The organism is Sphingobacterium sp. MYb388 (assembly GCF_037479535.1).
Classification (GTDB): domain Bacteria; phylum Bacteroidota; class Bacteroidia; order Sphingobacteriales; family Sphingobacteriaceae; genus Sphingobacterium; species Sphingobacterium anhuiense.
Window position 1 is genome coordinate 57672 of record NZ_JBBGYV010000012.1, and the last position, 57671, is coordinate 115342.

Below are 57671 nucleotides of genomic sequence, written 5' to 3' on the forward strand. Positions count from 1 at the left end.
GCTATTTTATCTGCTTCAGCAGCTTTGACAGTTGATATTAGACGCTCTTCGGCTTCTTGTGATGCCGCAATAACACCTGCTTGTTTTTTTCGTTCAACTTCACGGAATACCTCTATATCTTTGACACCTTGTTGTTCTTCTACAACACCTTTTTCGAGTTGAACACGCTCTTTGATTACATTTTGAATATTTTTCTTTTCGATTTCAATTGAACGTTCCTTATCAATTTGTGCTAATGTGACAATTCTTATTCGCTCTGTCTCTTCCAGTGCACGATCTTTTTCCACACGTTCAGTTTCAACCGCACTAGTACGTAATTTGTTTTTCTCTGCAATGATAATCTGACGAAGCTTATTTTCTTCTTGAATAGCTAACTGTTCTTCTGTAGAGATGCGGACAGTTTCGGATTTTAGACGCTCTTCTTCTCTAACTTTCGCTATTTCAGCATCTTCACGAGCTTTAATATTGTCGATTTCGCGACGTTGTTTCTCTTCTTTTTCAGCTAATTGTCGATCTAACTCAAGTATTGCCTCACGCGTTTCTACATTCTGTTTTTTAATTACTTTTTCTTCATCACGACGTATTAAATTGGCATGAATATTCTGAGCTGCAGTTAGTTCAGTGATTTTACGGATACCCTGTGAATCTAAAATATTATCTGGACTTAAAAATTTCAATTCTGTTTGTTCTAAATAATCGATTGCACAGTCGTCTAATATATAGCCATTCAAATCTGTCCCAATAATATTTAGAATTTCATTTCTAAATTCCCGTCGAGCTTCGTACAATTCAATAAAGTCGAATTTTTTTCCTACAGTTTTTAGTGCTTCTGAAAATTTGGATTCAAAAATACTTTTTAACGTATCTGGATCACTCGCGCGCTCACATCCTAAATTTTGTGCTACACTGATTACATCATCAACAGACTTATTAACACGTACAAAAAATGCGACCTTAATATCAGCACGAATATTGTCCTTACATATTAATCCATCGTGCTGCATTCTGGATATTTCAATCTTTTTTACTGAAATATCCATTATCTCCATTTTGTGAAAAACTGGAATGACATACATCCCTTTGTTGAAAGCAACATTTGTCCCGCCAATCCCAGTTCTTACTATTGCTTTTCCTTGTGGAATTTTTTTGTAGAAAGCACTTAATACAATGAAAAATGCAAAAATTAGTAAAACTATAATTCCTACAATCAAGAGGATGAGACCTGTTATCCCATCTATAAATAAAAGAGTTTGTAACTGCATGGTTAATAATTAAATATTGTGAATGGTTATTTCTTTGGTTACGTAATATATTTTTTTGTCTTTTGATTCATCAACAATAATGACTTCATCTCCATATTCTATTTTTTCTCCATTTAGACTTTCTACATAAAGCCGTATAGGATCTCTTTCGATCAAAAATTCTGCTGATCCCAGTTTTTTTCCTTCTATTGTTGCTTTCATTTTTCCTATTCTCCCAAGGAAATCAATCGGTTCTTCCCCATGATATCCAATGTTTTTAAAAAGTTTTACAAGAGGTTTAGTGAAAAAATGCATTAATATAAAAGTGATGAAAAATATAGGAATTAAAATAAAAAGGGATTTCAGTCCCCAGGTGGCGGTATTTAAAAGTAATGAAGAAATGATCGTGATGATCCATCCAATAAATTTGAAAAGTGTAACGATGATCATAATAGGAACTTTGCCAACATTAATGAAATCCATTGCTTTTGCGAAAAATGATGGCTCTATATGTGTATCGGCGTCCGAATGGTGATGTAAATCTTGTGAACTGTCTACGTCTGTTACATCAGCAGTAGAGTGGAGGTGACCATCCAGGTCCACATCGCCATCAAAGAGATGTAATCCATCCCCCGCAAAGGACATAATTATCCAATATAACAGCGAAATTCCTGTCAGTACAGTCATGATACCGTTGGATACTGGATTGAAAAGGAGGTTGAATAATTCGCTCATAATGGGTTCGGTTTTGTTATAATTCTCTTTTGAATGTATAGTGAAATGACCAAGAACTTCCGCCGATCTCTAAATCTTGCATCGATACAAGTTCCCAGCCCTGAGCACCTAATTCGTTAAGTATTTCATCTATTCGATCTTCATCAAGTTTTGTCCCCCAAAAACCTTTAGGTTCGATTTTAATTGTTTTGTATTCAAATTTTCTCATCATTATTAAGTTTTAATTTTAAAGCTTCTAGTTCGGCATTGATGGAGTCCTTATTTGAAATTGTTTCATTGATTTCATCAATGATCGATTTATTCCCATGTGCAATTTCGCCATATGCTTTTGCTAACGCTTCATCTTCCTCTACTTTAACTTTCATTCGTTCCAGCATAGATATGGTACTATTTGAATCAATATTCGCCAATTGCTTATTGACCATCTTAGCGGCGTTAGACACTTTTACACGAGCTTTTAATGTGGTTAATTCGCTTTCCCATTTCGTAATGTTGAATTTGAGTACATCTACATTCTTATGTAATTCATCTGCTGACTGAAGATGAATTATACTTTGTTTTTCTAATTCTATCGCCTCTGCTATAAATTGCTTTTTTAATAAGAGAGCCTCTTTTGCTAAGTTTTCAGCTTTATCAACTTGAAGTTCTCCATTCTGTGCTTTCTTTAATAAGAGAATAGCTTTTCCTTCAAACAGGTTTGCTTCTTCTTGTTTTTTCTCAAAATTGCTTTTGGTACGAATTGCTAATGCTTTTACTTTAGCATATGCCTCAAGGGCTTGTTCTAAATCTTCTTTCATTTCCCGGATACCTTGTTCCGTCATTTTGATTGGATCTTCCATTTTTTCAACGACAGCGTGTATTTCCGCTTGACCAATCCTGAAAATTCTTTTAAAAATATTCATAATTACTATAATTTAGAGAAGTTAATTAGTTGATTGTAATACTCACTGATTAATAAGCTTAAAGAATTGATGGCTGCATCAAATTCATTTTGGTCAATATTGCTGATTTGTAGTGTGTATCTAAAAATTACTTTTTTACCGTCTTCTGTTAACGCGAAACCACCGTGGATCATGTCCCTATTTTTAATGAGTAGTGATTTAAACAATTCCATACTTTCATTGGAAATTGTAAATAAGTATTGTTCAAAAATTAAAATTGGATTAGCTATACCTACAATCAAATTGTGAATGCCATCTAATTCATTTTGAATGATGAAAACGCCTTCTTTCTCATCTTTATAAAAGATATCGTATCCGATATTGCTAATAAAATTTTCAATTTTTGAGAAGTACATAATTTAGTTTTTTATATATTGCATATATTCTTTGCATAAAGATAATATTTTTGCAAAAATATTTTGCAAAAAATTTTAATTTTTTTTTTAAAAATGACAAATATTGGTAATAATATAAAGAAATTAAGAAAGGTGAGAGGGTTAAGCCAACAAGCATTTGCTGATTTATTTAATCTAAGCAGAGGTAATATTTCGTCTTATGAAGAATTAAGAGCTGAGCCTAAAATAGAAACAGTAATGATAATTGCTAATTATTTTGGCATTCCTTTGCAGAGTTTAATTCAAGAAAATCTTTCTGTTAATCAAATTTTAAATTTCAGTGATTATTTTGAACCAGCTATTGTAACAAATAGCACAAAAAAATTAGCAGGTATTCCCTTATTGACCCGAGAAGTTATGATGAACAATACTGATTTGTTAAAGCAAATAGAGGGCGCACCACAACTTCAGCTTCCTATTCAAAGTAAGCATAAGTTTTTAGCCATTGAGTTTTCAGAATTGATTGCCGCTCCATTGGAATTGGAAGTTAAAGAGCAAAGTATACTAATTTTTGAAGGTATTGAAATGGAATATCTGCATCTTCTTCACAATAACTTGGGTTTGTTTTTGTCTGAAGAGGAAGTTTTTGTAGGGAAGTATGAGCAAAATGGGGAACAGATATCGCTGATTCTTAGCTCTTGGAAAAAAAGTTTATTTTCCTTGTCTGATATTCGATATTATTGGAAATTGTATGGAAAGTTTGAAAAAGTTTAGTAGTTCAATAGTAATGAAACATAGATATAATTAAAAAAATATGCCTAAAATATTTTTAGGCATATCTTGTAAGTTATGTTAGTTTTTACTACCTCCACCAAAAAGTTTAGCTAGTAGCCATATTACTAAAGCAACAACGACCACAACGATGATTATACCTGACCAAACTCCTGCTTTGAAAATACCTTCAATGACCGAACAGCTCGATAAAGAAAGGCAAGTTAACACGATTAATGATATTGGAAATATTCTTTTCATATGATATTGAGTTTAAATAAGAAACAATCATCTGGATTGAAATGTTTGTTTTTACTACTATTTAATTAAAATGGTAAGTCTTCTTCTGTAATTTCTTGACTAGAAATTTCTTCATTTCGTTTCCTTAATTTAGATTTATTCATAACAATTAAACTGTCGACTTTGATTTCTGTAATTGTCTTGTTATTTCCATTATTATCTTCGTATTCGCGGTAGGTAAGTTTTCCCTCTACTAGTAACTCTGAACCTCTTAGACAATATTTTTCTACAGTAGTATTAAGGTTGCCCCAGATCACTAAAGTATGCCACTGGGTTTCATCAACCCATTCACCAGCTTTGTTTTTAAATAGATCTTTGGTAGCTAAACGTAAGGTTGATACTTTAGTTCCGCTTGTGCTAATTTTTACCACGGGATCAGAACCTAAGTGTCCAATCAATTGAATTCTGTTTTTTAATCTGCTCATAACTTTGCTTTTAAATGTTTGTAAAATTGTTTAACTTCAATAAATGCATCCTTTCGAATTATGCTTAGGAAACAGAAACAAAAGTGAAAAGTAATTGAGATTTTAATCGGTTAATAAACGTTTGTAATCGACTATAACCGTTTGTAAGCGTTTGTTGTCGTTTATTTTATGATTTATGGAAGAAGAAATTAATTTAAAAAAATGTCTAGATTGTAAAAAGTCAATAAGGGGACGCTCTGATAAAAGATTTTGTGATGATGCCTGTCGCAATAGTTATAACTATAAACAGAATAGTGATCAAACGAACTTGATCAGAAAGATCAATCATACATTGCGTAAGAACAGGCGTATTCTACAAGAAGTTCTGGGAGATGAAGGGATACTCAAGATAAGCAAGGAAAAGATGTTGCTGCAAGGCTTTGATTTAAAATATCATACTCATAATTTCATCAATGCTAAAGGACAGACCTACTATTTTATTTATGAGTATGGCTATTTGGTTCTGGAAAATAATTTGCTGTTGATCGTGAAACGTATACCTAAATAGTTTTTGATAAATTTATTTTGAAATTTCAATTTTGTTTTAAATATTTGCAAAATCAATTAGGTATTCACAATTAATAATAGAAGAATATGTTTGCTATATTAAATAACCCTACTTCAATCCAAAAGAAGGATCTTGGGTATATTCTTCAGAATACTTTTTTCTCGTAGTTACTCCTCTTTTGACTTTATTTTGGTCTCGACAATGTTCGAGCAATTAATGATTTCTTTGGTATTTCGTGAGTCGAGGTATTTAAGATAATCTTTTATTTAATTATTGATCCTTAAATAGACATCGCTTATTTAAGGATCTTTTGAGAATTGATGCAATATATTTTATGAATAAATATGTGTTACAGGCATTGGATAGTTATCCATATTACCTAGAAAATACGTTAGAATCTTTGTCATACGCCTTGTCTTATGATGATTCAAATACGATGGCACTATGTCTGATGGGGAGACTTCATGCGGAACAGTTGTTTGATTTTGAACAAGCAAAGAAATATTTTCAAGAAGCGTTAGTACATAATTTATATGCTTTGGAAATTTATCAACCTTATATACAAACCTTGATTGATACCAATGCATATGAAGAGGCAGAAAAAACAATTGAGTTTGCTTTAACAATACCCGGAGTTTCATCTTCTTTATTTTTATTAAAAAGGGTACTTATATTGGAAAAACTTAAAAAATTTAAAAAAGCCTTAAAAGTATTAAATTTGGTTAGATTGGAAAATTTAGATAGTGAGATGTTGTCCACGATCAAAGACGTTGAAGATCGAATAAAAGGAAAACGGAAAATAGGACGTAAAAGCAAAAAATAACTAATTGACAGTTTATTCTTTCTAATTGAGGATAAACTCAATAGATTGTTTCTGAGATGAGATGAATAACACGTATATCCTTCCCCTGAATTAAAGAAGGGTATACGTTTAAATATTATGATGCAACAACGTCAAATAAACGCCTCATTTTCTTTTTCAATCAAATGATGTAAACTAATTAAATAAAAAATCTAATGCATTAAAGAGTTGAATATGACAGTAGGCAATGGGATTGGCGCCTAATGTCAACTATGGTATCAATTTCTCTCGTACTTTGGTACCCCTGTGGTCTGTGCCGTAAAATATGAGATATTCAACTTGCGTCCCTAAGCCTGAAGTTCCCTCTTTTTGTTTGATGAAAATACGATGGAGATTAAATTTGTGACCATTTAATGTGGTTTCCACATAAGGCTTTCCTGCTTTATCCATCTTGAGATATAAGGGTTGATTTTTGTAAGACACAATCTCAAACTCAAATGTATTATTGCCTAGTTCTTTTGTTATAATACCGTAGGCAAATTTTTGTTGGATACCAGTTAAAGGTTTAATTTCTCCTCCTTTATCATATAAAATCCGATAGTTATTGATAGGATTCTTGTTATTGAAATGCTGTTTATCACTCATATTTGCTTCATAAACATAGGTGTTATGACCTTCGCTATGTTGTATATAAAAAAGAGTGTTTGATTTGAATGGTGGAGTGGGATAGCCCTCTTGTGCAAAGGTATAGATTGATACAAAAAACAGAAAGTATAAAAGACAAGTGAAAGTTTTCATGATATACACTTTTTTGATTAGGGTAAATTTAAACTTTCTATATTAAAGTATTAAATAGAAACTATTATTTTTTTACAAAAAAAAGATCCTGAAGTGATTTAACTTCAGGATCTTTTATATTTATAATTCTAAAAATCTAAACTTATTCAGCTCGCAAGATTTTAGCAGCTTCAACCATAGCTTCTAAGGCAGCTTTAGTCTCTGGCCAAGCACGTGTTTTTAAACCACAGTCAGGATTTACCCAAAGTTGTTCAGCTGGAACTACCGCTTTTGCTTTACGTAATAATTCAACCATCTCTTCTGTACTCGGAACACGAGGAGAGTGAATGTCATATACACCTGGTCCAATATCGTTTGGATATTTAAAATCTGCAGCAAATGCATCTAATAATTCCATTTGCGAACGTGAAGTCTCGATAGTAATTACATCAGCATCCATTGCAGCAATATCTTCAATGATATCGTTGAACTCAGAGTAACACATATGGGTGTGAATCTGTGTATCGTCATCTACATTCGAAGATGAAACTCGGAATGAACGTACAGCCCAATCTAAATATTGTTGGTGATCAGCTTTACGTAATGGCAGACCTTCACGAATTGCAGGTTCATCGATTTGGATAATTTTAATACCTGCTTTTTCTAAAGCTTGTACTTCATCTAAAATCGCTAATGCAATTTGGTAAGTTGTTGTAGAGCGTGGTTGATCGTTACGTACGAATGACCATTGTAAGATCGTAACCGGCCCCGTTAACATTCCTTTTACTGGACGGTTTGTCAGGGTTTGAGCGTATGAAGACCAACGTACGGTCATATCAGCAGGACGGTAAACATCACCATAAATAACTGGAGGTTTTACACAACGTGAACCATATGACTGAACCCATCCGTTTTTAGTGAAGGCATAACCTGCTAATTGCTCTCCGAAGTACTCAACCATGTCATTACGTTCGAATTCACCATGAACTAATACATCGATATCCAATTGCTCCTGAAGACGGATTGTTCTTTCTGTCTCTTCTGCGATTTCTTTATCGTATTGTTCTTGAGAAATTGCGCCTTTTTTCAAATCAGCTCTCCATTTACGAACATCTTTAGTTTGTGGGAATGAACCAATTGTCGTTGTTGGAAATGCTGGAAGATTAAATTTCGCTTGTTGTGCTTCTTTACGAGCTAAGAAAGTAGATGTACGTTTAGCATCATCATCAGTGATATTTGCTGTACGTTCTTTAACTTCAGGCTTGTGGATTAAAGAAGATGTACGACGGTCTTCCGCAGCAGCCTTATTGGCTTCGAAACGCTCAGCGGTTTTTGCATCTACTTCGCCTTCAGCTAAGATCGCTAAATCTTTTACCTCTGCTAATTTTTGCTTAGCAAATGCCAACCAATTTTTAACTTCTTTAGGCAATGACTCTTCATTATCTTCATTGTCTAAATCGAAAGGTACGTGTAATAATGAACTCGAAGGTCCTACTAATACACGGTCTTTGCCTAAAGCATCAACAGCTTTTTTGATTTGTGCTAAAGATTTTACGTAATCATTTTTCCAAATGTTGCGACCTTCAACTACACCCAAAGAAAGTGTTAATGAAGCCGGAACTTTGGCTAATATAGTGTCGAGTTGGTTTTCACCTCTTACTAAATCAACATGAACTGCGTAAACTGGTAAGTTTAGAGCTGTTTCTTCGTTGTCACGTAAAGCCTCGAAATAAGTCGTTACAATAATTTTGATGTCTTTAGCAGCAGCAGCTAATTTAGTAAATACACGAGTGTATAGAGCACGTGTTGCATCATCAATATCTAAAGCTAAAAATGGCTCATCAATTTGTACATATTTTGCACCAGCGGTAGCCAATTTAGTTAAGATTTCTTCATATACAGGAACCAACTTATCGATTAAATCGATACGGTTGAAACCAGATTCTTTTTCTTTACCTAATAATAAGTATGAGATCGGGCCAATTAACACAGGCTTCGTTTCAATACCTAAAGATTTTGCTTCATTATATTCATTTAAGAATTTCTCTGAAGTCAATTTGAATTCTTGATTTTTCACGAATTCAGGTACGATGTAATGGTAGTTGGTATCAAACCATTTTGTCATTTCCATTGCCGTTACGTCAACGCCATCTTGCTGGAAACCACGCGCCATTGCAAAGTAAAGGTCCAAATTGTATCCTTTATCTTCGTTATTTAAAAGTGATTGATATTGTGCAGGGATTGCACCTACAGTTAATGTCAAGTCTAAAACTTGGTCATAAAATGAAAAATCATTGGAAGGAATCAAATCGATGCCAGCATCTTTTTGAGTTTTCCAGTTGCCTTCACGGATTTTCAGTCCAGCCTGCAATAATTCTTGCGCGCTGATTTTTTTAGCCCAATATGCTTCATTGGCCTTTTTCAACTCGCGGAAGGCACCTACACGTGGGTAACCTAAGTTGTTCGTTAGTAACATAAATATAAAATTATTTTATTTGTTCAACCTTAACGAAGCAAGAAATTAGAAGGATTTTTTTATTCGAAATAAAAAACGATCAAAAATTCTTGAATCTATTTACTAAATTTTTTGATTGCTTTTAGAGAGGAGGGCACAAGATATATTTTGTGTCTAGCTTATCATTCCCACTTTTTGATGGGGTAGAATGTAGCACCTTGTCAATCGACAGGTTGCTAAGGCTTCATTGGGTCTATTCCCTCTGCCTTTCTCTATAAGCGCTGTAAATATCGGAATTAGTTTTATAAAAACAAATATTTTGTAACTTTTATATAAAAATGATAATAAACCAAGGTTTAAAATTGGAAATTAGCAGACAAACCAATTTGTTTTCCATTGTAAAATGGTATTGCCATCGTTAGGTAACTTGTTTTTTTTGATTGCAAGTGTTTATCAAATAATGGTAAGAGCCAGTATGCAATTTTTGTTCCCATAATACCAATACCAGCTCCCATGGCGACGTCAGAAAACCAATGTTTATGATTATACATTCTCAGGTAACCTGTTCCCGCCGCAATTGTATAGCCTGCAATACCATACCAAATGGATTGATCTTTATATTCTTGCCATAGAATTTCTGCACCGGTAAAAGGTACAGCAGTATGTCCTGAAGGAAAAGATTCTTGATCTGCGCGATCGGGTCTCCAAGTAGGTGTCGTTTTTTTTATGGTATATACTGCTGATAAGGTGATTGCATGGGCAATCGAACTTACCACTAAGCGTTGTTTTAAATTGTGCTTACTTGGTATTCCGAGTAAGTCAAGCCCAAAGACCGCTGCAGAAGGAATGAAAACACTAACATTATCAAGTTTAAAGGTTTTGGACGGATCATTATTAATTGAATTGTTTATTTGTTGATCCTTATGTTTGAGGTATGGGCTATTTAATGAGATTACTCCGTAAGTCATTAAAGCCGCAGGAACTATTAATTGCTTATAATTTATTGGCTTAGCATTGGTTTCAAAATCTTGATTATCATTTTGTAAAGTATCTTTTTGCGCATAAAGCGATGTAGAAGAGCAAAAGATTGAAAGGATTAAAAAAAATGGAATCGATAGTTTCATTGTTGCAAGATAAACAAAAAGAGATGTTTTTAACATCTCTTTATTATTCTAGTAATTGTGTATTAGCTAACCAATAATTTATAGCCTTTTCCATGTACATTGACAATTTCAACTTTGGGATCATCTCGTAGGTATTTTCTCAATTTGCTTAAGAAAACGTCCATACTCCGGCCTGTAAAGTAATTGTCATCATGCCAAATTTTTAAAAGGGCTTCTTCTCGAGTCAGTACATCATTCTTTTTTAGACAAAGTAGACGTAATAATTCCGCTTCTTTCGTTGATAGTTTTTGTTGCACACCTTTATGCGCAATTTGTTGACTTGTATAATCGAAGAAGTACTCTCCAATCTCAAATTTATCGCTTACAACCTGATCATCTTTCTCTCTTACAACACGCTTAAGCAATGCATTTATGCGAAGGAGTAATTCTTCCACTCGAAATGGTTTTGTGATATAATCATCGCCACCAAGTTCAAATGCTTCTGTTTTATCTTCCATCATACCTTTTGCAGTAGCAAATATGATGGGGGTTGTTGTATTTATTTTCCTGATTTCTCGGCCTACTGTAAAGCCATCTTTCTTGGGCATCATGACGTCTAAAATGCAAAGATCATAACTGCTCTTGCGAAATTGATTGACAGCTTCTTCACCATCTGTACATAAGGTGACATCAAATTTCCCTTTAAGCTCTAAATAATCTTTTAATAAATCTCCTAAGTTTGGATCGTCTTCTGCTAATAGTATCTTCTGCATATTCTTATGGTTTTGTTCGAATATTGATGATAATATACGAAATTAATATCGTTTTAAATTTAATTTTTTATGGGTAATAGAATGTCAAACTGCGTTCCCTTATCTTTATCGCTTTTTACTTGAATTTTACCATTCATTCTTTTAATAATATCATAAACATATGATAGTCCCAATCCAAAACCTTTTACGTTGTGGACATTTCCTGTAGGAATGCGATAAAATTGATCAAATATTTTTAATAAATGATCTTTTGCCATTCCAATCCCATTATCAATAATTGTAATTTGAATACTTTCTTTTGTATTTTTGGTTTTCACAATTATGTGTGGATTATCTTTACTGTATTTTATAGCATTATCTACCAAGTTGAAAAATACATTTGACAAATGAAGTTCATCTCCTACTACAATATCATTTTGTGCATCAAAGTGATGTTCAAATTTGCCACCTACTTTTTGTATTTGAAGTTGCATGCTGTCTAATACTGCTGAAAGCAGATCATTAATGTGAATAGGTGTTTTTTCTAACTTTAATGTTTCTTTTTCCAGACGGGCAATATCTAATACTCGTTCGATATGGTTACCTAATCTCACATTTTCATCATATATAATATTTGCAAGACGCTTTACTCTACGCTCATCAGATATGATCTCTGGATCTCGCAAGGATTCACTAGCTATCATAATTGTAGCAACAGGTGTTTTAAATTCGTGCGTCATATTGTTGATAAAATCAGTTTTCATCTCTGAAACTTTTTTCTGTTTGAATATGATTAATAGGGTATATGCAAAACAGCCAATTAATAGGAAAAGCAAAGCTATTGTAGGGAGCAATAGATAACTCATATTATCAACAATGATAGTACTTTTTCTAGGAAAATAAACGCTTAATCTTCCTGGAGGAGAACCAATATCTCCTTTAAATAGAGCTGTTGAATAACGAGTTATTTTATTTGGTTTAATAATATTATCGATGGTTTGTACACTGAAAACGATATTACTGCTATCGCGAACTTCAATATTAAAAGGATAATTGATATCTCTTTCTGCAAGTTCCTCTTTTAATAAGTTTTGAATGAGATTAATATTTAAGCGCTCTCTAAATGGGCGTTTGGATAGCTCCATTCCAATAGCAACATCTTCAATAAGACCGCTTCTTTTCCCGCCAATAGCTGCGATAGTATCAAATACATTTTTACCAGTTCCAATCAAATTCTGACCGCTCATATTTTCCAACTTATTTTCAAGATCTACTATTTTCTTAGCAATCTGTTTATTGAATCTTGGAGGTAAAGTCGCAATTTTATACTCAATTGCTTGCTTTAAGATAGGATCTATTGTTGGTATAACGAATCTTGCACTATCATCTTTTGCATTTTCTTTTGGTAGAAATTTGGTTGCTCCAATTTCTACATATTCTTTTATGACATGATCAGGACTGTTGTATTTGATGACGTCAATGCTTAATACATTTTCTTTACTTTTTCTATTGATGTAAGTCTCATAAAATGAATTTTCAATAGATACAACACTAGGAAATGTTTCTTTTAGTTGATCTTCAGCTTCTTTAAATTTTTCTTTTATGGCATATTGATCAGCTCTTAAGTTTTCCAGATCTCTTTGCATTTTCAATTGTTCAGCAAGATGCCTTTGCTTCTCCTGCTCAAATTGATATTTTTTGATATTGGTTTGCTGTTGCACTTTTGCAAAATCAATTACCTCCCGACGTTCTATTTTACCTGCGACTGCCGTTAAGGAAGCATTGACCGATTCGTCAAACAATTGTGATTTTTGACGATAGGATTCTCTGATAAAATAAAATTGCATAGCTGCCACTCCCAGTAATGCTAGGGTCATCAAGCTAATAATTAAAACTATGCTACTTTTCTTCATTTGTTACAAATATAGGGATGCTTTATTTGATTTAATTGCTTTTAACAATGTTTAACAAGCTTAATGTTTCATTATGAAGGATTAAGCTTTATTTTAGATAAATATTTTATAAAAATACTCGATATGAAAAAGATATTAAGTTTAGTTTGTTTCTGTATTTCATTTTTTGCAACACATGCATATAGTGTATCCAGAGATACATCAAGTGCTAAGTTTGGTACAGAGGGTAATAAATACGGATCGAAAAATTTTGATTTAAAATTGGAGCCCAATTCGGATGAACGTTTTAATGTAGTAAAATCGAATAGTCTGCCAATAGATAGGGAGGGTGCAGATTTGAATATGAGAGGAAGTCGCTACAAGTCTAATACTCCGGTGTTAAAGATTCCGACAGATCCAAATGTTCATTATCATATGCAACACAAAAAAACTGACATTGACGATGCAGCTCCGATACCAAATTCTTTTAAGAATGCTATCCCTTTAGGAGACAGTGGCAATTCTAAACTTGAGAATAAGCCTGTTCAACCTTTATATAAATTAGAGTTTTTACCCGATAGCCTGATGCATCGTCATGACTCTCCACTCAAACGTAATGGATATAAAGCTAAATGAAGATAATTAAACCATATTTTATTGTTGCTTAAATTTTGACGGAGCTTTATTTTACTTGGTTTTTAGTTAAAAATATAGGTTCATATAAGGCAATGGGCAAACAACAACAATTAATTAGTCGCTAATTGCTATATATTGGCTATTCCTTAGATTTTGAAGTAAAGGAATTTCAGTAAATCTTGAGAATCAGCATCTAAAATTTAATTATGCTCAGTAATTGTACTTATCATATTTTGCTGTACAAGAGGTTTATTTATTATACAACCTTTTAAATGCTATTGTTCTTTGAAAGCCATAATATTTATCATCGTTATGGTGGCAAAGGGAATACTAAGTTTTACGATATTCCTTATTAGATGTAAAAAACTGTGTTTTAATTAACATTTAGAAAATAAAAATAGGTCAATAACAACTAAGCTATTGACGTTACTTTACCCCGTAAGTCTGTTTTAAAATGAATTTAACAGCATCTTTAATTCGATTTATTCCTTCTTCTGTTGTTAAGTTTATCTCACAAAAGGTACTATCTGTTGTTTTTGTATGCAATACAAGATAATATATACCAGCTACTAGTAAACTAGAGACGGCTCTAAGATCAACATCTTTTCCAGCGAGTTCTTTATCAGAATATGGGAAAAACAGGGCACTCATCTTCTCTCTAGTCTGCGTTACATGGGACATAATATCAGATTTTTCACTGATCTGCCAAAGTACTACTTTTTGCATTTCTTCATTCAATGTGAATTGATCAATTTGCTCCAGTAATAAGTTTTCAAGGAAAAGGCGAGAGCTAGTACCTGAAGCTTTTGCAAGTGTTTCCTCAGCAGCAATGGTTGCTTCTACCCAGTAGTCCTTACCTTTTATATATGTTTCGATAAGATTGTCAACACTTCCAAAGTATACTGAGATTAATTTTCTGTCTACTCCAGCAGTACTGGCAATATTCGCGATTGAAAGTCCTGTATATCCTTTTTTTTCCAAAACTGCACCCACTGCTTGGATAAGTTTGGTCATCGTTCTACTTTTATCGTTCTTTTCTCCTTGATACGTTTTTCTGGCCATTGAAGTAATATATTTAGTTAGACACTGCCGTAATATATTTAGTTAAACTTTAGGATCAAAGTTAATTAAATATATTGCTTTCTTTCAATTAGATGCTTTTATCTTGTCTTAGTAAGATCAATTTTTTTGCCAATATGTTCAAAAGCATTTAAAACATGGTCTAAATGCTCCTTGCTATGTGTAGCCATTAAGCTGGTTCTGATGCGTGCATCTTTTTTAGAAACACCAGGATAAACAATGCAATTTGCATATACACCGGCCTCTAGTAGCATTCGTGCTACTTGCGCAGTTTTGTGTGGATCCCCAATCTTCACAGGAATTATTGGAGACTGTGTTGTGCCTATATTTAAGTTCAGTGAAAGAAGTCCGTTTTTAAAATAAGCAATATTTTCTGCTAATTTGGTTCTCCATTGTGGTTCTTCATCAATGAGTGCGATCGCTTTAATTAAGCCATTGGCGGCGGGTGATGATGTTGAAGAAAATACTTGTTGCCTAGCTTGATAGCGTAAATAATTTATAATTTCTGGAGTTGACACAATAAAACCGCCAATATGTCCAAATGCTTTGCTTAAAGTGCCAGAAATGATGTGAACTTTATTTAATAAATTATAAACTTCAATGCATCCTCGTCCTTTTTCACCTATTACACCGATGCCATGTGCATCATCTACCATTAAATAAGCACCATATTTTTCACAGAGATCATATATTTCATCCATTTTCGCAAGATCTCCATTTTGTGAGTAAACACCATCAATGATGACCAGTTTTGTCCTGAATTTGTTTTGAGCATCAACCAAAGCTCTTTCCAAATGAATCATACTATTGTGAGGAAAACGTTTTGTGTTTGTGCTATTTAAACCTTCGTAAACACTAGCGTGTACTTCCATATCAACAATAGCACAATCTTCTTCTTTTAGTAATGATTGTAGCGTTGCTGTGTTTGCTGTATATCCTGTTGTATAGACAATTGAGGAGCCTGTTGGTCTATTGAAAAAATCAGATAGTTTATCTTCAAGTTGAACATGATATTCATGATGGCCTCCAATAAGAGGAGATGCACCTGCCCCTGTTCCATATTTCATTATACCTTCAATTGCTGCTTGCTTCACTTTCGGATGCTGGGTGAAATTTAGGTAGTCATTTGAGACTAAACTGATACATTCCTTTGAATTTTTCATGAAGGATGTTTTCACTTGAACGACTGGTCCACACCCTTTGGTAACGAACCGAAAATTCATATGATCATTTTCGCTCATGTAATCAGTAAATTCCTGAAAAGCAGTAGCTGATTGGACCATGTCATAGTTTGGAATATTTTCAAATTCCTTAAAGCTAGCCTTTTTAAAATCAATGTTGTGGTTAAGAGTTGGTAGCATTTTTTTCTATATTATTTAATTGGCTGTAAATATTATGAAATATAATGATTTATTTTTTAAAATTCCTTGCCTTGGTATTTTTTATTATAAATTTTATCTAATGATTTTGAGCATTTATTTTGTACTTGTTTTGACATTCTAATTTATATCTAACTGTAGGTTGGGTATAAATTAGAAAATGGTGGATTTATAGATAATTTAGATTTTCTTTTGGCTCACTCTAGAGTTAAATAATACTTAGTGGACAATCCGGAATGAAGAAGGTTGTTTAATTGCCTAAATTATCAATAAGTGTCTAGTTCAAGTAGGTGTCCATCATTCCCGATATCAACCCTATTTTCATTAATTTCGATTTGCTGGGTAAGAACATAGCTACCTTGATAGGCATCATTTAAGGTTAAAAAAACCTACTGGAATAATAGTATTGTTAAAAAGGTACCTCTAAATCTTTACCGATTTGCATAGCTTAAAGCTGAACTTTACTTTATTTTTAAAATCCTTGACAGTAATCTCACTTTGTTGTTGTAGTCCATCAATAAGCACCTTTTCAGCGGTAGTTGAAAAGGTTGCTTAGTAGGTGTCGCCATCTTTTAATGGTTTTAGATCTTTAATCAATGACGGATTGTTTGAGACGCGAAAGTAAAATGCGCTAATTTCTATATTCTCTTCAGGGGTATGTTCTTTGTCCTGCTGTGTAACATCTTTACTACTCTAATAAAAAATAATATGTACAAGAATAAACGATTGAGAATGTACATATTTACTAATTTAGGAATATGGTTGAGACAATTTAGCTAATTGATTCTGTAGTAAATATCGGCTTAAATCAGGTTACTTTTTTTATTAAATGCTTTGTATATGGGAACTATGTCATTTTTAACAATAACTTCTAAATATATTGCAACAAAAAAAGCGCTCTCCAATTTATTCATGGAAAAGCGCTTTTCTATTTTTTTAATATTATGCTGATTACAATTGGGAAACACGAATTGTGTTCGTTTTTCCTTTTTCGATTAACGGTGTCGATGCAGTGTTAATCACAATCGAACCCGGAGCGATATAGTTATTCTTAACAATAAATTTATTAACATCATGAATAGAACCGTCTGTACTGTCAAATTTGTCATAAATAAAGGTTTTAACACCCCATAATAAACTTAATTGACGTAACAATTTTTTAGTTCCTGTAAAAACCATGATATCAGCGTTCGGTCTGTAACTTGCGATTTCAAATGCAGTAGCACCAGAAGATGTTAAAACAGCAATTGCGGCAGCATCTGTTTTCTTTGCTAAATATACCGAAGACGCACAAATTGCATCTGGAATTTTAGTTCCATCGCTAATCTCACTAACTTTCTCATTATAATATGGATATGATGTTTGTTCCACGTGGATAATGATTTTACTCATTGTTTCGATAACGATTTCAGGAAATTCACCTACAGATGTTTCTCCGCTTAACATCACTGCATCAGCTCCATCAATAACCGAGTTAGCAACATCATTAACTTCAGCACGTGTAGCACGTGGAGTTGTGATCATACTTTCTAACATCTGAGTTGCAATGATAACCGGTTTTGATAAATCACGACATTTTTGAACGATGATTTTTTGTAAACCTGGTACTTCTTCCATTGGCATTTCAACACCTAGATCACCACGTGCAACCATAATTGCATCAGTTGCTTCGATGATAGCATCAATATTTTCGATAGCCTCGGGTTTTTCGATTTTTGCGATTACTTGTGCGTGGCTTCCTTTTTCAGCAATGATTTTTTTACATTGGTAAATATCTTCTGCTGAACGTACAAATGACATTGCAATCCAATCTGCACCATGGTCAAGTGCAAAATTTAAATTATCTAGATCTTCTTCTGTTAAAGAAGGAATTGAAACTTTTGTGTTTGGTAAATTAACCCCTTTACGAGAAGTTAATACACCTCCATGTACAACCTCACAAGTAACAGTATCTTTATAGTTGGTGTTTAAAACACGCAATTGCAATTTGCCATCATCTAATAAGATGATTTCATTAGCAGCAACATCATTTGGGAAATTTTCATAAGTGATGTAAATTTTCTCTTCATCACCGATTAATTCATGTGTAGTGATTTCAACTTGTGAGCCATTTACTAATATAGCGCCACCTTCTTTCATTTTTCCGATACGGATCTTAGGACCTTGTAGATCGGCTAAAATAGCGACATTAAAATTAGTTTCTTCATTGATCGCATTGATGGTTTCAATTACTTTCAAATGATCTTCTTGACTACCGTGTGAAAAGTTTAAACGACATACGTCTACACCTTTAGCAATCATATTTGTTAGCACTTGTTTATCAGCAGATGCAGGACCTAGTGTTGCAACAATTTTAGTCCTTTTTTGAACTTTTTCCATTCTAATTTTTTTATTACTATGTATTTTTATTTTTATATAACTTCATTTTTTTTGTGAAATTATAAAACTCGTTTTACTAACGAGGATAATTTAGATTTAAGGGGTGTATCTTGTACACTATTAAATAGTTTGCTAAAATATCAGATTTTCTTTGGATTTCAATATTTTTGGTGATATTTCTTTTACAAACACGACTTCGGGTATTTTGTTTATATTTTTTACTATACGATCCAGGTCATCATCATCAATATAATTTTTGATAATTATAAAATAATCGAAATTAGGATGCTCCGGTATTAATAAATTACCTTCGATACTTTTATTGTTGATTAAATAATATTCTGTTTGAAATTTGGTATTTATATACCAGAAGGTAGTAAAGTGCTGCTTCGATTTTTTAGCATTGTCAAAAACAATATGATACTCTAATTCTTCAGAAGTTTTTTGCTTTAACTTTTGATTATGGTCAAATTTATCTTCTTTTCCTCTGACAAAATTTAGGAGCGTTAGCTTATTAATAAAATGGCAGAGACGGTAATCTTTTAAAGGAGATGAAATGGCAATAAGGACGAAGTCTAATTCGGCATCAAATTCTAGGTCCCATTTTAGTATCGTTTTGTTATTCAAAGTGAAAATTTAAGCTTGTGTTCTTGACGAAAATACAAAAAAATGATGCAAATGCTGTGAATTTAATGTAAAATTTCAATTAATTGCCTCTATGTTTGTACATATTAGGAATTATTGTTATACTTGAATACGGTTAGTTTATAGCGAGTTAAGGGTGTAGCTGTACCGGGTTGGGAAATAATTTGACAATCTAAAAATCAAATGGATTTTTATATTTGATGAAATTTATTTTTCTTTGCACAGATTTATTAAACAATTAAACTATAAAATCATGTCAGATATCGCTTCAAGAGTAAAGGCAATTATCGTTGAAAAATTAGGTGTAGACGAAAACGAGGTAACACCAGAAGCTTCTTTCACTAATGATTTAGGTGCAGATTCACTTGATACTGTAGAGTTAATCATGGAATTTGAGAAAGAATTCAACGTTGCAATACCTGATGACCAAGCTGAAACTATTGGTACAGTGGGACAAGCAATCACTTATTTAGAAAAAAACGTTAACTAACTAATTTAATTGGGCCAAATCGTATAAATGGAGCTTAAAAGAGTAGTAGTAACAGGATTAGGCGCACTTACACCAATTGGTAATACCGTTTCAGAATATTGGAATAGTTTACTAGATGGTGTAAGCGGTGCTGCTCCCATTACGCATTTTGATGCGTCAAAATTTAAAACCCAATTCGCTTGTGAAGTGAAGGGGTTTGATCCACATGAATTTATGGATCGCAAGGAAGCTCGCAAAGTAGATCCTTTTGTACAGTATGCTATTGCATCATCTGATGAAGCAATTAAGGATGCTGGTTTAATTTTTGAAAATTTAGATACAAATCGTATCGGAGTTATTTGGGGATCAGGAATTGGGGGATTGACAACTTTCACAGATGAAGTTGTAAATTTCGCAAAAGGGGATGGAACACCACGTTTCAATCCTTTCTTCATTCCAAAAATGCTTGTCGATATTGCTCCGGGACATATTTCTATGCGTCACGGACTTCGTGGACCTAACTTTTCGGCTGTCTCCGCATGTGCTTCGGCAACCAATGCGATGATTGATGCTTTTAACTATATCCGTATGGGTAAAGCTGATGTAATCGTAACTGGTGGATCTGAGGCAACTATTAATGAAGCTGGAATCGGTGGATTTAATGCAATGCATGCATTGTCAACTAGAAATGATGATCCTAAAACAGCTTCACGTCCTTTTGATAAGGATCGTGATGGTTTTGTTTCTGGTGAAGGGTCTGGTGCGATCATATTAGAAAGTTTAGAACACGCATTAGCGCGTGGTGCTAAAATTTATGCTGAAATTGGGGGTGGGGGTATGAGTGCTGATGCACATCACATCACAGCTTCTCATCCAGAGGGCTTAGGTGCTAAACTTGCGATGACAATGGCGGTTAATGATGCGGAACTAGATTTCACAGATATTGACTATATCAATGTGCATGGCACTTCTACTCCGGTAGGGGATATTAGTGAAACTAAAGCTATTGTAGATTTATTTGGTGAGCACGCTTATAAATTGAACATTAGTTCGACAAAATCAATGACAGGACACCTTTTAGGTGCTGCTGGTGCGATTGAAACTATTGCTTCTATTTTAGCTGTTCAAAATGATATAGTACCACCTACTATTAATCATTTTACAGATGATCCGGAATTGGATAACAGATTAAATTTCACATTTAATAAAGCTCAAAAGCGTATTGTAAATGCTGCAATGAGTAATACTTTTGGTTTTGGTGGTCATAACGCAACTATTGTTGTGAAGAAATACAAAGCTTAATATTACTTTATTTAAGTTATTAAAATAATTGGGATACAACAGGTGCTTTATACCTGTTGTCCCTTTTTTAGACTAAGATGCCTTTTTCAAGGATTTATAAATTATATTTTTCTGCTGACAAAGCTTATGTTAGAAAGCTCAAGAACCTGTTAGGTTTTGTCCCTGGAAACATACGACTTTATCAAATGGCTTTTAGGCATAAGTCTGTAGCTGTTGTGATCAAGGAAGGTTCCAAAAATAGCAACGAAAGATTGGAATTTTTGGGAGATGCTATTTTAGGTTCAGTGGTTGCTGAACTACTATTTAAAAAATACCCTTATAAAGACGAAGGCTTTTTGACTGAAATGAGATCTAAAATTGTCAGTCGTGTACATCTTAATCAACTTTCTCGGAAGCTCGGATTAAATGAGCTTATTCAGTTTGACGCGAGAATGATTAGCTTTCCCAATAAACAAGGCTCTCTGCTAGGTGATGCTTTTGAAGCACTTATCGGTGCCGTATATTTGGACAAAGGGTATGTGTTTACTAAAAATTTTCTGTTAAACCGTATTATTAAACCACATGTAGATATTCACTTATTGGAACAAACGGAAACTAATTTTAAAAGTCGTTTGATCGAATGGTGCCAGCATAATGGTAAAGAGGTTGTATTCAATCAAATTGATAATCCTCCTGGTGAATCGAATAAAATGTTTTCTATTGAAGCAGTTGTACAAGGTGAAGTTTGTGGCCTAGGACAAGATTTCAATAAAAAAAGCGCTGAAAAAACAGCTGCAGAAAAAGCTTGTGAGTATTTGAAAATTTTAGAGCTTGACTAAGCTTTTTTCTTCGAAGTTCCAATAAATCCTTCTTAAATATTAACTTTGCCAAATGGCAACAGTAAAACCTTCTTTAGCAAAAGGCACACGTGATTTTTCACCTGCCGAAATGCTTAAACGTAATTATATTTTCAATACACTTAAGCGTGTTTTTAAAAAGTATGGTTACAGTGAAATTCAAACTCCTTCTTTTGAAAATTTGCAGACACTTACGGGAAAGTATGGTGATGAAGGGGATCAGTTAATTTTCAAGATTTTGAATTCTGGAGATTATTTGAGTAAAGCTCCCAATGATTTAGTTGAATCCAAGTCTTCAACTAAATTAATCTCATATATTTCTGAAAAAGCACTTCGTTATGATCTCACTGTACCGTTTGCTCGTTACGTTGTCATGCATCAAAATGATATTTCTTTACCTTTTAAACGTTTTCAAATTCAACCTGTATGGCGCGCTGATCGTCCTCAAAGAGGTCGTTATCGCGAATTCTATCAGTGTGATGTAGATGTAGTGGGTTCTGAAAGCCTATTGAATGAAGCTGAGTTTATTTTGATCTATCATGAAGCATTGAAAAATTTGGGACTGCAAGATTTTACGATTAAAATTAACAACCGTAAGATTCTTTCAGGTATTGCTGAGATTATTGGCAAGCCGGAACTTATTGTCGATATGACAGTTGCGATCGATAAATTGGATAAGATCGGTTTAGAAGGTGTAAATAAAGAACTATTAGAACGAGGTTTTACAGCAGCGGATTTAGAAATTTTACGTCCAATTATTTTATTAGAGGGATCAAATCTAAAGAAATTGTCTGCCTTAAAGCACGTATTATCAAATTCGGAAATAGGATTAAAGGGAATAGCAGAAATAGAAGAATCGTTTGATTATATTTCTAAGTTGGATTCTTCAAATGAAGTTTTAAACCAATTTGTAGAGGTTGATATTACCCTAGCGCGTGGGTTGAATTATTATACGGGCTGCATTTTCGAGGTAAAAACGAATGAAGTCGCTATGGGGAGCATCGGTGGTGGTGGACGCTACGATGATTTGACAGGTATGTTTGGTTTGAAAGGATTGACCGGTGTAGGTGTGTCTTTCGGTGCCGATCGTATCTATGACGTTCTAGAAGAATTAAATCTTTACCCTGAGGCTAAGGGAGATTACACTAAGCTTTTGATTGTGAACTTTGATAAAGAAACCGAGTCCTTTACATTACCTCTTCTAAATCGCCTACGTAAGGCGAACATTGCAGTCGAGCTTTATCCAACAGCCGCGAAATTGAAAAAACAGATGAGTTATGCCGACAGTAAAGGCATTCCATTTGTTCTATTAATTGGTGAAGAGGAAGTTTCTTCAGGCCAGCTTTCATTGAAAGATATGCAAACAGGTGATCAAAGAAAAATAGATGAATCAAGTTTGATTGTTGAATTGAGCTAAAATCATATTTGTTACAAAACAAAAAAGCCAAAAGAATAATATGTCTTTTGGCTTTTTTGTTTGTTCTTTTTTTAATTTACTAAATTAAGCCAGTCATTTATTTGGGTATCTTCTTATGTCGTTTAAATCAAATGTCTTAGAACTGTCTAAAACAAGAAGAAAATTTGATTTTCTGACCAAAATATCACCCAAATTGATTAGATTTGTAGTCAAGATTAGTAAGAAATTCAAAACTTTGAAATGAGTTCAACACCTATAACAAAAGAGACATATTTAGAGTGGTATAGATCTATGCTACTTATGCGTAAGTTTGAAGAGAAGACAGGTCAACTTTATGGACAACAAAAAATCCGTGGTTTCTGTCACTTGTACATTGGACAAGAGGCAGTAGTAGCAGGTACAATGTCTGTTATCAAACCTGAAGATTCTTTAATTACAGCCTACCGTGATCACGCACATGCTTTAGCAAAAGGTGTGTCAGCGAATGAATGTATGGCTGAGATGTTTGGAAAAGCAACAGGTTGTTCAAAAGGAAAAGGTGGATCTATGCACTTTTTCTCGAAAGAACATAAAATGATGGGTGGCCATGGTATTGTTGGTGGTCAGATTCCATTAGGAGCTGGTATCGCTTTTGCTGAAAAATATTTGGGTACAAATAATGTTAACGTATGTTACATGGGTGATGGCGCAGTTCGTCAAGGTGCTTTTAATGAAACTTTGAACATGGCCATGTTGTGGAAATTACCTGTAATTTTTGTTTGTGAAAACAATGGTTATGCAATGGGTACTTCCGTACAACGTACAACCAATATGCAAGATATTTATAAAATGGGACTGGGTTTTGATATGCCTTGTGCACCAGTAGATGGTATGGATGTCGTAGCTGTACACAATGCGATGGATGAAGCTGTTCAACGTGCTCGTGCTGGGGAAGGACCTACTTTCTTGGAAATACGTACATACCGTTACAAAGGTCACTCGATGTCCGATCCTGCGAAATATCGTACGAAAGAAGAATTAGAAGAATATAAAGGACGTGATCCATTGTTGGCGACAAAGCATGCTATTGTTGAAAACAATTATGCTGATGAGGCTTGGTTTGCTGAAGTGGATGCTGAAGTGAAAAGTATTGTAGATGAATCTGTGAAATTTGCTGAAGAATCTCCTTTCCCTACAGCTGATGAATTGTACAAAGATGTGTACGTTCAAGAGGATTATCCATTTATATTAGATTAATATAAGTTACTTTAACTAGATAAATAAAATACAATGGCTGAAGTAGTTAGAATGCCGAAAATGAGCGATACCATGACCGAAGGGGTTATCGCAAAATGGCACAAACAAGTTGGTGATAAAGTTAATTCTGGTGATTTAGTTGCTGAAATCGAAACTGATAAAGCGACGATGGATTTTGAATCATACCAAGAAGGAACACTTTTATATATTGGTCCTAAGGAAGGTGAAGCAGTTGCTATTGATGCTGTTATTGCCATTCTTGGAGAACCTGGAGAAGATTTTCAAGCATTATTAAATGACGCTCCTCAGGCTGAAGAAGTGACGGAGAAAAAGGAAGTAGAAGGTTCTAATTCATCTGGGACTGAAGCAGCTCCTCAGTCTAATGTAACACCGGAGTCTTTAGGTGTTACAGTTATCACTATGCCTTTGTTAAGTGATACGATGACAGAAGGTGTAATTGCGCAATGGAATTTTAAAGTTGGTGATACAATCAAATCTGATGATTCTATTGCGGATGTAGAGACGGATAAAGCGACGATGGAGGTTACAGCTTATGCTGATGGCACATTGTTATATGTAGGTCTTGAGGCAGGTGAGGCTGCTAAAGTAAATGATATTATTGCTATTGTAGGTCCTGCAGGAACAGATGTAACACCATTGTTAAATCAAAAAGCTGCTCCTACATCTCAAGCTGCTCCTGCCGAAGTAAAAAATGAATCAAAGGTAGAGGCTAATGTAACTACGGAAAATAAAGCTACTGATGTAGCCGATGATTCTCGAGTGAAAGCATCTCCATTAGCACGTAAAATTGCTAAAGATAAAGGAATCAACCTGAATGAGATTAAAGGATCTGCTGATGGTGGCCGTATTGTAAAAAAAGATGTTGAATCTTACGTTCCAGCTACTAAAGTTGCTCCTGCTTCAACAACTGCTGCGCCAGTTGCTACTGAAACAAAAGCGATCACTTTACCTACTTTTGTAGGTGAAGAGAGATATACAGAAGTTGCTGTTTCTCAAATGCGTAAAACAATTGCACGTCGATTAGGTGAAAGTTTGTTTACTGCTCCACATTTTTACCTAACGGTAAGTATTGACATGGAAAATGCAATGCTTGCTCGTACGCAAATCAATGAAGTGGCTCCAGTAAAAGTTTCTTTCAATGATATCGTTGTAAAAGCAGTTGCAGTTGCATTGAAAAAGCATCCTGCCGTAAACTCTTCATGGAAAGGTGATAAGATTCGTTTTAATGAACATACAAATATTGGTGTTGCAATGGCTGTTGAAGATGGCTTATTAGTTCCTGTTGTACGTTTTGCTGACGGAAAATCATTATCTCACATTTCTGCAGAAGTTAAAGATTTCGCTCAAAAAGCGAAAACTAAAAAATTAACTCCAGCTGACTGGGAAGGTTCAACATTTACAGTTTCTAATTTAGGTATGTTTGGTATTGATGAATTCACATCAATTATCAACTCTCCGGATGGTGCAATTCTATCTGTTGGTGCAATTCAACAAGTTCCTGTTGTTAAGAATGGTACTGTTGTTCCTGGTAATGTGATGAAGTTGACTTTAGGTTGTGACCACCGTGTAGTGGACGGTGCTACTGGTGCTCAATTCTTGCAAACATTAAAAGCATTATTAGAAAATCCAGTGAGATTATTAGCGTAATCTTACTTCGAATAAGTATATTCAAAAGGTCACTTTATATAAAGTGACCTTTTTTTATTGTTTTTTTCTTTTTTTAGTACTAAAATCAGCATTTTAGCATTAATACATTAGAAAAGAAATAGAATCCGTTAAATAGTGAAATTATATATACTAAAAAGCATAGTTGCTGTTCTTATCATAGCAACCGTATCGTGTAGTTCGAAAGAAGAAAAGCAAAAAAAAGCATTAGTTGAACAGGCTAAGACTGACAGTTTAAAACTCATATACAATCCATCTGAAGCAGATCCTAAAATTGAAGCTTTTATGCAAAATTTGCATAAAAGAGTAGGATTTAATGGTAATGTACTGATTGCAAAAAATGGAAAGATTTTATATCAGAATTCATTTGGTTGGGCAAATTATCTTTTAAAAGATAGTTTGAAGATTGATTCGAAATTTGAATTAGCGTCTGTTTCCAAACCACTTACAGGTATTGGTATTTTGAAATTGGTTGAAGAGGGCAAATTGAAATTGGATCAAACTATTAATGATTTTTATCCTAATTTTCCCTATCCAGATATTACAATAAAGCAATTATTGTCTCATCGTTCTGGATTGCCAAATTATGTTTATTTTTCGGAAGAGCATTGGAAGGAAAAAAAGAAGGGTATGACCAATCAAGATGTCATGAATATGCTGATTGAGTTTAAACCGAATCGCTATGGTAAACCTGACGGTAAATTCTTTTATAACAATTCGAATTTCATGGTTTTAGGCGCTATTATTGAAAAGGTAACTAATCAAAGTTATGCGGAATGGATGAAAGAAAATGTCTTTAATCCAGCAGGAATGACTAATACAGCTGCATTGTCAAAAGCTATTTATGAAAAAATTCCGACAGATGTTATCGGTCACGATAAGGTTTGGAGAAGATCTGTTGTTCAGAATTTTCAAGATGGCCCTCTGGGCGATAAGGGAATTTATAGTACAGTTCGGGATCTGTATAAATTAGATTTAGCGTTAAATGAAGGAAGGTTATTAAAGAAAGAAACGTTAGATTCTGCTTATGTCGATCGTGCGAAATCTAAAAATGGAATATTTGGGTACGGATTAGGTTGGCGCACTTTTCACAGAAATAATGATCTAATAATCTATCATACTGGATGGTGGCACGGATTTCGCAATTTGTATGTTAGGGATCTAAAAAATAACGTTACGATTGTACTTTTATCGAATATGACTAATGGTAGCTTAGTTAAATTGGATGAATTGTATAAAATTTTAGGGATGCCTATCTTAAGAAAGGGAATATATAATGATGCTGGTAATGTGGCTGATGATGTTTAATAAAATAAGTAGTTATGAAAAAAACGCTAATAATAGGAGCGAGTACTAATTCAGAAAGGTATTCGTATAAAGCAGCCTATAAATTGAAGCAATATGGACATGATATTGTGAATGTTGGGCTTAAGAAGGGTGAAGTTGCTGGTGTCGAAATAGAACCTATGGGACTTATTCACACGGATATTGATACCATTACTATGTATGTTGGCGCAGCAAATCAAAAAAGCTATTTGGATTATATTTTAGAAACAAAGCCAAAGCGGATTATTTTTAATCCTGGAGCTGAAAATGCGGAATTAGAAGCACTTGCAGGTGCAATAGGTATTAATACTGAAAATGCTTGTACATTGGTTCTTTTAAGTACAGGACAGTATTAAGTGGATTGATCTAATTGTTTTATTATTGGATCTATGATCCTTATTAAATAATCATGAAAAAAGGGTAATAATGGTTTCTGAAACCATTATTACCCTTTTTTCATGATTATCTTCTCAAACGATTTCGTAAGTTTCTCTTGTGTGTCTACTAAAAAAAGTACATTTTAGAGCCCAATTGAACCCTATTTATGCGGAATTTATATATTTTTTTTATTTCAATCTTATGTGTTATTTGTCGTGCTCAGGGTCAAGACAAACCAATATTTCATATTCCTCAGTTGGGTAAAAATATTTACGAAGGGGTATTCACGGGGAATGGTTTATTAGGAACGATGACCTATTTGAAATCTTCACAAGCTGTACGTATAGATATTGGTAGAACGGATATTTATGATCATCGTGAAAAAAATCGTGAAAAGCTTTTTGATAAAGCTCGTCTGTCACTAGGGCATTTTTCTATAAACCTTAATGTGGACATTGATAGTATAGGTGGTGATATTTTTATTCAGCAAGCTTATTCTCAAACGAATATTAAGACTTCGGATGGTATGTTGCATATTAAAACGACAACACTGTCTGATGATAATATTATACTCATTGAAGTCATTAAAAAGGACTACCATGGGAACTACTCTTTTGACTGGTGTCCGGATTCTGCTATCAGTCCCCGTATGAAATTTGATTATACACAAAAACCTACTTATTATACTCGCAATCCTGAGGGAAAATCAGGCACTAGTAAGGGATTTTCTTTTTATAATCAAGAGTTATTAGCTGGCGGTGGCTATGCAACTGTATATAAGAAAATGCTCGGTATGTACAATGATGTTTATGTTGTCTCGGTTGGATATAATCAGGTTAACAAGAGCTATCTAAAAGAAACAATTGATTATGTTGATCATTTTGATTCTAAAGATATTACTATAGCCTTGGATAAACACCAAAATTGGTGGCGTAATTATTATAGTGCTTCTTCTTTGTCATTACCAGATAAAATTTATCAGCGTTTTTATGATATGCAGTTGTATAAATTAGCAAGTGCCACCAGAACAAATAAGCCAGCAATAGATTTGCAGGGGCCATGGACGAGCGTTACTCCTTGGCCAGCTTACTGGATGAACTTAAATATGCAATTGACATATTCTCCTGTTTTCACGTCAAACCATCTTGATATCGCGAATTCTTTAATTCAAATGATTGATCAGAATGTCTCCAATTTGAGAGAAAATGTTCCTGTGGCTTATCGTTATAATAGCATTGCTATTGGGCGCTCATCTGCGAACGATCTCTGGAGTCCTGTTCTCTTAGAGAAGGGAGTCTCAATTTCCGATGCTTCTGATGGTGAAAAAGAACTTGGCAACTTGCTTTGGTTATTGCATAGCTACTATTCTTACTATCGCTATGGCATGCAGGAAGAGGTATATGACCGCTTATTTCCCTTACTTAAAGAGGCTGTTAATTATTATTTGCATCTATTAGAAAAAAATGAATCAGGAAAATATCATATCGCTGTTAAAACTTATTCGCCAGAATATAAATATGGGTATGCTTATGATACGAATTATGATCTAGCTATTCTGAGATGGGGGCTTAGATCACTCATCGAGCTAGATTATGAAAAGAATAGGAAAGATCCTCTATATGATCGATGGCTCGATGTACTCGAAAATTTGGTCGATTTTCCACAAGGGGTAAACGGTTATTTGATAGCTAAGGATGTTCCTTATGGTGAGTCACATAGACATTATTCGCATTTAATGATGATCTATCCTTTTTATGAAATTAATTGGGATCAAAAGGAAAATAGAGTTTTGATTGAGCGTTCAATTAAGTATTGGCAGAGTAAAAATCAGTTCTTGCAAGGTTATTCATTTACTGGTGCTGCATCGATGTATGCCATGATGGGAAGGGGAGATGATGCCTTAGCGTCTCTTGATAATTTATTAAAATCTTATATTAAAAAGAATACGCTTTATGCCGAGTCGGGACCAGTAATTGAAACCCCGTTAGCAGCAATGACAAGCATCCAAGAACTGTGCTTACAATATTGGAATGGAAAATTAAGAATTTTTCCCGCTGTACCTACTGCCTGGAAGGATATTTCTTTTAAAAGATTTTTGACTGATGGAGCTTTTCTGGTTTCTGCAAAGAGGAAAAATGGTATAACGCAAACTGTGGAGATCGAAAGTCAACATACGGGTACAATTAGAGTTGAATCGGGGATATTGACTCCAATGATTGTGATTAAAGGGAAGGGTAAGTATGAAATAGATCTTGATGGAATAATTGTTTTTACACTTAATAAGGGCTCTCGAGCAGTAGTTTATGAGAAGAAGTAGAAAATGCTATAAAATTTTAATGTTTCTCTTTTTTGTTATGTTGCAAATTAATGCACTTGGACAACACACCTTAGAGCGGCATCTTTCAGGTGCAGTTTTGACAAATACGATTAATCGTATTGATGACTGGCGGTTGGAAAAGAAAAATGAATGGAACAAAGCTATTCAAGCGCTATCAATATTGGAAAAGTCTCACATAATAAAAGTTGCAGAGGATGCGAATTCATTTACTTGGCCATCATTGTTAGCTACAAAATATCTTGAATATAAGACTGATGGAAACAGAACTCGCTACGAGGATGATATTAATACACGCAGGAGTATTGTATCGCATTTGGTTATAGGAGAATTGGTTGAGGGAAAGGGACGTTTTATTCCGCAGATTATAAATGGCCTCTGGTTAATGATGGAAGAAAGTACTTGGGTAAGTCCTGCACATATTGTAGTGCAAAAATCTGGAATTGGTTTGCCTGATCCACTGGATGATTATATTGATCTAGGAGCAGGTCGGGTAGCAGCTGATCTGGCGATGGTTTATTTATTGTTGGGAGATGAATTAAACCAAATTTCTCCTATGATTACTAAAAAATTGAAAGATGTCTTACAGAGCCGTATTATAAATCCTTATTTAGCCCGAGATGATTTTTGGTGGATGGCGCTTCAGTCAAACAATATGGTTAATAACTGGAATATTTGGATCAACACCAATGTTCTTAAAGTAGCATTGTTAGTGGAAGAAGATGCTTCTAGATTGAAGATGATTATTCAGAAATTGGCTCATAGTGCGGATAAATTTATTGACTCTTACGCTGAAGATGGTGCGTGTGAAGAGGGGCCCTCTTATTGGCTACATGCTGGTGGTGAACTTGGACAGATGTTGTTGTGGTTAGAGGATGTGTCGGATGGAGAGGTGACATTTAAGGAGGAACATAAATTATTTAATATTGGCAACTATATCTTGAATTCTCACATTTACAGAAATAGATACATCAATTTCGCAGATGCAGAGGCGATACAAGTACCCTATCCTGCTAAAATATGGGCTTATGGTACTTTATATAATGATGATAATCTAAAAGCATACGCAAGCTATTTGACAACTCTAAAATCACCAAGTATGTCATTAGGAACAGTACAGGATTTTTTAATGCATGCGTCTATTTATAATGAATTAAGTAATCATCGAAAAGACTTTATAGCCCCCCAATTTCATTTTTATGAGAGTTTGGGACAGGCAACTATGCGGAGTTTAAATAAAAAGGGTAATTTATTCTTGGCTACGATAGGAAGTAATAATGGGGTAAGCCATAATCATAATGATGTTGGAAGCTATATGCTCTATTTGGATTCGACGCCAGTTTTAATTGATGTAGGTGTGGGAACTTATACCAAAGAAACTTTTAGTAGGAATCGCTATACATTGTGGAATATGCAATCGCAATGGCATAATCTTCCTATTATAAATGGAATACAGCAAAAGGATGGAAGGTCTTATCATGCGGAGGATGTCGAGTATATAACTAATAATGAAACTGCTCAATACCGTGTCAATGTTGCGAAGGCTTATCCTAAAGAAGCCGCAGTACAATCTTGGATACGAACTATCAAGATGCATGCAGGAAATAATGAAATCAGGGTAGAAGAACAGTATCAATTGGAGGAATTTAAAAAACCACAATCGATTAGTTTCATATCTAAAATAAAACCTCAGTTACTAAAGGATGGCTTTTTCTTACAATTGGATAATGGGAAAAAAGTCTTTATAAATTTCGAAAGGGAAACTGTTACTTTTTCTTTAGAAAATAAGGAAATCGAGGATCCACGATTGATTAAAGTGTGGGGTGGAATGCTTTATAAAATGAATGTTTTAATTAAAAGTATGGAATTAAGGAATCAAGTGATATATAAAATAATAGCGAATTAAGATTATTGTAAATTATGATGAAATTGAAAAGACAGATTATCATGGTATTATGTTCTGTTTTAGGAATATGTACTGTTCAAGGTCAATCCCGGGATCTGAAATTATCGAAAGAGTTTATTCAGCAGAATTTGAATGACGCAGCTCTCCAAATTAAAGTCTTGGCAAATGCAACACCCAATGGAAAATTTCCTAAAACTTTTGAAAATAATAAAGAGATCTTTTCATCATCCAGTTGGTGGTGTTCTGGATTTTATCCTGGTACACTTTGGTATTTATATGAAGGGACTCAAGATCAGGAATTATTAAAAAATGTAAAAGAGAAATTACCTAATTTGGAGAAAGAAAAGTATAATAAAGGTACACATGATCTAGGTTTTATGCTGTTTTGTAGTTTCGGCAATGGTTTACGTCTGACCGGCGATTCTGCGAAATATAAAGATGTATTAGTTACAGGTGCTGCTTCTCTTGCTTCTCGTTTTAATGAGAGAACAAAAACAATTCGGTCTTGGGATCACAAACCTTGGCATTATCCCGTTATCATTGATAATATGATGAATTTAGAGTTTTTGACGCAGGTTTCAAAAATGACTGGTAATAAGAAATATTATGACTTGGCTATAAAGCATGCGGAAACAACATTGAAAAATCATTTTAGGAAAGATTATAGCTCATATCATGTTATTGACTATGATGTGAATAGCGGCAAAGTTATTGGAAAAAAAACGCACCAAGGTGCTTATGATGAATCCGCATGGTCTAGAGGCCAAGGTTGGGCGCTTTATGGGTATACGATGATGTATCGAGAAACAAATAAAAAGGAATTTCTAAATCAAGCTAGACATATTGCGAAATATATTTTGAATCATCCGAATATGCCTCAAGATTTAATTCCTTATTGGGATTTTGATAAAGATAAGATTGATCAATCTAGTAAGATGTATGCTAAAAAAGATCTTCGGGATGTTTCGGCAGCCACATTGTATGCATCTGCTTTACTTGAATTGGCTCAATATACAAAAGGTAAGGAATCTGCCCTTTATCTTTCTAATGCAGAGACAATGCTTACTAATTTATCCAAAGAACCTTATAAAGCAGTTTATGGGACAAATGGCGGTTATTTATTAAAACATAGTGTGGGGGCACTTCCTTTAAATTCGGAGATTGATGTACCACTGACATATGCTGATTACTATTATGTAGAAGCATTAGTGCGCTATAAAAGGATCTTGGATGGTGAACCAATGATTAAGGAAATCGCGAAGTAAATACAGTAAAGATAAAGGTAACAAAGGCTCCCATTTAGGCGCCTTTGTTACTTTTAAATCTATTCGTACCCTGCCTACAATCTTTTTTCAAATATTTAATCCCTTTTGTGTTTTAATTATCTTCGTAGGAGTCTGCTATTTGCTGTGATGGATTATACCCAAATTGTTTCTTAAATTCCCTGCTAAAGTACTTTCTTTCAGAAAATCCGACTGCATAGGCTACCTCACTGACATTCATCGAAGATTTTAGCAACTCCTTCGCTCTGTTAAGCCGGTACATCTTCACATAATTATTGATAGAAAGGTTGGATATCGCCCGGAGCTTTCGATAAATAATAGGTGTGCTCATACCCATCTTTCGGGAGATAAAATTAACATCAAAGTCATCCGACTGCATATTATCTTCGATCAGTTGATCTAATGTAGCAATAAATTTAGCATCCAGTTCATTGTCGAAATCTGTTTTTTTGACCTGAAATTCCTTGCTCTTTTTATGACTGATTGCTATGAGATTCTGCACAGATAGAAACAACAGCCTATTGTCAAAAGGTTTTGTTAGATAGATGTTTGCTCCATATTGTAGGGCCTGTGTCTGTGATTCACTGTCTGTCACTGCAGTCAACAGGATAACAGGAATATGACTGGTTGCGATATTTGTTTTTACTGCCCGGCATAACTGGGTTCCATTCATATAAGGCATCATCAGATCAGATAAGATCAAGTCAGGAATATACTCTTGCGCTTTCGATAAGGCATCTTCTCCATTGACAGCCGTGATGACGGTATAGCTATCCTGAAACAAATGAACTATGGTATCCAAAAGCTCTCTATTGTCTTCGACAATGAGAATGGTCCGTTGCAAAGATCTGCCTAATAATGTCGGAGTTGTTGAATTTGATTCATCTATAATGGTCATCAGGGAGTCTTTAGGAGCGGACATGCTGACTTTTGATAGCTTCGGTAAACGTAGGTTGAAAACCGTCCATTCTCCTTTTTCATCTTTCATGGTAAAGCAACGGATCTCTCCTTGATGCTGTAGGACAATCTGCTTGGTTAAGGCTAGTCCGATGCCAGTACCTATACTGTCATTTGCTTGTTCCTCCCGATAATATTCTTCAAAAATCTTGAATTGATTGTCCGTTGCGATGCCAATCCCGTTGTCAACGATGTTGATAATGATGTTGTCTTCGCTCTCAAGGAGCTCAAGATAAACTGTGCCATTCTCGGGTGTATACTTAATGGCGTTTGACAATAGATTGAACATGACCTTGTCAAATTGAATAGCGTCTATGGATTGTAACCCTACGGCATCCAATTGTCGGATATAATAATTGATATGTTTATTCTGGGCAAGATCATTGAGGAGATAGAATGTGTCTTCAATATATTCCCTGAAGGGGATATCGCTCTGTTTCAAGATGAAGTGCTTGTCATCAAATTTTTTGAAATCAAGTAGTTCGTTAACTACCCCCAATAATTTAGCTGTATTCTTTTTAATCCGTTTTATCTTAGATTGGGTAGTCGATAAGTTGGCTGTTTCGGTAATGATTTCATCCAGAGGTGACATGATCAGGGTGAGCGGAGTCCGGATCTCATGCGAAATTTGTGTGAAGAATTTGATTTTCTTTTCCTGTTCTCTTTCGGAATTGATCAGCATCTCGCGTTCCACAACAAATTTAATGACAAAGTGTACCCCGAGTGTAAATAGTCCGGCGTATAAGAGGTAGGCCCACCATGTTCTCCAGAGCGGAGGTTTTATAACAATGTGTATTTGTAGTGGGGTACTGCTCCAGATGCCATCATTATTGCTGGCATATACACTGAGTGTATGCTGTCCTTCGGGAATATTGGTATATCTGACACTTGGTGTATTGGTTTCTATCCAACCTTTATCAAAACCTTCGAGCTTATACCGATATCTATTTTTCTGTGGTTTGATAAAATTGGAACTCGAAAAATTGACCGTTATAAAATTCTCGTCATAAAGTAATTGCAACGTATAGTTATTGGGTTGATCACCTTGCTGGATGCGACCATAGTTTAAGGGTGTATCTTGAAGGAATATATTTCTAAAAAGCACATTCGGTTTTTTCTGATTGAAAGTGATTTTTCGGGTGTCGATCGAAACTAAACCATTCAATGTAGTCACGAATAAAAATCCGGCTTCGCTGCTATAGACCTTAGCCCCTTGCATATTCTTAACAGGGAGACCATCATACTGATTAAGGACAGTATGATACTTTGTGCTTGGATCGAAGAAAATCAGTCCATTTTTGCTGCTGATCCAGAAATGTTTGTCGATCATGACGGGCCAACCTAGGGTGTTATTGGGAAAATGGGCTTTAAGGGTCACATTATCCTTAACATCGAAATGATATAAATCCCCTTTCGAGGTAAGCCAGATATTGCCATCGGGCGCGACATAAAATCCATTGATGTACAGTGAGTCAATTTGCTTTATGGATCGGACAGTAGCGCTAAAAGTCTTTTTTCGAAATAGCTTTCCTGATTGCAGGAAATAAATCTGTTGTTTATCATCTGCCTGTATCTCATCTATTGTGTTTGCTGCTAGTGAGGAATCAAACTGTAGTGGTTTTTCCTGTTCCGCAATGTAAAGTCCCTTATTTGTGCCTAGATAGATTCGTTGTGCTGGATCCACGTAAATGCTATAAATATTGTTTTTGAGGTTTAAGAGATCCTTTTCGAGGAGATAATTTTTGGTGTTGCCCGATTTTAGGTCAATGATGGAGTAGCCTCCACCATATTGTGCGGCATATAATTTTTCATCCCGGACATAGAGGTCTTTTATCAGGTTTGATCGGGTAAATTGGGGTTGTGGACTAGTATTCCCCGTAATTTTATCAATTTTATTGATTCCTTCTTCTTCAGTGCCTATCCAAGCAGCATTCTTGGAAACGGCAAAACTACCCACGATATCACTATTCAACTGTTGACTTAATAGCGAACGTGTAGAGTAGGTTTGTATAGGGATAAAATCAGGATAAACTGCGTTGATACCCCCAAAATATGTTCCTAACCAGACTACTTTTTGATTATCGACAAAGATATCATAAATCGAGTTCTGGCTGAGGGAGTTTTTGATGGATGTATTATGTTTGTAATTTGTGAAAACAGGGGATCCATTGAAAACGGAAAGACCTTTCAATGTGCCAATTAATAGTTCTCCATTTGTGTTTTTAATGATTTTACGAACATTATTGCTTAAGAGATTACTATTTCCTTCCGTTAGATTTTTCCAATTTTGACTGGAAAAATTAAACAGAAATAGACCATGTAGTTTTGTCCCTACCCAAAGCGTGTTATCTTTCACATACATCGTACTAAAGATTCGTTCCTTTAGTGGTAACTGTGGTAAGCCCAGGTTGCGGGTTTCAGATAGCCGCTTGTTTTTATAGGTAAATGATTCGATACCGTTAGCGCTAGCTATTGTATAGGAGTCTGCTCCTGTTTGAACAATAGTTTGTGTATGAGGACGGTCTAAAATTAATTTAAAATCATAAGAGCCTGAGGCGGGAATAGCTATATATAGACCCCTATTTGTACATAAGAAAATATGGGAGGATAGAATTTGTATGTCTGAGATAAGGACTTTCTCGATAAAGGGCTTTCCTCTTTTTAGGAGAGGCTTTCGTTTGTCTATATTGAAAATAAATACCTGAGTAGAGGTAGCTATAAAAAGATCATTATTGTCGTTTATACAAATCTTGTTGATATAATCTAATTTGTTGAATACGCTATCCTGAACTCGAAGGTTTATAATATTCTGTGAGTCATAAATAAACAGATTTGGACCTCCTCCAAACCAAAGTTTTCCATTTTTATCTTGAGCGATACTCAATACCGCCTGTTTATCTAATACATTGTCCTGTGTTAGTGTTTCAAAACTGAAATTCTGGGCCAAACAAGACATAAATGGGCAAAGTAGCCATGCGATAATGATCATGTTTTGGATCTGTTTTACAAGGAAATTCATAGATGAATAGAGGTTATACCATCAAATTTAAGATTTTACCCCTTAATATTTATAAAAATCACCCTAATAAATGACCGCACTTAATCAATTTTGAGCTTGTTAAATAACCAATTTTTAATTATAAAACCAATTTCCTAAAGTATGGCTAAGTTTTACGCAATAGGATTGTCCGCGATGACACTATTTTCTGTAGGTACAGTTCACGCCCAGCAGAAAGTAAATGTAACGGGACAAATCAAAGACAGTCAAGGAACACCATTATCAGGTGTAACAATTCGTGAGAAGGGGGGGACGCTCGCTACTTCCACAAATGGATCGGGAACATATTCCTTATCTGTGAACCCTAACGCAACGCTAGTAATTTCTTATGTAGGATACCAAAATCAAGAGATTGTACTAAATGGCCGCAATGCCATTAATGTAACGTTGGAAAGTGCCAGCTCGGCGATTGATGAGGTTGTTGTTGTGGGGTATGGTAAGCAAAAGAAAGAAAAATTGCTTGGATCAGTGAGTACCGTTGATACAAAACAGATTGAAAACAGACCCGTCACAAACGTTTCAACGGCGCTTAGCGGTGTAGCAGCAGGGGTACAAGTCAAACAAAGCACGGGTAGACCGGGAGCTGACGGCGCTACAATCCGGGTTCGTGGTATAGGGACACTCAATAATTCGGATGCCTTAGTTGTTATCGATGGTATACCTGGTTCAATGGATGCGGTGAATCCCAATGATATTGAAAGCATCTCAGTATTAAAGGATGCATCATCGGCCTCTATCTATGGAACGCGTGCCGGTAATGGTGTTATTCTGATTACAACAAAAAAGGGAAAGGCAAATCAAAAAACACAACTTAACTACTCCGGTATCTTGTCCCGAACCAAACCGATGGGAACTCCTGAGTTTGTGTCAGATTATGTGCGTCACATGGAGCTTATGAATGAGGGGACATTTAATTTGGGAAAACCTGCAAAATTTGCTGAATCTACACTTGATCTTTGGCGAAAAGCCAATGCCGATCCCAATGGTGTACTAGCTGCATCTGGCCTACCTAATTATATCGCTTACCCAAATACCGATTGGACAGATTGGATTTATAATTCGAGCTGGATTCAAAGCCATAATATTTCAGCAACGGGAGGTTCTGAATCGACCAATTATATGCTTTCGGGTCGGATCTTTGATAATCCCGGTATTATGAAAAATACGGGCGCAAAGAAATACGAACTGAGGACAAACCTAAGTACTAAAATCGGAGATCGCTTGACAATTGGAACCAATATGTTTGCATCAACTGAAGACCGGAAAAAGGCGAATGTTGACAATTTGTATAACTTCTTGCGACAATCTACTCCAGGGGTTTATCCGATGTATGATGGTCGATTTGGTGGAGCTGTGGCCGCCGAAGAATCCACCCAATTGAACAATTTGATGCAATATCTCTATGAACCGCAGGGGATGGATAAAGTGTCGAATTTTAACTCGACTATTTTCGCAAATGTAAAGATCATTAATGGATTGACATTCGAAACCAAATTTAATTACCAAACGCGATTCCGTGAACAAACAGGCAGCTCAATCCCAGTTGATAAATATAGCTTTGAGACGAATAAAATCGTCTTTCCCAAAGGCGTTGCCGCCACGCAAGTACTATCGCAGGGGTACGAAAACCTTCGTACACTCACTTTCGATAACGTCCTTCGTTATGAAACCAGCATCGGTAAACATAATATCGGAGCACTATTGGGGCATAATGAATTCAAGACAAAATGGTATAATTTCTCGGCTTCAAAAAGGGGGGGCATAGATCCAACGATTTCCAACATCGGTACGGCGAATGAAATGAATGCTATTGATGGCAACGAATACGAAACAAGTATGCGCTCCTTTTTTGGCCGTGTAAATTATGACTTTGACAGCAAATATCTTGTCGAATTTAGTTTACGAAGAGATGCATCTTCCAAATTTGGAAAGGATCTTCAAGCGGGCTATTTCCCATCCGTGGGTTTGGGGTGGTTGCTTTCAAGAGAGTCTTTTATGAAAGGTCTTGAACCATATGTCCAAAATGTAAAGCTTCGTGGGTCTTGGGGTAAATTGGGGAATGATATGAATAATAGCGATCCGGCTAGAGAAAATTATTTACCTGCATTTGCTTTCTACGGCAATGCAGGATACTCCTTTGGTGGATCACAAGTCGGTGGTTTGGAGTTGAGCAAATTTGGGAATAGATTATTGGCCTGGGAAGAGAGTGAAAATAGAGAAGTGGGATTGGAGTTTGCGACTTTTCGAAATAAAGCCTATGTCGAGTTGAATTATTACAACAAATTAACATCAGGCATATTGGTACCGGAGCAATTGCCACTGACCACAGGCACTACGGGTGCGCCGATTGTTAATTCGGCTGCGATGCGTAACAGTGGTATTGAACTTAATTTGACGTGGAAAGACAAGATCGGAGAATTCAGCTATAATATCGGAGGTAACTTTGCTTACAATAAAAACCAAGTAACAAAGCTCAAAGGTCAGTTAGTCAGAGGCTGGAATGACGTCAATGGTACAAATGTTTACAGCACAAATATCGGACAGGTTTCAAATGCGGTAGGTACCAATCAGCGGAATCTCGAAGGGCACATGTTTCAGGAATATTTTTTGAGACAGCGTTACAAAGGTGATGGTAGCTATTATGCTAATGGCGGGGCTGTAAATCCTAATGGCGGACCTCGGGATGGTATGATCCGCACGGAAGCTGATTACAAATGGGTGCAGGATATGCAAACAGCGGGATACAGCTTCTCACCTGTAAATAAACTGGGGGTTGAACAATTGTATTATGGCGATTTTTTGTATGCTGATCTCAACGGAGATAAGGTCTATGGAAATGAGAATGATCAAGATTTTACAGGGACATCTAACATTCCCAAATATATTTATGGTATCAATTTAGGATTTTCTTACAAAGGTTTTGATCTACAGATGCTCTGGTCAGGGGAAGGAAAATTACAATATTATTGGAACGATGAAGGTTATAGTAACAACATTGTCCGTGATGGTAACGGTATTTCTAAACGAGTTGCAGATGACCATTATTTTTATGATCCAGCTAATCCTAGCGATTCGCGAACCAATATAAGTGGATCTTATGCGCGTCTTAAATACAATGGAGAGACAATTAACAATGTTGCCAATAATTTCTACCTCTATGATGCAGATTTTATAAAACTGAGAAATTTGCAGATAGGCTACACCTTTAACAGTAAACTTACTGAAAGATTACATGTGCGCAATTTACGGGTATATTTCTCTGGTGAGAATTTGCTGATGTTTACGAAATTCCCTGGTGCAGATCCTGAAATTGGAGCTGGAGCAAAATATCCTACAATGAAGCAATATGCTTTTGGGTTGAATTTTGGATTTTAATACGAAGATACATGAAGAAGATACTAAATATCGAAAAACAAAGATTGTCTGCATACTGTAAACAATATAATAAATATATGTGGCGTATATCTGCGCTTGCAATTTTACTGGGAACTATGGGGTCTTGTAAAAAAGATCTATTGGATATTAGTTCGAATACCCAAGTTCCAGAGGATAAAATGTGGACAACGGACAACTATACTGATCTTGGTGTAAACGGTGTGTATCAAGCATTACGTTTTGGATATGCAACTGGTGGCACAAATAATCGGGAGCTCTATCAGTATGACCGTTTATCCAACACGTTGATTCCAAGAGGTGGAGATCCTCTATTAAATGCCTCCACGAATACTTCAAATTCACTTTTTGCGGATGTTTGGAGAGAACTATATGAGAGTGTTCACCGCGCGAATGATGCTATCTATGGATTAACAAATATTTCGCCATCGGCCCCTGAGAAGAAAGCGCGTTTGCTTGCGGAGGTTAAATTCCTAAGAGCATTCTATTATTATCGGTTGAATCAGTTGTATAGAGGGGTGCCATTATATGATACACCGATTAACTACAATGAAGCAACCAAACCCAGAAATACAGAAAAGGAAGTTTGGGATTTTATCTTGAAAGATCTGACGGAATCTATCGCTGAGACGAATTTACCAGCAAAGTTGCCCGCAGGAAGTAAAGATTTTGGTCGTATTACGAGATCAGCAGCATACGCACTACGAGGTAAAGTTTATATGTATCTACAAGATTGGGATAAAGCAATCGCAGATTTTCAGTCAGTTAAAGATGCCGGACACCAGTTGTTCCCAGATTATAAGACATTATTTACTGTCGCCAATGAAAAGTCAGATGAGATGATTTTCTCAATTCAGAATATCGCTTTGGACAACTTTGGATCGACAACACAATTCAGTTTCGGAAGCCGCTCCGCTTTTGGCTCCAATTGGAATACCTACATGGTCAGTCCGGATTTTGTAGATTTATACGAGAACAAAGATGGTAGCAAATTTAGTTGGGATGACGTAATCCCTGGTTATAATGCGATGGCACCTGACAAAAGAGAGATATACTTTATCCGTAATAATGTACAACAGGTAGCTGAAGCAAATAAAAAGCCGTCGAAATACACTGACCTTATTGACCCGAAACGAGGATTGGATTTTAAACTTTATTTGCCTAATGGCAATGAGGAAAGATTAAAAAAGGCCTACGACAATCGTGATCCACGCTTAAGTGCAAATGTTATTCTCCCTTATTCAACTTTTGTTGGGACAAATCTCGGAGCTGATCAGACATTTACATCGAGATGGCCACATATTGAAGAATTTAATAATGTGTTTGATCTGCGCACTGACGATCAACCGAGATTTTTTTATATCCCGCGTAAATTTGTGTACGAAGGTGGAAAACCATCTATTCCGAGTCGTGTAGCTGGTGATATAGATTATCCAGTGATCCGTTATGCAGATGTGCTGTTATTGTGGGCAGAGGCACTTAATGAAAAAGGACAGGAAGCAGCAGCGGTGGCCAAAGTAAATGAAGTACGAACGCGGGCCGGGGTAGGACTTTTAAATAGTTCGGCTGTTACCACGGTTAAAGATAAAGCAGATCTTACTAGTCGTATCCGTAATGAACGTAGAAGAGAGCTGTTTGGGGAAGGGGTTATTTACTTTGACGAATTGCGGTGGAAATCCCTCAAAGATCAAGTTTTTAGCGGTAATGCGGGGAACAAACAACCATGGGGCGGAATCGTAGATAGGTATACCTATTTGGGAGACCAACTACTGGTATGGCCTATCCCAGAGTTAGAAAGGCAACGAAATCCTAGTCTAACACAGAATACAGGCTGGAATAATTAATGGAAATAAATTCATTCTGTAAAGAAACTGTTATCAATCGCTTGTGTAATCGTTTGCTAGAGCGATTGATTCTTTTTAGTTTGTTTTTCTATATTAAAATAAAGATTTTTAGTGTTTTATGTGAGCTTGTTGAGCATACATTATTTATAAACCATTATCGATGAAGAGAAGATCTGTATTAAAATTGTTAGGCGGTGCTGGCGTTGGTGCATTGACGGCATCGTTGCCAATAGGGGCGAAGGCAAGTGTTTTATCTGATGAAGGCATAAGTTATGCAGGGAATGACCGTGCTTATTGGGTTTCAATACTAAGCAAGATGGCTACACCTATATTGGATAATATCAGTAAACAGCAATGGCGCAAAAAGATGCCGATGGAGGTAAGTCCTACTTTTGACAGTAGAGATCCGGGCGTTGGATACCTCGAGGCTTTCGGTCGACTGCTGGCAGGTATGGCCCCTTGGCTGGCTTTACCTGATGACAGCTCCGAAGAAGGAAAGCTACGTGAAAAATTACGTGATCAGGCCTTATTGGGGATTCAATATGGTGTAGATCCTCAATCCCCGGATTATTTTACATGGCGAGGTCCTTCATCGCAAACACTGGTAGATGCAGCACATCTCGCCCTTGCGTTTCTAAGGGCACCCAAGGTACTGTGGGAACCATTGGATCAGGTAACAAAGAAAAGGGTTGTCGAAGAATTTAAACTACTACGTAAAATTAAACCTAATGAAAGTAATTGGTTGCTTTTTGCGGCCATGACTGAGACGTTTTTACATTATACCGGTGAGGAGTGCGCACGAGAAAAAATAGATTATGCTGTAAATAAATTTGATACAGAATGGTATGTGGGCGATGGGTGGTATAGTGATGGTGCTCACTTTAGTTTCGATCATTACAATGGTTACGTTATTCACAATATGCAGGTTGAAGCACTGCGCCATAATATAAACGTAGATAAGAAATACAAAGAAATGTTTGATCGTGCTTATAAAAGGATGCAACGATATGCACATCACTTGGAACGCATGATTTCCCCAGAAGGTTATTATATGGTAGTTGGTCGCTCTTCAACATATAAGAATGCTGCTTTTCAACCCTTGGCTGCAGTGGCTCTTGAAAATAGGCTGCCAGAGGATATTTCTATGGGTCAGGTGCGAGCTGCCTTAACTGCAATACTGAGACATATTTATATTGATAAGACTTTTTCACCTTCTGGATGGCTTAGTATGGGAGTAGTTGGTGACCAGCAGCAGAATTTGGCAGATTACTATACGAATGCTGGCTCTATGTATGTAGCTTCTTTATCCTTCCTTCCTCTCGGATTGCCGGCTAATGATGAATTTTGGACTTGTAGTCCAGAAAAATGGACTTCGCAAAAGTGCTGGAATGCGGAACAGTTTCCGAAAGATTATTATGTAAATTATTAAAAACTCAAAAAAATAACGTTTTAAATGAACATTCGAAATTATTTAATCCTATTTGGAATAGTAGGATTTGCTCTTCAAGGGGTTTCGTGCCAGACTAAAAGAGGGCTTGCCAAGAATAAGTTAAACCTTGATTCAGCTTTTGTGAATGAAAATCTGGAAGATGCAAAAAAACAAATTAGTTACCTCGCTGCTTCTGTTAAAGAAGCCGATATTCCTACGACTTTCCAAAATGGTAAATATGTGAATTGGGGGTCTAGTTGGTGGTGTTCTGGTTTTTATCCAGGTACTGTATTGTATCTTTACGAATATTCGAATGATACGAAATTGTTAGATGAGGCTAAACGAAAGTTGAAATATTTAGAAAAAGAAAAGAATAATAAAGGTACGCATGACCTGGGTTTTATGCTTTACTGCAGTTTTGGAAATGCATTAAGATTGACAAATGATTCTAGTGCTTATAAGAATGTGCTGAGTACAGGTGCTGCTTCTTTGGCTACACGTTATAAGGATGCGACAAAAACTATTCGATCATGGGATGGTGGTAAGAATTGGGATGGGCAATCTTGGACTTATCCGGTTATTATAGATAATATGATGAATTTAGAGTTTTTAATTGAGGTATCCAAGATGACAGGTAATTCAAGTTATGCTGACATCGCAATTAAACATGCGGATGCAACAATGATCAATCATTATAGAAAAGACTATAGTTCTTATCATGTTGTTGATTATAACAGTAAGGATGGAAGTATAATCTCGAAGAAGACTGCGCAAGGGGCTTTTGATGAATCAGCTTGGTCTAGAGGCCAAGCCTGGGGTTTGTATGGATATACCATGATGTTTAGAGAAACTAAGGATCAAAAATATCTACGACAGGCACGAAATATTGCAAATTTTTATTTGAATCATCCAAATTTGCCCCAAGATTTAATTCCGTACTGGGACATGGATCAAAATAAATTAAGTGCTTCAAGTAAATATTACAAACAGAAAGATCTGCGTGATGTATCAACTGCTGCTGTAATGGCTTCTGCTTTATTGGAACTTGCTCAATATACTGATGGGGCTGAAAGTCAATTATATATTGTCAAAGCAGAACAAATGTTGCGGTCATTATCTTCTAAACCTTATAAGGCGGAGTATAAGGAAGCTGGTGGTTATATACTGAAACATAGTGTGGGATCTATTCCACATGAGACAGAAGTTGACGTTCCCTTGACTTATGCGGACTATTATTATGTAGAAGCTTTAGTCCGATATAAAAGACTGTTGGATGGGCAGTCTGTCATTAAAATGTAGATTATTGTTAATTTAAAAAGGCACATGAACTATCCGCAGCTTATATGCTCTGGATAGTTTTTTTGAGTTTTTTATGTTTGTATTGGTTGTATAATATCTTATTATTTCCCATTAAGCTCTGATAATTTATCTTCTTATTATATATTATTGAATTAGGATGCTCACTTACTGTTCTTGTTATTTCTCAATTTATTTTAATATCTCGATTAGTTAGTTTTTTAAATATTCGATCTAGACAAAAAAATAAAAAAATAATGTGCTAATAATTTGGTAGTTAGAAATTTCTTCGTACTTTTGCAATCCCTTATTGGGGGAAATACGTCTTGAGCGAAGCCCTACTGCTTCGATGGACTTTTAATTAATTAATTTACAACATGTCAGGTATTATTGGAAAAAAAGTAGGAATGACAAGCCTGTTTGATGCAGAGGGAAAAAACATTCCGTGTACTGTTATTCAAGCTGGTCCGTGCGTGGTTACGCAGATACGTACGGAAGAGAAAGATGGCTACGCTGCTGTTCAACTTGGCTTCGATGAAGCTAAAGAAAAGAACACAACGAATTCTTTAAAAGGGCACTTTGCGAAAGCAAATACAACGCCTAAGCGTAAGCTGGTAGAGTTTAAAACTTTCCCAGATGCAAAACAACTTGGTGACGTAGTTGACGTTACACTATTTGAAGAAGGGGAGTATGTTGACGTAGTCGGTACTTCTAAAGGTAAAGGTTTTCAAGGTGTAATGAAACGTCATGGATTTGGTGGTGTAGGTGGTGCGACTCACGGTCAGCACAACAGATTACGTGCTCCAGGTTCAATTGGTGCGGCTTCTTGGCCTTCACGTGTATTTAAAGGTATGCGTATGGCAGGTCGTATGGGTGGTGACAGAATTAAAGTTCAAAACTTACAAGTTTTGAAAGTTTATGCTGATCAAAACCTAATCGTTGTTAGTGGTTCCATCCCAGGAGCTAAAGGTTCTTATGTAGTTGTAGACAAATAGGAAATGGAAGTTAAAGTTTTAAATTTATCAGGTAAAGAAACAGGTGCCAAGGTGCAACTTCCTGAGTCGGTATTTGGGTTAGAGCCTAACGATCATGCGATCTATTTGGACGTGAAACAATACTTAGCGAATCAACGCCAAGGAACTCACAAATCTAAACAACGTAATGAAATCGCGGGTTCAACTCGTAAATTACACAAACAAAAAGGTACTGGTGGTGCTCGTGCGGGTTCTATCAAATCTCCATTGTTTAATGGTGGTGGTCGTGTATTCGGTCCTCAACCACGTGATTACAGTTTCAAATTGAATAAAAAATTGAAACAAGTAGCACGTAAATCAGCGTTAAGCTACAAAGCAATTGATAACAATGTTGTAGTATTGGATGAAGTTAAATTTGACTCAATCAAAACTAAAAATTATGTTGCTTTTGTAAATGCTTTGAATGTAGCAGATGAGAAAACTTTATTGGTTTTATCAGCGCAAGATAATAACGTTTATTTATCAAGCAGAAACTTGAAAAAAGTAAAAGTAACAACTGTAGATCAATTAAATACATATGATGTATTAAATGCGGCTAAGTTATTATTTACTACAGGTTCGCTTAAAACTTTGGAGGAGGCATTAGCTAAGTAATATGGACATTATTAAAAAACCTATCTTAACTGAGAAAGCTTCATTTTTAACGGAAAAATTAAACCGTTATGCTTTCAAAGTAGATCACAGAGCTAACAAAATTCAGATCAAAACAGCTATTGAGGCTATGTTTGGTGTTACTGTTCTTGCGGTTAATACTGCAGTAGTAGCAGGTAAAGCAAAAAGCCGTTACACAAAAGCAGGTTTCGTATCTGGTAGAGCTCCTAAGTATAAAAAAGCTGTCATTACAATTAAAGATGGCGAAACTATTGACTTTTACAGTACTATATAATTAGAGATGGCAGTTAAAAGATTCAAACCGGTAACCCCTGGTACTCGTTTCAGAGTAGGCGCTGACTATTCTGACGTAACAACTAATGTTCCTGAAAAATCATTAGTAGTTGGAAGCAACAAAAGATCGGGCGGTCGTAATAAATCCGGTAAAATGACTATGCGTTACATCGGTGGGGGACACAAGAAAGTATACCGATTAATAGATTTCAAACGCGATAAAAAAGATATCCCTGCAACAGTAGCTACAATTGAGTACGATCCAAACCGTACAGCACGTATTGCATTATTGCATTATGCTGATGGTGAGAAACGTTACATCATCGCTCCAGCTGGTTTAAAAGTTGGAATGACTGTAGTAGCAGGTGAAAAAGTTGCCCCAGAAGTAGGTAATACTATTCCATTAGCAAATATTCCATTGGGTTCTATCATCCATAACATTGAGTTGAACCCTGGTCAAGGTGGTTCAATCGCTCGTTCGGCTGGTACTTATGCGCAATTATCTGCTCGTGATGGTAAATACGCTATTATTAAATTACCTTCAAGTGAAACACGTATGATCTTATTGACTTGCGTGGCTACAATCGGTTCGGTATCTAATCACGATAGAAGAATTGAAGTGTTAGGTAAGGCTGGTCGTAACCGTTGGTTAGGACGTCGTCCAAGAGTTCGTGGTGTAGCTATGAACCCTGTCGATCACCCTATGGGTGGTGGTGAGGGTCGTACCTCAGGAGGTCAGCCTCGTTCACGCACAGGTGTTTTAGCTAAAGGCTTCAAAACACGCGACAAGAAGAAAACATCGAATCGTTACATCATTGAGAGAAGGAAAAAATAATGGCTCGTTCAATTAAAAAAGGTCCTTATATCGATCACAACTTAGAAGGAAAAGTTCTTTCTATGAATGAAACTAACAAAAAGTCAGTTATCAAAACATGGTCTCGCAGATCAATGATTTCTCCTGATTTTGTTGGTCATACCTTTGCAGTGCACAACGGGAATAAATTTATCCCTGTTTATGTAACGGAAAACATGGTAGGTCACAAATTAGGCGAATTCGCTCCTACGCGTACATTCAGAGGCCACGCAGAAAAGAAAAAATAATAGGTAATGGAAGCAACAAAAAAACTTAAAAAGTCTGTTTTAATAAAACAGCGCAAAGAGCAAGAGAAAGCTCAAATAGGAGGAGCTTCTACTGCCAAATTATTAAATTGCCCTACTTCACCTCGTAAGATGCGTTTAGTAGTGGACTTAATTCGTGGCGAGAAAGTAGAGAATGCTTTATATATTTTGAAGCATACAAGCAAGGAAGCAGCAATCCGTGTAGAGAAATTATTATTATCTGCAATTAAAAACTGGGAAGCTAAAAACGAAGGTAAATCAGTTGAAGATAGTCAATTATACGTTAAAGAAGTATCAGTAGCAGGTGGTCGTCAATTGAAAAGATTACGTCCAGCTCCTCAAGGTCGCGGTTACAGAATTCGTAAACGTTCGAACCATGTTACTTTGATCGTTGACAGTAAATCTAACGTTGAACAAAACTAATTTATTGAGAAATGGGACAAAAAGCAAATCCAATAGGTAGCAGATTAGGAATCATCAGAGGTTGGGATTCTAATTGGTTCGGAGGAAAAAACTATGCCGATAAATTAGTAGAAGACGAAAAGATTAGAAAATATCTTTCTGTTCGTATAGCAAAAGGTGGTGTAGCAAAAGTTGTTATTGAAAGAACTTTAAAACGTATCACAGTAACTATTCATACAGCAAGACCTGGTATCGTTATCGGTAAAGGTGGTCAGGAAGTTGATAAGATTAAAGAAGAGTTAAAGAAAATCACTAAGAAAGATGTTCAAATTAACATTTTCGAGATCAAACGTCCTGAGTTAGATGCAAAATTAGTAGCTGAAGGTATCGCTAAGCAATTAGAGGCTCGTATTTCATTCCGTCGTGCAATGAAAACTACAATAGCTTCGACAATGCGTATGGGTGCTGAAGGTATCAAAGTAATGTGTTCTGGTCGTTTAGGTGGTGCTGAAATGGCACGTTCTGAGCAGTACAAAGAAGGAAGAACTCCTTTACACACATTACGTGCTGATATCGACTATGCATTAGCTGAAGCATTAACTACTTACGGTAAAATCGGTATCAAAGTTTGGATCTGTAAAGGTGAGGTTTACGGTAAACGTGACTTATCTCCAAACATTGGTCAAGCTTCTGGTGTGAAAACGCGTGGTGGAAACGAAGGTGGTGCTGATCGCCGTGACAACCGTAAAGGTGGTCGTGGTGGTGACCGTCGTGGTGGAAACAATAATCGTGGTGGAAACAACCGTGGTGCAAAAAGAGATTAATTAATAATAAGATTTTAATATATCCCGTCTCTGGCGGGATTAAAATAGATAACGAACATGTTACAGCCAAAAAGAACAAAGTTCAGAAAGATGCAGAAAGGACGTATGAAAGGTAACGCTTCTCGTGGAGCAGAGTTAGCTTTCGGTTCATTCGGTATCAAATCATTGGAGGAAGCATGGATCACAAGCCGTCAAATCGAGGCAGCTCGTATTGCAGTGACACGTTACATGAAACGTGAAGGTCAAGTTTGGATCCGTATCTTCCCTGATAAACCTGTTACTAAAAAACCTGCAGAGGTACGTATGGGTAAAGGTAAGGGAGCTCCAGAATACTGGGTTGCCGTAGTCCGCCCAGGCCGTATGTTATTTGAAGCAGAAGGAGTATCTTTAGAAATTGCTAAAGAAGCTTTACGCCTTGCTGCTCAGAAACTTCCGGTTCAAACTAAGTTTGTTATACGTAGAGATTACGTAGAAGCATAAATCGTTGGTAATATCATTTTTTTAGCCTTAGGACCGTTACTCCTAAGGCTATATATAAACTAATGATAACCCAATATAACAACTGAAATAAAATGAAAAATTCAGAAATTTTAGAATTATCAACAGAGGATCTAGCTGCTCGTTTAGTACAAGAGAAAGCTGCCCTTAGCAAATTGAAATTTGCACATGCTGTTTCTGCAATTGAGAACCCTAATGTAATCAAAACGGCTCGTAGAGAAATCGCTCGTCTTAGTACAGAGTTGACTGCTCGTAAAGCTGCTGCTAAAAAAGAAACAGCCTCTGAGGCATAAATTAAAGTCGAAATGGAAAGACAATTAAGAAAAACAAGAATCGGCTTAGTAGTTAGCAATAAAATGGAGAAATCTATCGTAGTAAAGGTTGAGCGTAAAGTGAAACACCCTATCTATGGTAAATTCGTTAAAAAAACTACTAAATTTACTGCTCATGACGAAACTAATACCTGTGGTATCGGCGATACGGTATTAATTATGGAAACTCGTCCGCTGAGTAAGACTAAGAATTGGAGATTAGTAGAAATATTAGAAAGAGCTAAATAACATGGTACAACAGGAATCAAGACTAAATGTTGCTGATAACAGCGGAGCTAAAGAAGTTTTAGTAATCCGTGTGTTAGGTGGCACAGGTAAGCGTTATGCTTCGATAGGTGATAAAATTGTTGTTACCATCAAAAGCGCTTTACCTTCAGGAAACGTAAAAAAAGGTACTGTTTCTAAAGCTGTAGTTGTTAGAACTAAAAAAGAAATTCGTCGTAAAGATGGTTCTTATATTCGTTTTGATGACAATGCTGCAGTATTATTAAATAATAATGATGAACCACGTGGTACACGTATCTTTGGCCCAGTTGCTAGAGAATTACGTGAGAAACAGTTCATGAAAATTGTATCACTAGCACCGGAGGTTTTATAATTATGGCATACAAAAAAACAACAACAACTACACACAAAATCAAGATCAAAAAAGGTGATTTAGTGAAAGTTATCGCTGGTAACTCTAAAGGTGTTCAAGGAAAAGTATTGCAAGTTTTAGTGGATGCTAATAGAGCTGTTGTAGAAGGCGCTAATATCATCAAAAAACACACTAAACCAAGTGCGGCTAATCCTAATGGTGGTATTATTGAAAAAGAAGCAGCTATCCATATTTCTAACTTAGCTTTCATTGATCCTAAAACAGGAGCTCCTACACGTGTAGGTCGTAAAGTTAACGAAGATGGTAAAATTGTTCGTGTAGCAAAAAAATCAGGGGAGGAAATTAAATAATGACTTACGTACCAAGATTAAAAGTGAAATATGCGGAGGAAATCCGTACTGCACTTAAAGAAAAATTCCAGTATAAAAGTGTTATGCAGGTTCCTAAGCTTGAGAAAATCGTTGTTTCACAAGGTGTAGGTGCTGCTACTTCAGATAAGAAATTAATTGATAATGCTCTTTCAGAGTTAACATTAATTACTGGTCAACAAGCTGTTGCAACTAAATCGAAAAAAGATATCTCAAACTTTAAATTACGTAAAGGTATGCCTGTTGGTGCACGTGTTACTTTGCGTGATAACAACATGTATGAGTTCTTAGATCGTTTAATCGCTGTATCACTTCCACGTATTCGTGACTTCCGTGGTATCAATGATAAAGGTTTCGACGGTAGAGGTAACTACAACTTAGGTATTACTGAGCAAATCATTTTCCCTGAGATCAACATTGATAAAATCAACAAAATTCAAGGTATGGACATCACTTTCGTGACTAGCGCAGGAAACGATGTTGAGGCTTTAGAATTGTTGAAACAATTCGGTTTACCATTTAAAAATCAAAATACTAATAACAATGGCTAAGGAAGGATTAAAAGCTCGCGAAGTAAAACGCGCTAAATTAGTAGCTAAATTTGCTGACAAACGTGCTGCGTTAAAAGCTGCTGGTGATTATGCTGCATTAGATAAATTACCTAAGAATGCTTCTCCAGTTCGTTTACACAACCGTTGTAAATTAACAGGACGTCCTAAAGGATATATGCGTCAATTCGGTATCTCTCGTGTTACATTCCGTGAGATGGCGTTAGACGGTAAGATCCCGGGGGTTAAAAAAGCTTCTTGGTAATATCAAAAAAATAAGTAATTTTGCCCCAGCAAATCTTATATAAGATTTGCTAGGGTTTTTTACGTTAAAATTTATTAATCGATAAAAGGTCTGTCCCAAAGGTTGGGAAGGAAACCGTTGTCACAATTTTATATATAATGAATACAGATCCAATAGCGGATTACCTTACACGAGTAAGGAATGCCATTAAGGCCAACCACAGGGTTGTTGAAATTCCTGCATCGAACCTTAAAAAAGAAATTACTAAAGTTCTTTTTGATAAAGGTTACATTGCTAATTACAAATTTGAAGAGACTGGAGTTCAAGGCACAATTAAAATTGCTTTGAAATACAATCCTATTAGCAAGATCTCGGCTATTCGTACGTTGACACGTGTGAGTAAACCTGGTTTAAGAAAGTATGCAAGTGTTGAGACTATGCCTCGTGTTTTGAATGGTTTGGGTATCGCTGTTTTGTCAACTTCTAAAGGAGTTATGACAGACAAAGAAGCTCGCTTACAAAATGTTGGTGGTGAAGTTTTATGTTACGTTTATTAATCTAGGAAAATCACAAAGAAATGTCAAGAATTGGAAAAGCGCCTATCGCTATACCTGCTGGTGTAACGGTGACTGTATCTGACAAGAATTTAGTTACGGTAAAGGGCCCTAAAGGTGAATTAACACAACAAGTTGATCGTGACATTACAGTTGCTCAAGAAGATGGTAACATCGTTGTAACTCGTGCTACAGATCAAAAAAGACACAAAGCATTACACGGATTATACCGCTCTCTATTGAGCAACATGGTTGTCGGTGTAACTGAAGGATACAAAACTACTCAAGAATTAGTCGGTGTAGGTTACCGTGCAGCATGTACTGGTAATGTATTAGAGTTAACTTTAGGTTTCTCTCACCAGATTGTATTTATGTTGCCAAAGGAAATTACAGCAACAACTACTGCAGATAAAGGTAAAAATCCTACTATCACTTTGGAATCTATCGACAAACAATTAATCGGTCAAATTGCAGCGAAAATCCGCGGTTTCCGTAAACCAGAGCCATACAAAGGTAAAGGTATTAAGTTTGTAGGTGAAGTATTAAGAAGAAAAGCAGGTAAATCAGCTAAAAAATAATAACCATGGCAGGACATAAAGCATCTCGTAGAGAGAGAATCAAAAAAGGAATCAGAAAACACCTGGCTGGATCAACAGAGCGTCCACGCTTGTCAGTTTTTAGAAGTAATAAAGGTATCTACGCTCAGATTATTGATGATGTTGCAGGAAAGACATTAGTGTCAGCTTCTAGCACTTCAAAAGATTTTGCTGCTTCAGGCAACAAAGTTGAGCAGTCAAAAGCAGTAGGTAAATTGGTTGCAGAAAAAGCAGTTGCAGCTGGAATTAGTAAAGTAGTTTTTGACCGTAATGGGTACTTATACCATGGCCGTATCAAATCTTTGGCTGAAGGTGCTCGCGAAGGCGGTTTAGACTTTTAATCATAGAAGAAATGGCATTAAGCAATATAAAAAGAGTAAAATCAAGCGAGATTGAATTAAAAGATCGCTTAGTAAGTATCCAACGTGTAGCTAAAGTTACTAAAGGTGGTCGTACTTTCAGTTTCTCTGCAATCGTGGTTGTAGGTGATGAAAACGGCATCGTTGGTTTCGGTTTAGGTAAAGCGAAAGAGGTTACTGAAGCAATTACGAAAGGAATTGATGACGCTAAGAAAAACTTAGTTAAAGTTCCTATTATCAAAGGTACTGTTCCTCACGCTCAATATGGTAAATATTCAGGTGGTTCAGTTTTGATTAAACCAGCAATCGCAGGTACAGGAGTTTTAGCAGGTGGTGCAATGCGTGCCGTATTAGAATCTGCAGGTATTAAAGACGTATTAGCAAAGTCATTAGGTTCATCTAACCCACACAACGTGGTAAAGGCAACTATTGACGCTTTAGCTAATATGCGTGATGCGTACACAGTAGCACAGCACCGCGGTGTCGATTTAAACAAAGTATTTAACGGTTAATTATCATGGCAAAAATTAAAATCACCCAGATAAAGAGCGTTATCGACAGAAGCGAGCGCCAAAAGAAAACTATTGAGGCATTAGGGTTGAAAAGAATCAATCACTCAGTAGAAGTTGAAGCTACACCTGCTATCATTGGTATGGTGAGAAAAGTGAATCACTTAGTAGCTATCAGCACTATTTAATATTAGCATATGGAAAGGGCTTTAGGGTCTTTTCCATTACTTGCTATCAATCAATTTTTTAATAGTTAGGACCTGTTTAGTGAAAGCGAAGGCCTAACACAATTTAGTTTTAAAATGAACTTAAGTAATTTAAGACCTGCAAAAGGTTCCGTAAAAAATCGTAAACGTATTGGTCGTGGTACAGGTTCTGGTCGCGGTGGTACTTCTACACGTGGTCACAAAGGAGCAGGTTCTCGTTCAGGTCATAGTACAAAGATCGGTTTTGAAGGTGGTCAAATGCCTTTGCAACGTCGTGTGCCTAAATTTGGTTTCAAAAACTTAAACCGCGTAGAGTATAATGGTGTAAACTTAGATGCTTTGCAAGAATTAGTTGAGAAGCATAATTTGACTATTGTAACTTTGGAAGAATTAGTTGCTCATGGATTAGTAGCTAAGAAAGATAAAGTTAAGATCTTGGGTCGTGGTGAGTTGAAAGCAAAAGTTGAAGTTACAGCACATGCGTTCTCGGCTTCTGCTCAAGCAGCTATTGAAGCAGCAGGCGGTTCTATTGTTAAACTTTAATAAATGAAGAAACTAATCACAACCTTAACCAATATTTGGAAAATAGACGATTTACGTACACGTATTTTGAATACGTTGCTATTTCTTCTGATTTACCGTATTGGATGTCATATTGTATTACCTGGAGTTAATCCTCAAGCTTTGGCTTCCGGTCAAAAAGAAGGATTACTTGGGTTGCTAGATATGTTTGCAGGGGGGTCATTCTCTCGCTCAGCTATCTTTGCATTGGGTGTAATGCCTTATATCTCGGCATCCATTGTTGTTCAGTTATTGGGCATCGCGGTTCCTTATTTCCAAAAAATGCAGAAAGAGGGTGAAAGTGGTCGTACTAAAATGAATCAAATTACGCGCTATCTAACGTTAGCGATTACTTTGCTTCAAGCGTTTGCGTATGTTAGAACTCAAATTGAGCCTGCTGCGAAAACATTAGCAGATCCTATGTTCACTATTCTTACTGCAATAGTTTTGACAGCGGGTACTTTGTTTGTAATGTGGCTAGGAGAAAAGATTACTGATAAAGGTATTGGTAATGGTATTTCCTTGATCATTATGACTGGTATTATCGCACAATTGCCAAGTGGTATTACTGCGGAGTGGGTATCACGTATGAGTAAAGGTGGTGGTGGACCAATTCCATTATTATTGGAGTTTTTAGCTTTGTTCTTTGTCGTTGTATTTACAATTTTAATTGTACAAGGAGTTCGTAAGATTCCTGTTCAATATGCAAAGAAGATTGTTGGAAACAAACAAGTGGGTGGAGTAAGACAGTATATACCATTAAAGGTTAATGCTGCTGGTGTAATGCCAATCATTTTCGCGCAAGCGATTATGTTTGTGCCAATGAGTTTGGGTCAATTTTTCCCTAATCTTCAGTCTGATTTCTTAACATCGTTGAGTAACTATACATCTGTTGCTTATAATGTAACTTTTGCTGTTTTGATTATAGCATTTACATTTTTCTATACAGCAATTATGGTTAATCCTCAGCAGATGTCTGATGATATGAAGAAAAATGGTGGATTTGTTCCAGGTATCAAACCAGGTCTAGAAACAAGTAACTTTATTGATCGTGTGATTTCAAATATCACATTCCCGGGAGCAATTTTCCTTGCGATTATTGCTATATTACCTGCTATTGCAAGTTTATTCGGTATTAATAATCAATTTGCGCATTTCTACGGAGGTACGTCCTTATTGATTTTGGTAGGTGTTGTGTTGGATACTTTGCAACAAATTGAAAGCCACTTATTGATGCGTCACTATGACGGATTAATGAAAACTGGACGTATAAAAGGAAGAACTCCTGCGTCAGTTGAGGGTGTAGATCAGTCGGCAATTTAAATTCTTTAGATGTCTAAAGTATATTATAAATCAGAGGAAGAAATAGAGCAAGTGCGTTTGTCTGCAAATGTACTTTCGCAATTGCTTGGTGAAGTTGCTAAGGTTATTAAACCTGGCATCACCACCTTATCTCTTGATAAGTTAGCTTACGAGTTTATCCATGATAATGGTGGTACGCCTGCGTTCCTTAATTATCATGGATTTCCATACTCACTTTGTATTTCTGTTAACGATCAGATCGTTCATGGATTTCCAAGTGATTATATAATCAAAGATGGAGATCTTGTTTCTGTTGACGGTGGCGTAAATCTAAACGGTTTTATTAGTGATTCAGCCTACACTTTTGGTGTGGGTAATGTTACTGAAGAAGCGCAGCTGTTACTTGATGTAACAAAAGAATCTATGTACAAAGGCATAGAGCAAGCTGTAGCTGGAAAACGTGTTGGAGATATCGGTGCAGCTATACAGGAACATGTTTCTAAATATGGTTTTGGTATTGTACGAGAATTAGTTGGACATGGTGTCGGTTTTCATTTACATGAAAAACCTGAGGTGCCAAACTACGGTAAACGTGGTGCTGGTGCTAAGCTAGAGTCTGGTTTAGTTATTTGTATTGAACCAATGATCAACGCAGGAAAGGCAGGCGTGAAGTTTTGGGATGACGGATGGACAGTAAGTACTGTTGATGGTAAACTGTCGGCGCACTTCGAGCAAATGGTCGCTATTCGAAAAGGTGAACCCGATGTGCTGTTGACATTTGAACATGTAGAGAAAGTTTTAGGTGAAAAATAGTTGATTTTCAATTATTTTATATATCTTTGCACTCCTGTTTGCAGGCTATTTAACAAAATAATAATCAAGAATATATGGCTAAACAAGCCTCAATTGAACAAGATGGAATAATTAGAGAGGCACTTTCTAATGCTATGTTTAGGGTGGAATTGGAAAATGGGCATGAAATCATTGCTCATATTTCTGGTAAAATGCGTATGCACTATATCAAAATTTTGCCTGGGGATAAAGTTAAATTAGAAATGTCTCCTTATGATTTGACTAAAGGACGTATCACATACCGTTATAAATAACGGATTGGTAGTCTGATAGTGCAAGCTTTTGAAAATATTAAAATCATGAAAGTAAGAGCATCAATAAAAAAACGTAGCGCTGATTGTAAGATCATTCGTCGCAAAGGAAAAGTTTTTGTAATCAACAAAAAGAACCCTAAGTACAAACAACGTCAGGGTTAATTATTTAAAAATAATCGCTAAACATATATGGCAAGGATAGCAGGTATTGACTTACCTAAAAACAAAAGGGGTGTTATCGGCCTTACCTACATTTTTGGTATCGGTCGTACAACAGCAG

The 57671-nt window shown here is 35.8% G+C and carries 61 protein-coding genes and 1 riboswitch (2 of these 62 cut by a window edge); of the genes, 44 read left to right on the plus strand and 17 right to left on the minus strand.

What is annotated here, in order from left to right; genetic code table 11:
- The 5 genes in view from WH188_RS24555 to WH188_RS24575 are tightly spaced (at most 16 nt apart) and all read right to left on the minus strand, a layout consistent with a single transcriptional unit that may run on beyond the window.
- On the minus strand, positions 1–1262 hold the 5' portion of the coding sequence (locus tag WH188_RS24555) for a flotillin family protein (protein WP_132771564.1). It extends 856 nt beyond the left edge of the window; only the first 1262 of its 2118 coding nucleotides appear in the window; it begins with the start codon at positions 1260–1262; the stop codon falls past the left edge of the window.
- A 9-nt stretch (positions 1263–1271) separates the two neighbouring features.
- Positions 1272–1976, minus strand: a complete 705-nt coding sequence (locus WH188_RS24560; RefSeq protein WP_132771563.1) for an OB-fold-containig protein — start codon at positions 1974–1976, stop codon at positions 1272–1274.
- 16 nt (positions 1977–1992) lie between these two features.
- Positions 1993–2187: a DUF4177 domain-containing protein gene (locus WH188_RS24565; RefSeq protein WP_206368603.1), complete on the minus strand. Its 195-nt coding sequence runs from the start codon at positions 2185–2187 to the stop codon at positions 1993–1995.
- Complete coding sequence (locus WH188_RS24570; RefSeq protein WP_021192377.1) at positions 2171–2878, minus strand: PspA/IM30 family protein; 708 nt, start codon at positions 2876–2878, stop codon at positions 2171–2173. The genes WH188_RS24565 and WH188_RS24570 overlap by 17 nt, the downstream gene beginning before the upstream one ends.
- A gap of 5 nt (positions 2879–2883) precedes the next feature.
- Positions 2884–3273: a YbjN domain-containing protein gene (locus WH188_RS24575; protein ID WP_021192378.1), complete on the minus strand. Its 390-nt coding sequence runs from the start codon at positions 3271–3273 to the stop codon at positions 2884–2886.
- Between the two features lie 93 nt (positions 3274–3366).
- On the opposite strand from WH188_RS24575, the gene WH188_RS24580 reads away from it, so the two are divergent.
- Positions 3367–4026: a helix-turn-helix domain-containing protein gene (locus WH188_RS24580; RefSeq protein WP_132771562.1), complete on the plus strand. Its 660-nt coding sequence runs from the start codon at positions 3367–3369 to the stop codon at positions 4024–4026.
- 78 nt (positions 4027–4104) lie between these two features.
- Here WH188_RS24580 and WH188_RS24585 read toward each other — a convergent pair whose 3' ends face one another.
- Positions 4105–4284 (minus strand): hypothetical protein, encoded by a 180-nt coding sequence (locus WH188_RS24585; RefSeq protein ID WP_084825378.1) that lies wholly within the window; start codon positions 4282–4284, stop codon positions 4105–4107.
- A gap of 65 nt (positions 4285–4349) precedes the next feature.
- On the minus strand, positions 4350–4748 hold the full coding sequence (locus WH188_RS24590) for a single-stranded DNA-binding protein (RefSeq protein ID WP_132771561.1): 399 nt from the start codon (positions 4746–4748) through the stop codon (positions 4350–4352).
- Between the two features lie 175 nt (positions 4749–4923).
- Between WH188_RS24590 and WH188_RS24595 the strand changes: the two genes are divergently transcribed.
- Positions 4924–5295, plus strand: coding sequence for a hypothetical protein (locus WH188_RS24595; RefSeq protein ID WP_021192382.1), 372 nt, complete (start codon positions 4924–4926; stop codon positions 5293–5295).
- A gap of 334 nt (positions 5296–5629) precedes the next feature.
- The gene (locus WH188_RS24600; RefSeq protein ID WP_021192383.1) at positions 5630–6118 is read left to right on the plus strand and encodes a hypothetical protein; all 489 of its coding nucleotides are present in this window, start codon (positions 5630–5632) and stop codon (positions 6116–6118) included.
- Between the two features lie 249 nt (positions 6119–6367).
- Here the strand turns inward: WH188_RS24600 and WH188_RS24605 are convergent, their stop codons facing one another.
- The 5 genes from WH188_RS24605 to WH188_RS24625 all read right to left on the minus strand — a co-directional run bounded on the left by WH188_RS24605 (position 6368) and on the right by WH188_RS24625 (position 13097).
- Positions 6368–6895, minus strand: coding sequence for a DUF4833 domain-containing protein (locus WH188_RS24605; protein WP_021192384.1), 528 nt, complete (start codon positions 6893–6895; stop codon positions 6368–6370).
- A 142-nt stretch (positions 6896–7037) separates the two neighbouring features.
- Positions 7038–9350, minus strand: coding sequence for a 5-methyltetrahydropteroyltriglutamate--homocysteine S-methyltransferase (gene metE / locus WH188_RS24610; RefSeq protein WP_132771560.1), 2313 nt, complete (start codon positions 9348–9350; stop codon positions 7038–7040).
- A gap of 155 nt (positions 9351–9505) precedes the next feature.
- Positions 9506–9610: riboswitch (SAM riboswitch) on the minus strand.
- A gap of 75 nt (positions 9611–9685) precedes the next feature.
- The gene (locus WH188_RS24615; protein WP_132771800.1) at positions 9686–10453 is read right to left on the minus strand and encodes a phosphatase PAP2 family protein; all 768 of its coding nucleotides are present in this window, start codon (positions 10451–10453) and stop codon (positions 9686–9688) included.
- A gap of 62 nt (positions 10454–10515) precedes the next feature.
- Complete coding sequence (locus WH188_RS24620) at positions 10516–11205, minus strand: response regulator transcription factor (protein ID WP_021192386.1); 690 nt, start codon at positions 11203–11205, stop codon at positions 10516–10518.
- Positions 11206–11264: 59 nt separating this feature from the next.
- Positions 11265–13097, minus strand: coding sequence for a sensor histidine kinase (locus WH188_RS24625; RefSeq protein ID WP_132771559.1), 1833 nt, complete (start codon positions 13095–13097; stop codon positions 11265–11267).
- 123 nt (positions 13098–13220) lie between these two features.
- Between WH188_RS24625 and WH188_RS24630 the strand changes: the two genes are divergently transcribed.
- Positions 13221–13712 carry a hypothetical protein gene (locus WH188_RS24630; RefSeq protein WP_132771558.1) on the plus strand — a complete coding sequence of 164 codons (492 nt, stop codon included), beginning with the start codon at positions 13221–13223 and terminating at the stop codon, positions 13710–13712.
- A gap of 426 nt (positions 13713–14138) precedes the next feature.
- Here WH188_RS24630 and WH188_RS24635 read toward each other — a convergent pair whose 3' ends face one another.
- The 4 genes from WH188_RS24635 to WH188_RS24650 form a co-directional block, all read right to left on the minus strand.
- Entirely contained in the window at positions 14139–14774 is a 636-nt protein-coding gene (locus WH188_RS24635) for a TetR/AcrR family transcriptional regulator (protein WP_132771557.1), read from the minus strand.
- A 98-nt stretch (positions 14775–14872) separates the two neighbouring features.
- Positions 14873–16153: an aminotransferase class I/II-fold pyridoxal phosphate-dependent enzyme gene (locus tag WH188_RS24640; RefSeq protein WP_168127900.1), complete on the minus strand. Its 1281-nt coding sequence runs from the start codon at positions 16151–16153 to the stop codon at positions 14873–14875.
- 969 nt (positions 16154–17122) lie between these two features.
- Positions 17123–18550 (minus strand): pyruvate kinase, encoded by a 1428-nt coding sequence (gene pyk, locus WH188_RS24645; protein WP_021192390.1) that lies wholly within the window; start codon positions 18548–18550, stop codon positions 17123–17125.
- Between the two features lie 132 nt (positions 18551–18682).
- Complete coding sequence (locus WH188_RS24650) at positions 18683–19177, minus strand: IPExxxVDY family protein (RefSeq protein ID WP_132771554.1); 495 nt, start codon at positions 19175–19177, stop codon at positions 18683–18685.
- Between the two features lie 271 nt (positions 19178–19448).
- On the opposite strand from WH188_RS24650, the gene WH188_RS24655 reads away from it, so the two are divergent.
- The 11 genes from WH188_RS24655 (at position 19449) to WH188_RS24705 (ending at position 33351) form a co-directional block, all read left to right on the plus strand.
- Entirely contained in the window at positions 19449–19685 is a 237-nt protein-coding gene (locus WH188_RS24655; protein ID WP_021192392.1) for an acyl carrier protein, read from the plus strand.
- Positions 19686–19712: 27 nt separating this feature from the next.
- Complete coding sequence (gene fabF / locus WH188_RS24660) at positions 19713–20966, plus strand: beta-ketoacyl-ACP synthase II (protein WP_021192393.1); 1254 nt, start codon at positions 19713–19715, stop codon at positions 20964–20966.
- A gap of 77 nt (positions 20967–21043) precedes the next feature.
- The gene (gene rnc / locus WH188_RS24665) at positions 21044–21784 is read left to right on the plus strand and encodes a ribonuclease III (RefSeq protein WP_132771553.1); all 741 of its coding nucleotides are present in this window, start codon (positions 21044–21046) and stop codon (positions 21782–21784) included.
- Between the two features lie 52 nt (positions 21785–21836).
- Entirely contained in the window at positions 21837–23219 is a 1383-nt protein-coding gene (gene hisS / locus WH188_RS24670) for a histidine--tRNA ligase (RefSeq protein WP_168127899.1), read from the plus strand.
- 240 nt (positions 23220–23459) lie between these two features.
- Positions 23460–24455, plus strand: coding sequence for a pyruvate dehydrogenase (acetyl-transferring) E1 component subunit alpha (pdhA, locus tag WH188_RS24675; RefSeq protein ID WP_045753966.1), 996 nt, complete (start codon positions 23460–23462; stop codon positions 24453–24455).
- Between the two features lie 33 nt (positions 24456–24488).
- Entirely contained in the window at positions 24489–26123 is a 1635-nt protein-coding gene (locus WH188_RS24680) for a pyruvate dehydrogenase complex dihydrolipoamide acetyltransferase (RefSeq protein WP_168127898.1), read from the plus strand.
- A 135-nt stretch (positions 26124–26258) separates the two neighbouring features.
- The gene (locus WH188_RS24685) at positions 26259–27449 is read left to right on the plus strand and encodes a serine hydrolase domain-containing protein (protein ID WP_132771550.1); all 1191 of its coding nucleotides are present in this window, start codon (positions 26259–26261) and stop codon (positions 27447–27449) included.
- Positions 27450–27463: 14 nt separating this feature from the next.
- Positions 27464–27823 carry a CoA-binding protein gene (locus WH188_RS24690; RefSeq protein ID WP_168127897.1) on the plus strand — a complete coding sequence of 120 codons (360 nt, stop codon included), beginning with the start codon at positions 27464–27466 and terminating at the stop codon, positions 27821–27823.
- A 188-nt stretch (positions 27824–28011) separates the two neighbouring features.
- Complete coding sequence (locus WH188_RS24695; protein ID WP_168127896.1) at positions 28012–30162, plus strand: glycosyl hydrolase family 95 catalytic domain-containing protein; 2151 nt, start codon at positions 28012–28014, stop codon at positions 30160–30162.
- A 37-nt stretch (positions 30163–30199) separates the two neighbouring features.
- Positions 30200–32086: a heparinase II/III domain-containing protein gene (locus tag WH188_RS24700; RefSeq protein WP_339424793.1), complete on the plus strand. Its 1887-nt coding sequence runs from the start codon at positions 30200–30202 to the stop codon at positions 32084–32086.
- Positions 32087–32103: 17 nt separating this feature from the next.
- Positions 32104–33351: a glycoside hydrolase family 88 protein gene (locus WH188_RS24705; protein WP_445265593.1), complete on the plus strand. Its 1248-nt coding sequence runs from the start codon at positions 32104–32106 to the stop codon at positions 33349–33351.
- Between the two features lie 112 nt (positions 33352–33463).
- On the opposite strand, the gene WH188_RS24710 is transcribed toward WH188_RS24705, so the two are convergent.
- A complete protein-coding gene (locus WH188_RS24710) occupies positions 33464–37315 on the minus strand; it encodes a hybrid sensor histidine kinase/response regulator transcription factor (RefSeq protein WP_168127894.1) in 3852 nt (1283 codons plus the stop codon).
- Positions 37316–37486: 171 nt separating this feature from the next.
- On the opposite strand from WH188_RS24710, the gene WH188_RS24715 reads away from it, so the two are divergent.
- The 29 genes from WH188_RS24715 to rpsM form a co-directional block, all read left to right on the plus strand.
- Positions 37487–40759 (plus strand): SusC/RagA family TonB-linked outer membrane protein, encoded by a 3273-nt coding sequence (locus WH188_RS24715; RefSeq protein WP_168127893.1) that lies wholly within the window; start codon positions 37487–37489, stop codon positions 40757–40759.
- Positions 40760–40770: 11 nt separating this feature from the next.
- Positions 40771–42621 carry a RagB/SusD family nutrient uptake outer membrane protein gene (locus tag WH188_RS24720; protein WP_237682851.1) on the plus strand — a complete coding sequence of 617 codons (1851 nt, stop codon included), beginning with the start codon at positions 40771–40773 and terminating at the stop codon, positions 42619–42621.
- A gap of 160 nt (positions 42622–42781) precedes the next feature.
- A complete protein-coding gene (locus tag WH188_RS24725; protein WP_168127892.1) occupies positions 42782–44050 on the plus strand; it encodes a DUF2264 domain-containing protein in 1269 nt (422 codons plus the stop codon).
- 24 nt (positions 44051–44074) lie between these two features.
- Positions 44075–45349, plus strand: a complete 1275-nt coding sequence (locus WH188_RS24730) for a glycoside hydrolase family 88 protein (protein ID WP_132771542.1) — start codon at positions 44075–44077, stop codon at positions 45347–45349.
- A gap of 374 nt (positions 45350–45723) precedes the next feature.
- On the plus strand, positions 45724–46341 hold the full coding sequence (gene rplC, locus WH188_RS24735) for a 50S ribosomal protein L3 (protein ID WP_132843571.1): 618 nt from the start codon (positions 45724–45726) through the stop codon (positions 46339–46341).
- Between the two features lie 3 nt (positions 46342–46344).
- The gene (gene rplD, locus WH188_RS24740; protein ID WP_021189656.1) at positions 46345–46974 is read left to right on the plus strand and encodes a 50S ribosomal protein L4; all 630 of its coding nucleotides are present in this window, start codon (positions 46345–46347) and stop codon (positions 46972–46974) included.
- A gap of 1 nt (position 46975) precedes the next feature.
- A complete protein-coding gene (gene rplW / locus WH188_RS24745) occupies positions 46976–47266 on the plus strand; it encodes a 50S ribosomal protein L23 (protein WP_021189655.1) in 291 nt (96 codons plus the stop codon).
- A 6-nt stretch (positions 47267–47272) separates the two neighbouring features.
- Positions 47273–48100: a 50S ribosomal protein L2 gene (gene rplB / locus WH188_RS24750; RefSeq protein ID WP_021189654.1), complete on the plus strand. Its 828-nt coding sequence runs from the start codon at positions 47273–47275 to the stop codon at positions 48098–48100.
- Positions 48100–48366, plus strand: a complete 267-nt coding sequence (gene rpsS, locus WH188_RS24755) for a 30S ribosomal protein S19 (protein WP_021189653.1) — start codon at positions 48100–48102, stop codon at positions 48364–48366. Before rplB ends, rpsS begins: the two co-directional genes overlap by 1 nt.
- Before the next feature lie 6 nt (positions 48367–48372).
- Positions 48373–48807, plus strand: a complete 435-nt coding sequence (rplV, locus tag WH188_RS24760; RefSeq protein WP_021189652.1) for a 50S ribosomal protein L22 — start codon at positions 48373–48375, stop codon at positions 48805–48807.
- A gap of 11 nt (positions 48808–48818) precedes the next feature.
- Positions 48819–49610 (plus strand): 30S ribosomal protein S3, encoded by a 792-nt coding sequence (gene rpsC / locus WH188_RS24765; RefSeq protein ID WP_021189651.1) that lies wholly within the window; start codon positions 48819–48821, stop codon positions 49608–49610.
- Positions 49611–49667: 57 nt separating this feature from the next.
- Complete coding sequence (rplP, locus tag WH188_RS24770; RefSeq protein WP_021189650.1) at positions 49668–50090, plus strand: 50S ribosomal protein L16; 423 nt, start codon at positions 49668–49670, stop codon at positions 50088–50090.
- A gap of 92 nt (positions 50091–50182) precedes the next feature.
- On the plus strand, positions 50183–50401 hold the full coding sequence (gene rpmC, locus WH188_RS24775) for a 50S ribosomal protein L29 (RefSeq protein WP_021189649.1): 219 nt from the start codon (positions 50183–50185) through the stop codon (positions 50399–50401).
- 12 nt (positions 50402–50413) lie between these two features.
- On the plus strand, positions 50414–50668 hold the full coding sequence (rpsQ, locus tag WH188_RS24780) for a 30S ribosomal protein S17 (RefSeq protein WP_021189648.1): 255 nt from the start codon (positions 50414–50416) through the stop codon (positions 50666–50668).
- A 1-nt stretch (position 50669) separates the two neighbouring features.
- Positions 50670–51038 carry a 50S ribosomal protein L14 gene (rplN, locus tag WH188_RS24785; protein ID WP_021189647.1) on the plus strand — a complete coding sequence of 123 codons (369 nt, stop codon included), beginning with the start codon at positions 50670–50672 and terminating at the stop codon, positions 51036–51038.
- A 2-nt stretch (positions 51039–51040) separates the two neighbouring features.
- Complete coding sequence (gene rplX / locus WH188_RS24790) at positions 51041–51388, plus strand: 50S ribosomal protein L24 (protein WP_132771540.1); 348 nt, start codon at positions 51041–51043, stop codon at positions 51386–51388.
- On the plus strand, positions 51388–51957 hold the full coding sequence (gene rplE, locus WH188_RS24795; RefSeq protein ID WP_132771539.1) for a 50S ribosomal protein L5: 570 nt from the start codon (positions 51388–51390) through the stop codon (positions 51955–51957). Before rplX ends, rplE begins: the two co-directional genes overlap by 1 nt.
- Complete coding sequence (rpsN, locus tag WH188_RS24800) at positions 51950–52219, plus strand: 30S ribosomal protein S14 (RefSeq protein WP_021190937.1); 270 nt, start codon at positions 51950–51952, stop codon at positions 52217–52219. The genes rplE and rpsN overlap by 8 nt, the downstream gene beginning before the upstream one ends.
- Positions 52220–52356: 137 nt before the next feature.
- Positions 52357–52755: a 30S ribosomal protein S8 gene (gene rpsH, locus WH188_RS24805; RefSeq protein WP_132771538.1), complete on the plus strand. Its 399-nt coding sequence runs from the start codon at positions 52357–52359 to the stop codon at positions 52753–52755.
- A 20-nt stretch (positions 52756–52775) separates the two neighbouring features.
- Positions 52776–53330, plus strand: coding sequence for a 50S ribosomal protein L6 (rplF, locus tag WH188_RS24810; protein ID WP_021190939.1), 555 nt, complete (start codon positions 52776–52778; stop codon positions 53328–53330).
- 5 nt (positions 53331–53335) lie between these two features.
- Entirely contained in the window at positions 53336–53689 is a 354-nt protein-coding gene (gene rplR / locus WH188_RS24815; protein ID WP_021190940.1) for a 50S ribosomal protein L18, read from the plus strand.
- A gap of 11 nt (positions 53690–53700) precedes the next feature.
- The gene (rpsE, locus tag WH188_RS24820; RefSeq protein ID WP_132771537.1) at positions 53701–54219 is read left to right on the plus strand and encodes a 30S ribosomal protein S5; all 519 of its coding nucleotides are present in this window, start codon (positions 53701–53703) and stop codon (positions 54217–54219) included.
- Between the two features lie 5 nt (positions 54220–54224).
- On the plus strand, positions 54225–54404 hold the full coding sequence (gene rpmD / locus WH188_RS24825) for a 50S ribosomal protein L30 (protein WP_021190941.1): 180 nt from the start codon (positions 54225–54227) through the stop codon (positions 54402–54404).
- Positions 54405–54518: 114 nt separating this feature from the next.
- A complete protein-coding gene (gene rplO / locus WH188_RS24830; RefSeq protein ID WP_132771536.1) occupies positions 54519–54965 on the plus strand; it encodes a 50S ribosomal protein L15 in 447 nt (148 codons plus the stop codon).
- Between the two features lie 3 nt (positions 54966–54968).
- Positions 54969–56306 carry a preprotein translocase subunit SecY gene (gene secY / locus WH188_RS24835; protein ID WP_038695510.1) on the plus strand — a complete coding sequence of 446 codons (1338 nt, stop codon included), beginning with the start codon at positions 54969–54971 and terminating at the stop codon, positions 56304–56306.
- Between the two features lie 9 nt (positions 56307–56315).
- Entirely contained in the window at positions 56316–57098 is a 783-nt protein-coding gene (map, locus tag WH188_RS24840) for a type I methionyl aminopeptidase (protein ID WP_132771535.1), read from the plus strand.
- Between the two features lie 74 nt (positions 57099–57172).
- Positions 57173–57391 carry a translation initiation factor IF-1 gene (gene infA, locus WH188_RS24845; protein ID WP_002997456.1) on the plus strand — a complete coding sequence of 73 codons (219 nt, stop codon included), beginning with the start codon at positions 57173–57175 and terminating at the stop codon, positions 57389–57391.
- Positions 57392–57436: 45 nt separating this feature from the next.
- Positions 57437–57553, plus strand: a complete 117-nt coding sequence (rpmJ, locus tag WH188_RS24850) for a 50S ribosomal protein L36 (RefSeq protein ID WP_038702005.1) — start codon at positions 57437–57439, stop codon at positions 57551–57553.
- 27 nt (positions 57554–57580) lie between these two features.
- On the plus strand, positions 57581–57671 hold the 5' end (the start) of the coding sequence (rpsM, locus tag WH188_RS24855) for a 30S ribosomal protein S13 (protein ID WP_132771534.1). Its footprint extends 287 nt past the window's final position; 91 of the gene's 378 nt are visible here — the first part of the coding sequence; the start codon lies at positions 57581–57583; its stop codon lies beyond the right edge, outside the window.

Coding starts and splice junctions, on each gene's coding strand:
- WH188_RS24600 (WP_021192383.1), top strand. CDS start 5,630: ATGAATAAATATGTGTTACAGGCATTGGATAGTTATCCATATTACCTA.
- WH188_RS24590 (WP_132771561.1), bottom strand. CDS start 4,748: ATGAGCAGATTAAAAAACAGAATTCAATTGATTGGACACTTAGGTTCT.
- WH188_RS24605 (WP_021192384.1), bottom strand. CDS start 6,895: ATGAAAACTTTCACTTGTCTTTTATACTTTCTGTTTTTTGTATCAATC.
- rpsN (WP_021190937.1), top strand. CDS start 51,950: ATGGCTAAGGAAGGATTAAAAGCTCGCGAAGTAAAACGCGCTAAATTA.
- WH188_RS24705 (WP_445265593.1), top strand. CDS start 32,104: ATGAAATTGAAAAGACAGATTATCATGGTATTATGTTCTGTTTTAGGA.
- rplX (WP_132771540.1), top strand. CDS start 51,041: ATGGCATACAAAAAAACAACAACAACTACACACAAAATCAAGATCAAA.
- rpsE (WP_132771537.1), top strand. CDS start 53,701: ATGGCATTAAGCAATATAAAAAGAGTAAAATCAAGCGAGATTGAATTA.
- rplN (WP_021189647.1), top strand. CDS start 50,670: ATGGTACAACAGGAATCAAGACTAAATGTTGCTGATAACAGCGGAGCT.
- rplD (WP_021189656.1), top strand. CDS start 46,345: ATGGAAGTTAAAGTTTTAAATTTATCAGGTAAAGAAACAGGTGCCAAG.
- WH188_RS24585 (WP_084825378.1), bottom strand. CDS start 4,284: ATGAAAAGAATATTTCCAATATCATTAATCGTGTTAACTTGCCTTTCT.
- rnc (WP_132771553.1), top strand. CDS start 21,044: ATGCCTTTTTCAAGGATTTATAAATTATATTTTTCTGCTGACAAAGCT.
- WH188_RS24620 (WP_021192386.1), bottom strand. CDS start 11,205: ATGCAGAAGATACTATTAGCAGAAGACGATCCAAACTTAGGAGATTTA.
- map (WP_132771535.1), top strand. CDS start 56,316: ATGTCTAAAGTATATTATAAATCAGAGGAAGAAATAGAGCAAGTGCGT.
- WH188_RS24725 (WP_168127892.1), top strand. CDS start 42,782: ATGAAGAGAAGATCTGTATTAAAATTGTTAGGCGGTGCTGGCGTTGGT.
- rplC (WP_132843571.1), top strand. CDS start 45,724: ATGTCAGGTATTATTGGAAAAAAAGTAGGAATGACAAGCCTGTTTGAT.
- rplR (WP_021190940.1), top strand. CDS start 53,336: ATGGCAGGACATAAAGCATCTCGTAGAGAGAGAATCAAAAAAGGAATC.
- WH188_RS24560 (WP_132771563.1), bottom strand. CDS start 1,976: ATGAGCGAATTATTCAACCTCCTTTTCAATCCAGTATCCAACGGTATC.
- WH188_RS24635 (WP_132771557.1), bottom strand. CDS start 14,774: ATGGCCAGAAAAACGTATCAAGGAGAAAAGAACGATAAAAGTAGAACG.
- WH188_RS24710 (WP_168127894.1), bottom strand. CDS start 37,315: ATGATCATTATCGCATGGCTACTTTGCCCATTTATGTCTTGTTTGGCC.
- rplE (WP_132771539.1), top strand. CDS start 51,388: ATGACTTACGTACCAAGATTAAAAGTGAAATATGCGGAGGAAATCCGT.
- WH188_RS24655 (WP_021192392.1), top strand. CDS start 19,449: ATGTCAGATATCGCTTCAAGAGTAAAGGCAATTATCGTTGAAAAATTA.
- infA (WP_002997456.1), top strand. CDS start 57,173: ATGGCTAAACAAGCCTCAATTGAACAAGATGGAATAATTAGAGAGGCA.
- WH188_RS24730 (WP_132771542.1), top strand. CDS start 44,075: ATGAACATTCGAAATTATTTAATCCTATTTGGAATAGTAGGATTTGCT.
- WH188_RS24625 (WP_132771559.1), bottom strand. CDS start 13,097: ATGAAGAAAAGTAGCATAGTTTTAATTATTAGCTTGATGACCCTAGCA.
- WH188_RS24680 (WP_168127898.1), top strand. CDS start 24,489: ATGGCTGAAGTAGTTAGAATGCCGAAAATGAGCGATACCATGACCGAA.
- WH188_RS24700 (WP_339424793.1), top strand. CDS start 30,200: ATGTTGCAAATTAATGCACTTGGACAACACACCTTAGAGCGGCATCTT.
- WH188_RS24715 (WP_168127893.1), top strand. CDS start 37,487: ATGGCTAAGTTTTACGCAATAGGATTGTCCGCGATGACACTATTTTCT.
- WH188_RS24570 (WP_021192377.1), bottom strand. CDS start 2,878: ATGAATATTTTTAAAAGAATTTTCAGGATTGGTCAAGCGGAAATACAC.
- pdhA (WP_045753966.1), top strand. CDS start 23,460: ATGAGTTCAACACCTATAACAAAAGAGACATATTTAGAGTGGTATAGA.
- hisS (WP_168127899.1), top strand. CDS start 21,837: ATGGCAACAGTAAAACCTTCTTTAGCAAAAGGCACACGTGATTTTTCA.
- WH188_RS24575 (WP_021192378.1), bottom strand. CDS start 3,273: ATGTACTTCTCAAAAATTGAAAATTTTATTAGCAATATCGGATACGAT.
- rpmJ (WP_038702005.1), top strand. CDS start 57,437: ATGAAAGTAAGAGCATCAATAAAAAAACGTAGCGCTGATTGTAAGATC.
- rplW (WP_021189655.1), top strand. CDS start 46,976: ATGGACATTATTAAAAAACCTATCTTAACTGAGAAAGCTTCATTTTTA.
- rplP (WP_021189650.1), top strand. CDS start 49,668: ATGTTACAGCCAAAAAGAACAAAGTTCAGAAAGATGCAGAAAGGACGT.
- WH188_RS24640 (WP_168127900.1), bottom strand. CDS start 16,153: ATGCTACCAACTCTTAACCACAACATTGATTTTAAAAAGGCTAGCTTT.
- WH188_RS24565 (WP_206368603.1), bottom strand. CDS start 2,187: ATGATGAGAAAATTTGAATACAAAACAATTAAAATCGAACCTAAAGGT.
- metE (WP_132771560.1), bottom strand. CDS start 9,350: ATGTTACTAACGAACAACTTAGGTTACCCACGTGTAGGTGCCTTCCGC.
- rplV (WP_021189652.1), top strand. CDS start 48,373: ATGGAAGCAACAAAAAAACTTAAAAAGTCTGTTTTAATAAAACAGCGC.
- WH188_RS24630 (WP_132771558.1), top strand. CDS start 13,221: ATGAAAAAGATATTAAGTTTAGTTTGTTTCTGTATTTCATTTTTTGCA.
- WH188_RS24720 (WP_237682851.1), top strand. CDS start 40,771: ATGAAGAAGATACTAAATATCGAAAAACAAAGATTGTCTGCATACTGT.
- rpsS (WP_021189653.1), top strand. CDS start 48,100: ATGGCTCGTTCAATTAAAAAAGGTCCTTATATCGATCACAACTTAGAA.
- rplO (WP_132771536.1), top strand. CDS start 54,519: ATGAACTTAAGTAATTTAAGACCTGCAAAAGGTTCCGTAAAAAATCGT.
- WH188_RS24695 (WP_168127896.1), top strand. CDS start 28,012: ATGCGGAATTTATATATTTTTTTTATTTCAATCTTATGTGTTATTTGT.
- rpsH (WP_132771538.1), top strand. CDS start 52,357: ATGAATACAGATCCAATAGCGGATTACCTTACACGAGTAAGGAATGCC.
- WH188_RS24690 (WP_168127897.1), top strand. CDS start 27,464: ATGAAAAAAACGCTAATAATAGGAGCGAGTACTAATTCAGAAAGGTAT.
- rplB (WP_021189654.1), top strand. CDS start 47,273: ATGGCAGTTAAAAGATTCAAACCGGTAACCCCTGGTACTCGTTTCAGA.
- fabF (WP_021192393.1), top strand. CDS start 19,713: ATGGAGCTTAAAAGAGTAGTAGTAACAGGATTAGGCGCACTTACACCA.
- WH188_RS24595 (WP_021192382.1), top strand. CDS start 4,924: ATGGAAGAAGAAATTAATTTAAAAAAATGTCTAGATTGTAAAAAGTCA.
- pyk (WP_021192390.1), bottom strand. CDS start 18,550: ATGGAAAAAGTTCAAAAAAGGACTAAAATTGTTGCAACACTAGGTCCT.
- rplF (WP_021190939.1), top strand. CDS start 52,776: ATGTCAAGAATTGGAAAAGCGCCTATCGCTATACCTGCTGGTGTAACG.
- WH188_RS24615 (WP_132771800.1), bottom strand. CDS start 10,453: ATGAAACTATCGATTCCATTTTTTTTAATCCTTTCAATCTTTTGCTCT.
- rpmD (WP_021190941.1), top strand. CDS start 54,225: ATGGCAAAAATTAAAATCACCCAGATAAAGAGCGTTATCGACAGAAGC.
- rpsQ (WP_021189648.1), top strand. CDS start 50,414: ATGGAAAGACAATTAAGAAAAACAAGAATCGGCTTAGTAGTTAGCAAT.
- WH188_RS24580 (WP_132771562.1), top strand. CDS start 3,367: ATGACAAATATTGGTAATAATATAAAGAAATTAAGAAAGGTGAGAGGG.
- rpmC (WP_021189649.1), top strand. CDS start 50,183: ATGAAAAATTCAGAAATTTTAGAATTATCAACAGAGGATCTAGCTGCT.
- rpsC (WP_021189651.1), top strand. CDS start 48,819: ATGGGACAAAAAGCAAATCCAATAGGTAGCAGATTAGGAATCATCAGA.
- secY (WP_038695510.1), top strand. CDS start 54,969: ATGAAGAAACTAATCACAACCTTAACCAATATTTGGAAAATAGACGAT.